General features: G+C 68.4%; 55 protein-coding genes (2 of these 55 cut by a window edge). 24 read left to right on the forward strand and 31 right to left on the reverse strand.

What is annotated here, in order from left to right:
* Positions 1-1,999, forward strand: partial view of an ATP-binding protein gene (locus tag GPX89_RS28625; protein ID WP_157390809.1) — the 3' portion only. 530 nt of this gene lie to the left of the window's left edge; only the last 1,999 of its 2,529 coding nucleotides appear in the window; the start codon falls outside the window, past its left edge; it ends in the stop codon at positions 1,997-1,999.
* Here GPX89_RS28625 and GPX89_RS28630 read toward each other — a convergent pair.
* From GPX89_RS28630 to GPX89_RS28640, 3 genes are read right to left on the reverse strand one after another with little or no spacing between them, the layout of a single operon-like run.
* The gene (locus tag GPX89_RS28630) at positions 1,968-2,543 is read right to left on the reverse strand and encodes an NADPH-dependent FMN reductase (protein WP_157390810.1); all 576 of its coding nucleotides are present in this window, start codon (positions 2,541-2,543) and stop codon (positions 1,968-1,970) included. The two genes, GPX89_RS28625 and GPX89_RS28630, sit on opposite strands and share 32 nt — an antisense overlap.
* Positions 2,540-3,034, reverse strand: a complete 495-nt coding sequence (locus GPX89_RS28635; protein ID WP_157390811.1) for a carboxymuconolactone decarboxylase family protein — start codon at positions 3,032-3,034, stop codon at positions 2,540-2,542. The genes GPX89_RS28630 and GPX89_RS28635 overlap by 4 nt, the downstream gene beginning before the upstream one ends.
* A gap of 44 nt (positions 3,035-3,078) precedes the next feature.
* Positions 3,079-3,300 (reverse strand): hypothetical protein, encoded by a 222-nt coding sequence (locus GPX89_RS28640; protein WP_157390812.1) that lies wholly within the window; start codon positions 3,298-3,300, stop codon positions 3,079-3,081.
* A gap of 535 nt (positions 3,301-3,835) precedes the next feature.
* Between GPX89_RS28640 and hrpB the strand changes: the two genes are divergently transcribed.
* Together hrpB and GPX89_RS28650 are read left to right on the forward strand one after the other, a co-directional pair.
* Positions 3,836-6,337 carry an ATP-dependent helicase HrpB gene (hrpB, locus tag GPX89_RS28645; RefSeq protein ID WP_198347639.1) on the forward strand — a complete coding sequence of 834 codons (2,502 nt, stop codon included), beginning with the start codon at positions 3,836-3,838 and terminating at the stop codon, positions 6,335-6,337.
* Positions 6,338-6,549: 212 nt separating this feature from the next.
* On the forward strand, positions 6,550-7,527 hold the full coding sequence (locus GPX89_RS28650) for a quinone oxidoreductase family protein (protein ID WP_157390813.1): 978 nt from the start codon (positions 6,550-6,552) through the stop codon (positions 7,525-7,527).
* Here GPX89_RS28650 and GPX89_RS28655 read toward each other — a convergent pair.
* The 5 genes from GPX89_RS28655 to GPX89_RS28675 all read right to left on the reverse strand — a co-directional run bounded on the left by GPX89_RS28655 (position 7,517) and on the right by GPX89_RS28675 (position 12,525).
* On the reverse strand, positions 7,517-7,804 hold the full coding sequence (locus GPX89_RS28655; RefSeq protein WP_157390814.1) for a FeoC-like transcriptional regulator: 288 nt from the start codon (positions 7,802-7,804) through the stop codon (positions 7,517-7,519). The two genes, GPX89_RS28650 and GPX89_RS28655, sit on opposite strands and share 11 nt — an antisense overlap.
* A complete protein-coding gene (gene feoB / locus GPX89_RS28660; protein ID WP_157390815.1) occupies positions 7,801-9,897 on the reverse strand; it encodes a ferrous iron transport protein B in 2,097 nt (698 codons plus the stop codon). Before feoB ends, GPX89_RS28655 begins: the two co-directional genes overlap by 4 nt.
* The gene (locus tag GPX89_RS28665) at positions 9,890-10,126 is read right to left on the reverse strand and encodes a FeoA domain-containing protein (RefSeq protein ID WP_157390816.1); all 237 of its coding nucleotides are present in this window, start codon (positions 10,124-10,126) and stop codon (positions 9,890-9,892) included. Before GPX89_RS28665 ends, feoB begins: the two co-directional genes overlap by 8 nt.
* Before the next feature lie 154 nt (positions 10,127-10,280).
* A complete protein-coding gene (locus GPX89_RS28670; protein ID WP_157390817.1) occupies positions 10,281-11,669 on the reverse strand; it encodes a DUF2252 domain-containing protein in 1,389 nt (462 codons plus the stop codon).
* A 49-nt stretch (positions 11,670-11,718) separates the two neighbouring features.
* Positions 11,719-12,525 (reverse strand): LysR family transcriptional regulator, encoded by an 807-nt coding sequence (locus tag GPX89_RS28675; protein WP_157390818.1) that lies wholly within the window; start codon positions 12,523-12,525, stop codon positions 11,719-11,721.
* A 67-nt stretch (positions 12,526-12,592) separates the two neighbouring features.
* Between GPX89_RS28675 and GPX89_RS28680 the strand changes: the two genes are divergently transcribed.
* A complete protein-coding gene (locus GPX89_RS28680; protein ID WP_157390819.1) occupies positions 12,593-13,486 on the forward strand; it encodes an NAD(P)H-binding protein in 894 nt (297 codons plus the stop codon).
* 227 nt (positions 13,487-13,713) lie between these two features.
* Here the strand turns inward: GPX89_RS28680 and GPX89_RS45575 are convergent, their stop codons facing one another.
* The 6 genes from GPX89_RS45575 to GPX89_RS28710 form a co-directional block, all read right to left on the reverse strand.
* The gene (locus GPX89_RS45575; protein ID WP_268893380.1) at positions 13,714-13,839 is read right to left on the reverse strand and encodes a hypothetical protein; all 126 of its coding nucleotides are present in this window, start codon (positions 13,837-13,839) and stop codon (positions 13,714-13,716) included.
* Positions 13,840-13,872: 33 nt separating this feature from the next.
* Complete coding sequence (locus GPX89_RS28690) at positions 13,873-14,760, reverse strand: LLM class flavin-dependent oxidoreductase (RefSeq protein WP_328602415.1); 888 nt, start codon at positions 14,758-14,760, stop codon at positions 13,873-13,875.
* Between the two features lie 41 nt (positions 14,761-14,801).
* Positions 14,802-15,497 carry a hypothetical protein gene (locus GPX89_RS28695; protein ID WP_157390821.1) on the reverse strand — a complete coding sequence of 232 codons (696 nt, stop codon included), beginning with the start codon at positions 15,495-15,497 and terminating at the stop codon, positions 14,802-14,804.
* A gap of 107 nt (positions 15,498-15,604) precedes the next feature.
* A complete protein-coding gene (locus GPX89_RS28700) occupies positions 15,605-17,176 on the reverse strand; it encodes an FAD-dependent monooxygenase (RefSeq protein ID WP_157390822.1) in 1,572 nt (523 codons plus the stop codon).
* A gap of 58 nt (positions 17,177-17,234) precedes the next feature.
* On the reverse strand, positions 17,235-17,858 hold the full coding sequence (locus GPX89_RS28705) for a TetR/AcrR family transcriptional regulator (protein WP_157390823.1): 624 nt from the start codon (positions 17,856-17,858) through the stop codon (positions 17,235-17,237).
* Positions 17,859-17,927: 69 nt separating this feature from the next.
* Positions 17,928-18,785: an esterase/lipase family protein gene (locus GPX89_RS28710; protein ID WP_157390824.1), complete on the reverse strand. Its 858-nt coding sequence runs from the start codon at positions 18,783-18,785 to the stop codon at positions 17,928-17,930.
* A 152-nt stretch (positions 18,786-18,937) separates the two neighbouring features.
* On the opposite strand from GPX89_RS28710, the gene GPX89_RS28715 reads away from it, so the two are divergent.
* A complete protein-coding gene (locus GPX89_RS28715) occupies positions 18,938-19,813 on the forward strand; it encodes a DMT family transporter (RefSeq protein WP_328602416.1) in 876 nt (291 codons plus the stop codon).
* On the opposite strand, the gene GPX89_RS28720 is transcribed toward GPX89_RS28715, so the two are convergent.
* On the reverse strand, positions 19,810-20,958 hold the full coding sequence (locus tag GPX89_RS28720; protein ID WP_328602417.1) for an AI-2E family transporter: 1,149 nt from the start codon (positions 20,956-20,958) through the stop codon (positions 19,810-19,812). The genes GPX89_RS28715 and GPX89_RS28720 overlap by 4 nt on opposite strands.
* 174 nt (positions 20,959-21,132) lie before the next feature.
* On the opposite strand from GPX89_RS28720, the gene GPX89_RS28725 reads away from it, so the two are divergent.
* The 3 genes from GPX89_RS28725 to GPX89_RS28735 all read left to right on the forward strand — a co-directional run bounded on the left by GPX89_RS28725 (position 21,133) and on the right by GPX89_RS28735 (position 25,388).
* Positions 21,133-21,792 (forward strand): phosphate signaling complex PhoU family protein, encoded by a 660-nt coding sequence (locus tag GPX89_RS28725; protein ID WP_328602418.1) that lies wholly within the window; start codon positions 21,133-21,135, stop codon positions 21,790-21,792.
* A gap of 120 nt (positions 21,793-21,912) precedes the next feature.
* The gene (locus tag GPX89_RS28730) at positions 21,913-24,390 is read left to right on the forward strand and encodes an MFS transporter (RefSeq protein WP_157390826.1); all 2,478 of its coding nucleotides are present in this window, start codon (positions 21,913-21,915) and stop codon (positions 24,388-24,390) included.
* 110 nt (positions 24,391-24,500) lie between these two features.
* Entirely contained in the window at positions 24,501-25,388 is an 888-nt protein-coding gene (locus tag GPX89_RS28735; RefSeq protein ID WP_157390827.1) for an SGNH/GDSL hydrolase family protein, read from the forward strand.
* 110 nt (positions 25,389-25,498) lie between these two features.
* On the opposite strand, the gene GPX89_RS28740 is transcribed toward GPX89_RS28735, so the two are convergent.
* Positions 25,499-27,469 (reverse strand): molybdopterin-containing oxidoreductase family protein, encoded by a 1,971-nt coding sequence (locus tag GPX89_RS28740; RefSeq protein WP_157390828.1) that lies wholly within the window; start codon positions 27,467-27,469, stop codon positions 25,499-25,501.
* Between the two features lie 182 nt (positions 27,470-27,651).
* Between GPX89_RS28740 and GPX89_RS28745 the strand changes: the two genes are divergently transcribed.
* Positions 27,652-28,062, forward strand: a complete 411-nt coding sequence (locus tag GPX89_RS28745; RefSeq protein WP_157390829.1) for a hypothetical protein — start codon at positions 27,652-27,654, stop codon at positions 28,060-28,062.
* Positions 28,063-28,139: 77 nt separating this feature from the next.
* On the opposite strand, the gene GPX89_RS44890 is transcribed toward GPX89_RS28745, so the two are convergent.
* Complete coding sequence (locus tag GPX89_RS44890) at positions 28,140-28,568, reverse strand: hypothetical protein (protein WP_235948306.1); 429 nt, start codon at positions 28,566-28,568, stop codon at positions 28,140-28,142.
* A gap of 7 nt (positions 28,569-28,575) precedes the next feature.
* Between GPX89_RS44890 and GPX89_RS44895 the strand changes: the two genes are divergently transcribed.
* On the forward strand, positions 28,576-29,013 hold the full coding sequence (locus tag GPX89_RS44895; protein ID WP_235948392.1) for a DUF6319 family protein: 438 nt from the start codon (positions 28,576-28,578) through the stop codon (positions 29,011-29,013).
* A gap of 161 nt (positions 29,014-29,174) precedes the next feature.
* Here GPX89_RS44895 and GPX89_RS28755 read toward each other — a convergent pair whose 3' ends face one another.
* Positions 29,175-30,710, reverse strand: coding sequence for a GGDEF domain-containing protein (locus tag GPX89_RS28755; RefSeq protein ID WP_328602419.1), 1,536 nt, complete (start codon positions 30,708-30,710; stop codon positions 29,175-29,177).
* A 272-nt stretch (positions 30,711-30,982) separates the two neighbouring features.
* Here GPX89_RS28755 and galK point away from each other — a divergent pair, with 272 nt between their 5' ends.
* Positions 30,983-32,092 carry a galactokinase gene (gene galK, locus GPX89_RS28760; protein ID WP_328602420.1) on the forward strand — a complete coding sequence of 370 codons (1,110 nt, stop codon included), beginning with the start codon at positions 30,983-30,985 and terminating at the stop codon, positions 32,090-32,092.
* A gap of 57 nt (positions 32,093-32,149) precedes the next feature.
* Here the strand turns inward: galK and GPX89_RS28765 are convergent, their stop codons facing one another.
* The 6 genes from GPX89_RS28765 to GPX89_RS28790 all read right to left on the reverse strand — a co-directional run bounded on the left by GPX89_RS28765 (position 32,150) and on the right by GPX89_RS28790 (position 40,042).
* Positions 32,150-32,872 (reverse strand): hypothetical protein, encoded by a 723-nt coding sequence (locus tag GPX89_RS28765; protein ID WP_157391208.1) that lies wholly within the window; start codon positions 32,870-32,872, stop codon positions 32,150-32,152.
* Positions 32,873-33,026: 154 nt separating this feature from the next.
* Entirely contained in the window at positions 33,027-34,385 is a 1,359-nt protein-coding gene (locus GPX89_RS28770) for a PepSY-associated TM helix domain-containing protein (RefSeq protein ID WP_235948397.1), read from the reverse strand.
* Between the two features lie 378 nt (positions 34,386-34,763).
* The gene (locus GPX89_RS28775) at positions 34,764-35,339 is read right to left on the reverse strand and encodes a hypothetical protein (protein WP_328602421.1); all 576 of its coding nucleotides are present in this window, start codon (positions 35,337-35,339) and stop codon (positions 34,764-34,766) included.
* 126 nt (positions 35,340-35,465) lie between these two features.
* Entirely contained in the window at positions 35,466-37,127 is a 1,662-nt protein-coding gene (locus GPX89_RS28780; protein ID WP_157390832.1) for an acyl-CoA synthetase, read from the reverse strand.
* 213 nt (positions 37,128-37,340) lie between these two features.
* Positions 37,341-38,984 carry an acyl-CoA synthetase gene (locus GPX89_RS28785; protein WP_157390833.1) on the reverse strand — a complete coding sequence of 548 codons (1,644 nt, stop codon included), beginning with the start codon at positions 38,982-38,984 and terminating at the stop codon, positions 37,341-37,343.
* A 218-nt stretch (positions 38,985-39,202) separates the two neighbouring features.
* Complete coding sequence (locus GPX89_RS28790) at positions 39,203-40,042, reverse strand: SDR family NAD(P)-dependent oxidoreductase (RefSeq protein ID WP_157390834.1); 840 nt, start codon at positions 40,040-40,042, stop codon at positions 39,203-39,205.
* Between the two features lie 169 nt (positions 40,043-40,211).
* On the opposite strand from GPX89_RS28790, the gene GPX89_RS28795 reads away from it, so the two are divergent.
* From GPX89_RS28795 to GPX89_RS28805, 3 genes are all read left to right on the forward strand, one after another.
* Positions 40,212-40,472 carry a hypothetical protein gene (locus GPX89_RS28795; RefSeq protein WP_157390835.1) on the forward strand — a complete coding sequence of 87 codons (261 nt, stop codon included), beginning with the start codon at positions 40,212-40,214 and terminating at the stop codon, positions 40,470-40,472.
* Complete coding sequence (locus GPX89_RS28800; protein ID WP_157390836.1) at positions 40,469-40,843, forward strand: PIN domain-containing protein; 375 nt, start codon at positions 40,469-40,471, stop codon at positions 40,841-40,843. Before GPX89_RS28795 ends, GPX89_RS28800 begins: the two co-directional genes overlap by 4 nt.
* A 94-nt stretch (positions 40,844-40,937) precedes the next feature.
* Positions 40,938-41,744 carry an SDR family oxidoreductase gene (locus GPX89_RS28805; protein WP_157390837.1) on the forward strand — a complete coding sequence of 269 codons (807 nt, stop codon included), beginning with the start codon at positions 40,938-40,940 and terminating at the stop codon, positions 41,742-41,744.
* Between the two features lie 5 nt (positions 41,745-41,749).
* Here the strand turns inward: GPX89_RS28805 and GPX89_RS28810 are convergent, their stop codons facing one another.
* From GPX89_RS28810 to GPX89_RS28820, 3 genes are all read right to left on the reverse strand, one after another.
* Positions 41,750-42,697 carry a serine hydrolase gene (locus GPX89_RS28810; protein WP_157390838.1) on the reverse strand — a complete coding sequence of 316 codons (948 nt, stop codon included), beginning with the start codon at positions 42,695-42,697 and terminating at the stop codon, positions 41,750-41,752.
* Between the two features lie 85 nt (positions 42,698-42,782).
* Positions 42,783-43,085, reverse strand: a complete 303-nt coding sequence (locus GPX89_RS28815; RefSeq protein ID WP_157390839.1) for a putative quinol monooxygenase — start codon at positions 43,083-43,085, stop codon at positions 42,783-42,785.
* A gap of 30 nt (positions 43,086-43,115) precedes the next feature.
* Complete coding sequence (locus GPX89_RS28820; RefSeq protein ID WP_157390840.1) at positions 43,116-43,754, reverse strand: flavin reductase family protein; 639 nt, start codon at positions 43,752-43,754, stop codon at positions 43,116-43,118.
* A gap of 114 nt (positions 43,755-43,868) precedes the next feature.
* On the opposite strand from GPX89_RS28820, the gene GPX89_RS28825 reads away from it, so the two are divergent.
* From GPX89_RS28825 to GPX89_RS28840, 4 genes are all read left to right on the forward strand, one after another.
* Positions 43,869-44,336, forward strand: a complete 468-nt coding sequence (locus GPX89_RS28825; protein WP_157390841.1) for a hypothetical protein — start codon at positions 43,869-43,871, stop codon at positions 44,334-44,336.
* Positions 44,324-44,629: a transcriptional regulator gene (locus GPX89_RS28830; RefSeq protein WP_157390842.1), complete on the forward strand. Its 306-nt coding sequence runs from the start codon at positions 44,324-44,326 to the stop codon at positions 44,627-44,629. The genes GPX89_RS28825 and GPX89_RS28830 overlap by 13 nt, the downstream gene beginning before the upstream one ends.
* A gap of 408 nt (positions 44,630-45,037) precedes the next feature.
* Positions 45,038-45,541 (forward strand): hypothetical protein, encoded by a 504-nt coding sequence (locus GPX89_RS28835; protein ID WP_157390843.1) that lies wholly within the window; start codon positions 45,038-45,040, stop codon positions 45,539-45,541.
* Between the two features lie 38 nt (positions 45,542-45,579).
* Complete coding sequence (locus GPX89_RS28840; RefSeq protein WP_157390844.1) at positions 45,580-46,053, forward strand: hypothetical protein; 474 nt, start codon at positions 45,580-45,582, stop codon at positions 46,051-46,053.
* Positions 46,054-46,107: 54 nt separating this feature from the next.
* Here the strand turns inward: GPX89_RS28840 and GPX89_RS28845 are convergent, their stop codons facing one another.
* Together GPX89_RS28845 and GPX89_RS28850 are read right to left on the reverse strand one after the other, a co-directional pair.
* Complete coding sequence (locus GPX89_RS28845) at positions 46,108-47,331, reverse strand: acyl-CoA dehydrogenase family protein (protein ID WP_157390845.1); 1,224 nt, start codon at positions 47,329-47,331, stop codon at positions 46,108-46,110.
* Between the two features lie 27 nt (positions 47,332-47,358).
* Positions 47,359-48,747 (reverse strand): acyl-CoA dehydrogenase family protein, encoded by a 1,389-nt coding sequence (locus tag GPX89_RS28850; protein ID WP_407939496.1) that lies wholly within the window; start codon positions 48,745-48,747, stop codon positions 47,359-47,361.
* Positions 48,748-48,980: 233 nt separating this feature from the next.
* On the opposite strand from GPX89_RS28850, the gene GPX89_RS28855 reads away from it, so the two are divergent.
* Both GPX89_RS28855 and GPX89_RS28860 read left to right on the forward strand, forming a co-directional pair.
* The gene (locus GPX89_RS28855) at positions 48,981-49,250 is read left to right on the forward strand and encodes a hypothetical protein (RefSeq protein WP_157390847.1); all 270 of its coding nucleotides are present in this window, start codon (positions 48,981-48,983) and stop codon (positions 49,248-49,250) included.
* A gap of 96 nt (positions 49,251-49,346) precedes the next feature.
* Positions 49,347-50,816, forward strand: coding sequence for an ArnT family glycosyltransferase (locus GPX89_RS28860; protein WP_157390848.1), 1,470 nt, complete (start codon positions 49,347-49,349; stop codon positions 50,814-50,816).
* Positions 50,817-50,840: 24 nt separating this feature from the next.
* On the opposite strand, the gene hisN is transcribed toward GPX89_RS28860, so the two are convergent.
* Both hisN and GPX89_RS28870 read right to left on the reverse strand, forming a co-directional pair.
* Positions 50,841-51,626 carry a histidinol-phosphatase gene (hisN, locus tag GPX89_RS28865; RefSeq protein ID WP_328602422.1) on the reverse strand — a complete coding sequence of 262 codons (786 nt, stop codon included), beginning with the start codon at positions 51,624-51,626 and terminating at the stop codon, positions 50,841-50,843.
* Positions 51,627-51,686: 60 nt separating this feature from the next.
* Positions 51,687-52,280, reverse strand: coding sequence for an NADPH-dependent FMN reductase (locus tag GPX89_RS28870; RefSeq protein ID WP_157390849.1), 594 nt, complete (start codon positions 52,278-52,280; stop codon positions 51,687-51,689).
* Positions 52,281-52,424: 144 nt separating this feature from the next.
* Here GPX89_RS28870 and GPX89_RS28875 point away from each other — a divergent pair, with 144 nt between their 5' ends.
* The 4 genes from GPX89_RS28875 to ftsE all read left to right on the forward strand — a co-directional run.
* Positions 52,425-53,282, forward strand: a complete 858-nt coding sequence (locus GPX89_RS28875) for a helix-turn-helix transcriptional regulator (protein WP_328602423.1) — start codon at positions 52,425-52,427, stop codon at positions 53,280-53,282.
* Between the two features lie 158 nt (positions 53,283-53,440).
* On the forward strand, positions 53,441-54,562 hold the full coding sequence (gene prfB, locus GPX89_RS28880; protein WP_328602424.1) for a peptide chain release factor 2: 1,122 nt from the start codon (positions 53,441-53,443) through the stop codon (positions 54,560-54,562).
* Positions 54,563-54,565: 3 nt separating this feature from the next.
* Positions 54,566-55,426 (forward strand): mechanosensitive ion channel family protein, encoded by an 861-nt coding sequence (locus tag GPX89_RS28885; protein ID WP_157390852.1) that lies wholly within the window; start codon positions 54,566-54,568, stop codon positions 55,424-55,426.
* 220 nt (positions 55,427-55,646) lie between these two features.
* A protein-coding gene (ftsE, locus tag GPX89_RS28890) for a cell division ATP-binding protein FtsE (RefSeq protein WP_328602425.1) crosses the window boundary here: on the forward strand, positions 55,647-56,005 show its 5' portion. It continues 331 nt past the right edge of the window; 359 of the gene's 690 nt are visible here — the first part of the coding sequence; the start codon lies at positions 55,647-55,649; its stop codon lies beyond the right edge, outside the window.

Below are 56,005 nucleotides of genomic sequence, written 5' to 3' on the forward strand. Positions count from 1 at the left end.
CGAACAGTCCGGGCATCCGGTGGCCGACGGCGACCTCGAGCGGGTGGACGCGATCTGCGCGCGGCTGCACCACTATCCGCTGCACATCCGGCTCGCCGCGGCCCGGCTGCGGTACCAGTCGCCGGCGATGATCCTGCGTGATCTCGGCGACGGCACCGCGGACGACCGCCGACTGCGCTGGCCGGGATTCCGGGTGGGCGCCGACGATCGGCATCGCGATCTCGGCGCGGTCATCGCGTGGTCCTACGACCTGTGTGAGCCGAAGGAACGCCTGCTGTTCGAGCGGTTGTCGGTCTTCGCCGTCGGCTATGACACCAATCCCGAGGACGCGGACCGGGATCGGGTCGCGACCGCGGATATCGGCGCGGATCTCGAGGCCGTCGAATCGATTTGCGCGGGCTCCGGTCTGGCCCGCGCGGAGATCGAACCGCTGCTGCGGCAACTGGTGGATCGGTCGCTGGTCTCGATCCATGTCGGCGCCGAGTCGGCACGGTACTCGCTGCTGGAGAGCTTCCAGGTCTTCGCGCGGGAACGGCTGCGGCAGGCCGGAGACAGCGAATGGCTGCGCCTGACCGCGCGGCACCGCCACTACTACGGCGATCAGGTCATCGCGGTGGCGACGGGCTGGGTGAGCCCGCGCGAGCAGGAGCTGCTGGCCCAGGCCCGCGCCGAATGGGACAACATCGTGCACGCGATCGAGGGCTGCCTGTCCGATCCGGCGGCGGCGGTTCTCGGCCTGGAGCTGGCCGTGGGGCTGCTGGCCTCGCGAATCCCGTTTCTGCGCGGGTCCTTACGCGAGTCGCGGGGACTGGCCGAACGTGCTCTGGTGGCCGCCCGCGCCTCGGGACGGTGCCCGGCCGAGCTCGACGTGTCGGCGCGCGCCTCGATCGGCTGGATCGCCGTGTGCCAGGGCATGGCCGGGGAGGCCGACCGGATCCTCGAGGAGTGCGTCGCCGACTGCCTCGACCCCGGGGATCGGGAGAACTGGCGCGCGGACCCGACCGTCGATCCGGGTCTGCCCGCGGCGGTCGAGAACCTCTGGGGCGGCATGTTGTGGCAGGTGCACGCGGATCCACGGGCGGCGGTGGTGTTCGCGCGCGCCCGGCGCAAGTTCGAGGCGGCGGGTGACATGGGCGGCGCGGTCATGTGCGGACTGTTCGAGGCCCTGTCGGCCGCGTTCCTCGGCACCGCGGCCGACGCCTTGGCGGTGACGGGCGCGCATCTCGACGCGGTCGTGGCCGCGGGGCCGCAGTGGGCGCTGTCGTGGGCCCGGTTCGCCCGTGCCATCGCGATTTCCGCGTACGACGATCCCGTCGCGGGGCTGGCCCTGTGCGATGCGGGCCTGGCGTGGCAGCTTCCGATGCGCGATCACTGGGGCGGGGTGTGGGGGCTGACCATCCGGGCCCGGATACTCTCCCGGGTGATCACCGCCGATTCGGCCCGGGGGCGTGCGGACATCGCGGTCGGGGACACCGCGGTGCGATACGCGCTGGAGATCGCCCGATTGACCGGTCGCGCCGCGGCGATCCGGCGTCGGCTCGGCATCGAACTGACGGACCTGCAGCCCTTCGCCCAGTACACCGACGACGCCGCCGACGCGGCGGTGAAGGTGCTGGGGCACAAGGTATTCGCTACGGCCGTGCGGGACGCCGAATTCGAGCCCGGGGCCGATCGGCTGCTGTCGGCGTGCCCGTCAACGATGATTCCCGTTGCCGGACACACCGACAGCCGTCCCGCCGCCCCCGCCCCGGCCGAGTCGCTGTGGGAGGGACTGACTCACGCCGAGCGCGAGGTGGCGGTGCTGGTCGCGGCCGGATTGACGAACACCGCGATCGCGGCGCGCCGTGGTACGTCCTCGCGGACGGTGGACGCCCAGGTGGCGGCGATCCTGTCCAAGCTGATGATCAACTCTCGCAAGGACATCCGGCCGCTGCTCCCGGTCGGGGAGCGGGATCGGGCGGTGCGGCTCAGCGCGGCTGCGGAGCGCGATCGATCTTGACCACCAGGGCGGTCAGCAGGCCGGTCAGCAGATCGATGGTCATCTCGTCGACGAGATTGCCCTCCTCGTCGAACCGCTCGTGCGAACGGAACGCGATCACCTCGGGCTTGAGCACCACATCGCTCTCGGTCCAGTGGAAGACCTGGCGCAGCGCGAGTTGCGCTCGTACCGAACCGAACTGGGTCGGCGCCGCGCCCATGATGGCGATGGGCTTGTGCCGCAGCGGCACTCCCTCGGTCTTGGTCCAGTCCGTGCTCACCCAGTCGAGCGCGTTCTTGAGCACGCCCGGCATCGAATAGTTGTACTCGGGGGTCGCGATGATCAGGCCGTCGGCGGCGGTGATCCGCTCGCGCAGGTCCGCGACGATCGCGGGCCGCGATTGCGGAGTATCCAGATCCAGGTCGTAGGGCGGGATTTCGCGCAAACCCTCGTAGATCTCGATGTCGAGGCCGGCGCCGTGCTTCTGGGCGGCGCGCAGCAGCGCGGTGTTGTAGGAATTCGCGCGCAGGCTGCCCGAGATGGCCAGGACCTTGTAGTCGGTCATGCTGCGGGCCAATCGTTCTCGGTCTGGGCGACCTTGTTGACGTAGTTGGTGAGGGTCTGCAGCGCGACCAGCGCCACGATCTCGAGGACCTGCTCCTCGGTCCAGCCGGCGGCCAGCGCCTCGGCCGGGTCGGCCTTGCCGCGGGATTCGGTCAGCTCGCGGGCGAAGGCCACGGCGGCCGCCTCTTTCGCGTCCTCGGAGGTGCCCGCCTTGGCGGCCTCCACCTCGGCGTCGCTGAGCTTGGCGACCCGCTTGCCGGCGAAGGTGTGCGCGGCCACGCAGTAGCCGCACTCGTTGGACGCGCCGACGGTCAGCGCGATGCGCTCGGAGGTCGGGCCCGGCAGCGAGGCCTTCTTCAGCGCGCCCATCAGGCCGAGGTAGCCCTCGAGGACCGGGGTCGAATTGGCCATCACCTTGGTCATGTTCGGCACCCGGCCCATGCGCTGCTGCACCTGGTCGAACAACGGGTGGTCTTGTACTGGAGCGAACATCGTCTTCTCTCTCTGTTGATGGTGCGGAAGCGGGTTCTGGGGCGTCAGCTGCCCGCGCGGGCGGCCCGCGCGGAGTTGAGGGTGACCGCCGCGGCCTGCCAGATGGCGTAGACGGTGACCGCGTAGGGCACCCAGGTCGGATGACGCACACCGATCAACACGACGGTGGCGACGGCGAGAGCGACTGCGCGATGGACGATTCCGTTGTGCAGCAGACTGCGCAGCACCGGGAACAGGAGTGGATCGGACGTCTTGATCGATGACACGTCCCCGACCTTATGGGCGCACCGGCCCGCCATCGGGGGACGCTACGCGCCAACAAGCTGGCATTGGGCGCCACTGATTCCGGATGGAGATTGCGGTGACCTACTCCGCCGTCCGGGCGATGCGGCTGATCCGCGACGTATTCGAGGTCCGGAAAGACGAGGCATGGAAAGACGAGCTCCGGAAAGGAAGGGAAGACTGCCGACCCGCTGGCCGCGTCGCGGTGTCGAGCGATGCGTTGGAGCCGGAAAAAGCAACGCCGCCGGGCGAAGGGGGGGAGTTGGCCCGGCGACGTCACCATCGATGGGCCGACACTGTTCTGGGGGGGAGTGAACAGGTGGCCCGGGCAAGATCATACGGACACACCCCGGCCGTTTGGCAAGCCCCTTGTGACCAACGAAATCCACTGAACCGCAATCGGTTGCGATGTCGGGCCCGAAGGCAATCCGCGGCTCGCCCGGCATTGTCGCGCCGTACACCTGCCGTACAGACATCCCGAACGGTCTGTCTGGTGCAAGTGCGGCAGACTGAGCTCCGATGAAACTGCCCGATCTCCCCGATCTCCCCGTCCGTCCGGCTCTCGACGAGATCGCGACGACGTTGTGTGCGCGCGGCACCGCGGTGCTGGTCGCGCCGCCGGGGACCGGCAAGACGACGCTGGTGCCGTTGGCGCTGGCCGCGGCCACGCCCGGGCGGGTGCTGGTCGCCGAGCCGCGCAGGCTGGCCGCCAGAGCCGCCGCCGCGCGGATGGCGGCGCTGCTGGGGGAACGGGTCGGGCAGACGGTCGGTTACTCCGTACGCGGGGACCGCAAGGTGGGGGCCGGGACCCGCATCGAAGTGGTGACCTCCGGTCTGCTGGTGCGGCGATTGCAGGGCGATCCCGAGCTGGGCGGGGTCGACGCGGTAGTGCTCGACGAATGCCACGAGCGTCACCTGGACGCGGACCTGCTCCTGGCCTTGCTGCTCGACGCCCGGGAGGGCTTGCGGCCGGATCTGCGGGTGCTTGCCACCTCGGCGACCGTTGCGGCGGAACGGCTTTCGGTCCTGCTGGGCGGAGGGGCCGGGGAGCCCGCGCCGGTGCTGGAGGTACGCGGGCGCGCCTATCCGGTGGAGCTGGACTATGTGCCGCCGCTGGCTCGGGAAAGAATCGAGCAGCAGGTGGCTCGGGCCACTCGAATGGCGTTGGCGGACACCGCGGGTGACGTGCTGGTGTTCCTGCCGGGTGCGCGGGAGATCCGGCGGACGACCGAATTGCTCTCCGGGCTGGGCGAGGTCGACGTGGTGCCGTTGCACGGTCGGCTGTCGGCCGCCGCGCAGGACACGGCCCTGCGACCGGGCTCACGTCGGCGGATCGTCCTGTCCACGGCGGTGGCGGAATCCAGCCTGACCGTGCCGGGTGTGCGGGCGGTGGTGGATTCGGGGCTGTCGCGAGTGCCGCGCGTCGACCACCGGCGCGGACTGTCCGGCCTTGCGACCGTTCGGGTTTCGGCGGCGGTGGCCGAACAGCGGGCGGGCCGTGCGGGTCGCGAGGGCCCGGGTCGCGCGTGGCGGTGCTGGCCGGAATACGAGCACGCCACCCTGCCCGCGTATCCGGAGCCGGAGATCCGCACCGCCGACTTGACCAGGCTCGCTTTGGAATTGGCGTGCTGGGGGACCGTCGACGGGCAGGGGCTGGCCTGGTGGGACGCGCCGCCCGCGGGCGGACTGGCCGCCGGGCGGTCGGTGCTGCGGGCCCTCGACGCCGTGGACGACCACGGCGCGGTGACCGAGCGGGGCCGACGCATGGCCGCGGTGGGGCTGCACCCGCGGCTGGCGCGGGCTCTGCTCGACGGCGCGAGGGAGATCGGGGCCCGGGCCGCGGCCGAGGTCGTCGCCCTGCTCGACGACGACGCACAGGCCGCCGGAGTCGATCTGGTCGCCGCCGTGCGAACGCTTCGCGCCGAACGCCCCGCCCGCTGGGAACGGGAGGCGCGCCGCCTGGCAACCCTGACCGAGAATTCTCCCGGCGGGAACGATGGTTCATCGGAAGCCGCTGTCGCGGACCGAAACCGCGTGGGTGGCGACGATCCCGCACTCATCGCGGCGCTCGCCTACCCGGAGCGGCTGGCTCGCCGCCGCGCACCGGGTTCCTCCAGCTACCTGATGGCCGGCGGTACGGCGGTCATCCTGCCGCCGGGCAGCGGGCTCGCCGATGCCGAATGGCTGGCCATCGCGGTCGCCGGGCGTGACCCGGGGCAGTCCGAGGGGCGAATCCGATTGGCGGCCAAGGCCGATGAGCCACTGGCCCGCGAGGCCGCCGCGAACCTGCTCGCCACCGTCGACGAGGTCGACTGGATCGACGGAAACCTGGTGGCCCGGCGGGTGCAGCGCCTCGGCTCGATCACCTTGTCGGAGAAGCCTTTACCCGATCCCGACCCGAGCCTGGTGACGTCCGCCCTGCTGCGCGGGCTCCGGGAGGCGGGCCTGGACCTGCTGCGCTGGGACGAGGACGCCCGCGGTCTGCGTCAGCGCCTGGACTTCCTGCACCGCACGCTCGGCGCGCCCTGGCCCGCCGTCGACGACGACACCTTGCTCGCCGAGGCCGAAACCTGGCTGGGGCCCGAGCTTTCCACCGCACGACGGCGCGCCGACCTGGAACGCGTCGACGCCGGGCAAGCCCTGCGCCGCCTGCTGCCGTGGCCGGAAGCCGCCCGTCTGGACGAGCTCGCCCCCGAACGCCTGGAAGTCCCCTCCGGCAGCAAGATTCGCCTCGACTACGCCGCCGACCCGCCGGTCCTCGCCGTCAAGGTCCAGGAGATCTTCGGCTGGGCCGAGCCCCCGCGCCTGGCGGGCGGCCGTGTTTCCCCACTGCTGCATCTGCTTTCACCGGCCCGGCGTCCGGTCGCCGTCACCGCCGACCTCCCCTCCTTCTGGCGCACCGGCTGGCCCCAGGTCCGCGCCGACCTGCGCGGGCGCTACCCGAAACACGCCTGGCCCGAAGACCCCACCACCGTCACCGCCCACCGCGGCACCGCCCGCAACGCCAATCGATCCGGCTGACCCCGGCCGGGCCCCTTCGCCCCGATGCGGGTCGCCGGGCACTCCGCGGACCGGTGTCGACTCACACCGTGCGATGGCGCAATATGGCCACGCCCGTTGCGTGACAGCCGGAATAGTCCGGTGGTCGTGGATGCTGGATCACGGTGCGTCCGGTGGCGGGCGCCGAGGTGGTTCGACCGTCCAATAGGTGGGCGGAGAGGGAGTGTGGCGGCATGCGTGCGATTCGATTCGACGAATACGGCGGGCCGGAGGTCTTGAAGCTGGTGGAGGTCGCGGTGCCGGAGCCGGGGCCGGGACAGGTGACCATCGACGTGGCTTTCGTGGGACTGAATTTCGCCGATCTGCAGGCGCGGGCGGTGGGATATCGGGTGCCGGGGCTGCCGTTCGTGCCGGGCCTGGAGCTGTCCGGACGGGTGCGCGCGATCGGTGAGGGCGTCGAGGGCGTGCGTGTCGGTCAGGCGGTCGCGGCCATCACCGACGGCGGTGCGTACGCCGATGTCGTGGTGGTGAACGCCGCCACGGTGTTCCCGGTACCGGAGGGCGTCGATCTGCGTACCGCCGCAACGCTTCCCACGGTCCTGCCCACCGCCTACGCGCTGGTGCACACGGTCGGTCGGCTGCAGCCGGGTGAGACCGTGCTCGTGCAGGCCGCCGCGGGCGGCGTCGGCACGGTGGCGGCCCAGATCGCCAAGCTCGCGGGCGCCGGTGCGGTGTACGGCGTGGTGTCCAGCCCGGCGAAGGCGGACTACGCCCGCGAATACGGTTACGACGAGGCTTTCTTGAACGAGACCTTCGACGCCGATGTGCGCGCGGCCACCGGCGGTCGTGGCGTCGACTTGGCGCTGGAATCCGTCGGCGGCGAAACCCTGCGCCGCACACTCGATTCGCTGACCCGCTTCGGCCGCCTGATCTCCTTCGGCAACGCGGGCGGCGAGGCCCCGTGGCAGATCGGCCCGAACGATCTCTACCCGATGGGCCGCACGGTATCCGGCTTCTCCATCCTCGGCCTGAGCATCGCGGCCCCGGACGTGCTGCACGAGATCGCCGCCCAGGCTTTCGATCTGGCCACCTCCGGCAAGGTGCGGCTGCCCATTACCGCCGAGTTCGCGCTGGCCGAGGCGGCCGACGCACACCGGCTGATGGCGGGCCGTTCCTCGACCGGCAAGCTGGTGATCGCGGTCAATCCCTGACCGGGCGCGGCGTGATCGCCAGCAGGCCGGGACCTTTCGCGGCGGTGGTGGAACAGCTCGATCGGATGGCGCAGCCGCCGCAGCCGGCGGGCGGGCAACCCGAATCGATCCGTTCCACCGACAATCGGCCCTTGCGGGCCCAGTAGTCGACCATGGCGCGCACCTCGTCGGTGGACACACCGACGGAGCGCGCCACCTGGTCGAGACTGAAATCGCCTCGGGATGCGGTGATCTCGGCCAGTACCCGGCGCAGCGGACTGGGGGCGGGGGCGCTCACCAGAAGATCCTTCCGATCTGGAAGACCGCCACCGCCAGCACCCACGCCACCGCCAGCTGCATGACCACGCTCATGAGCGTCGCGCGCAGCCCGATGGTGGCACGCAGCGCCGCCAGCGTGGCCACGCACGGCGTGTACGCCAGCAGGAACATCATGAACGCGAGCACCGCGGGAACGGGGTGACCGCCCGAGGAGTCCCGGAAGGTCTCGCGCAGCGAGTCCGCGAGCGGTGCGCTCGCCGCGCCGTGCCCCGGATCGTCCATGCTGTAGGACTGCGCGATGGTCGCCACCACCGCCTCCTTGGCGACGAAACCGGTGGCCAGCGCCGCACCGGCATGCCAGTCGTCGAATCCGGCGGGCGCGAAGGCCGGGGCCACCGCCGAGGAGACCTTGCCCAGCGCGCTGTCACCGGGATCCACCTGCCCGAAGGTGCCGCCGCTCACCGGAATCGAGGCCAGCAGCCAGACGGCGGTCACCGTGACCACGATGATGCCGCTGGCGGTGGCGAGGAACCCGCGCAACTTCTGCCAGGTGCCCGCGCCCAGCACCCGAAGGCTCGGCCGGCGATAGGGCGGCAGGTCGAGCACCAGCGGTTCATCGGCCATGTCGCGGAACACGATGTTGCGCAACAGGTATCCGACACCGACCACCAGCGCGATGGAGACCAGATACATGGCGAAGACCACCGTCCCCGCCTGGCTGCCGAAGAAGACTCCCGCCAGCATCACGTAAACCACCAGGCGCGCACTGCAACTGGTGAAGGGGATCAGCAGTGCGGTGAGCATCCGGTGCCGGGGATCGGACAGCACCTTGGCCCCGGCGATGGCGGGCACGTTGCAGCCGAAGCCGACGATCATGGGCAGCACCGCGCGACCGGGCAGCCCGATGGTGCGCATGAGCCGGTCGGCCACGAAGGCGGCGCGCGCCATGTAGCCGGAATCCTCCAGCACCGCGAGCAGGATGAACATGATCAGCATCAGCGGCACGAAGCTCAGCACCACGCCCACGCCGCCGATGAACCCGTCGCGCACCAGCCCGATCAGCGGCTGCGGGGCGTGCAGGGTGGTCAGGAAACTCGACGCCGCGTCGGCGACCGGCCCGGTGATGACGCCCTGCAGCGCGTCCTGCATCGGTTTGGCGACGGTGGTGGTCAGCTCGAACACCAGCCACATGACGGCCAGGAAGACGGGCACGCCGATCCAGCGGTGGGTCACGATCCGGTCCACCCGATCGCTCAGCGTCACTCGCGATTGCGTGCCGCTCACCACCGCCGACCGGACGTCGTGGGCCCAGGCGTAGCGGCGCTCGGCGATCAGGATCTCACCGTCGTCCTCGGAATCCATTGGCTCGTCGGAGGATTCGGCGAGAACGGTGCGGGCGGTGGCGGCGTGTTCGGCCGCGATGCCCGGCGGGGTGTCGCCCGCGAGCAGTGCGAGGGCCAGGAAGCGTGCCGGATAGTCCTCGGGCAGTCGGGGTTTCAGCGTGTCGATCGCCGTCTCCACGTCGTCGCCGAGGTGCGGGGCGACCGGCGTGCGTCGAGCGGTCAGGGCCGCGTCGACGGCGCGGGCCAGTGCGGGCATCCCGGTGCCGCCGCGGGCCACCAGCGGCACCACCGGCACGCCGAGCGCCTTGGCGAGCCGACCGGCGTCGACGTGCGTGCCGCGTCCGTCCGCCACATCGGTCATGGTCATGGCGACCACCGTGGGCACGCCGGTCTCCAGGATCTGCGACAGCAGGTAGAGGCTGCGCACCAGATTCGCCGCGTCGACCACGGCGACCACCACATCCGGCCGGTTCGGGCCGGAGTCGGCGAGCAGGGCGTCGCGGGTGACGGCCTCGTCGGGCGCGGCGGGCAGCAGGCTGTGGGTGCCGGGCAGGTCCAGCAGCCGAATCGTGTGGCCGGGGCCCAGTTTCCACGGCCCCTCGGTCACCTCGACGGTGGTGCCCGGCCAGTTGCCGACGCGCTGACGGGCTCCCGTCGCGGCGTTGAACAGCGTCGACTTGCCGACATTCGGATTGCCGACCAGCACCACGGTGGCGGTCGCGGCCAGCGTCGCGGTGGAAGACGGAGCGCCGCAGCAGGACTCATTCATGCGCGGTCTCCCGCGCCACCTCGATCGTGCGGGCGGTGGCCGCGTCCACCGCGATTCGTGATTCGCCGAGGCACAGAATGCGGCCGCCGCCCACGCCGACCGTGGCCACGCTGACCGGCGCGCCCGGGATCAGGCCCATCTCGAGCAGTCGCCGTCGTTGCCGCCCCAGGAGTCGAATCCGTCCGATCCGGAATTTCTCTCCCGGTTCGCTGTCGATCAGCGAGCTCATGCAGACCTCTTTCAGCCGGTCATGGTTACGTCCCGATCGATCCCTGCGAGCTGGACCATCGATTGCGTTAGGGGAACCTAATGACTGATTTTAAGAGGTCACTGAGAAATAGCTATACCGCGCTAATCACGTCCGGAATGGGACATTTGGCCCTTTACTCGTTCTTGTCGGCCGGTACGGCCTCGGCCGCGGTGACCCGTCCGGAATCGATGGCGGCGAGCAGGGATTCGTGATCGGCGGCGGTCTGGTCGGCGTACGCGAGCGCGAATTCGCCCATGGCCTTGTCGAAGACGTCGTTGTCGCCGAGGTACCCCGCGATGGCCACCCGATCACCCGAGCGCGCGTGCCCGCGGGCCAGGGTGTGCCCGCACAGCGAGGCGTACTGCTTCAACTGTGCCGGTGACATGTCGTCGATCACCAAGGAGCCCTTCATGTCTCGCAGCTGACGCCAGTAGTAGAACAGTCCGTCCGGACCCGTCGCCCAGCCCAGGAAGATGTCACCGGCCGACTGGGTGAGCCGCTGCCCGTGCACCACCCGATGGCCCTGATGCTTGAACTGGCTGGCGCGCAAATGCGTCGAGAGCACCGAGTCCTCGGCCTGCTTCACCTGCAGGAACAGTGGATCGCCGGTGCTGCGCCCGGTCAGCAGGGCGATGAAGCAGCGCGTGCCCACACTGCCCACGCCGACGACTTTCATTGCGATGTCCCGCAATTCGTATCGATCCAGCAGGACCCGGCGGTCCTCGGGCAGGGTGGCCCGGTAATCCGAGAGCACCGTATTCAGTTCCGTGTGCAGCTCTTTCGGTATCGGCATGAGCAGCGGCGGCTCCGCCTTGATCCGCGGCGCGCCATCGGGCCCGGGCTCGGTCAGCTTCTCCAGCGCCTGCAGGCTGGTGCGCGCCCGCGCCTTGCTGATCACCTTCTCGGTCTGCTTACGGTCCTTGGGCTTCAGCAGCTCCTGGACCTGTTCGGCGTCGACCATCTGATACCAGACATCGGTCTCGCCGAGCGTGGCCAGCCGCGCCATCGTCTCCCGATACGCCTGCGCCGCCGCGACCGCCGCCGCACCGGCCTCGTCGTCCCCGCTCCCATTCGCGCGCGCGGCGACCGCCACACTGGCCGCCAGCCGCTTCACATCCCACTCGAACGGGCCGGGCAGCGTCTCGTCGAAGTCGTTGACGTCGAACACGAGCGACCGCTCCGGCGACGCGAACAACCCGAAGTTCGACAGGTGCGCGTCCCCGCACAGCTGCACGGTGAGGCCGGTGTTCTCCCCGGTCGCCAGGTCCGCCGCCATGATCGCGGGCGCACCTCGGTAGAACGGGAACTGGCCCGCCGCCATCCGCGCGTACCGGATCTTCACCAGGTCCGGCATCCGGGTCTCGGCCTGCCGCTCGAGTACCGACACCGGATCGACCCGGTCCGGCCCCGCTTTCCAGCCTCCCAGCGACGAGCGCGGCACCTTCTTGCGGACCGCCCGCCCGGCCTCCGCCGCCGAGGTATCGACGGCACCGACTGCTGACCCCGTTTCCGATGTCGACATAGGGGGACTCTAGAACGGCCGGGCGGCGAAGCGGCGGATCCGGCCCGGATCAGCGCCGCAACGTTGTGATGGCGATGTCGAGGAACTCGCGCAGCAGCTTGTCGGTGTGGTCGGCGGGCACGACCAGGCAGGTCTCGGCGGCGGGGGCGTCGGTGACCGGGCGGTGGACGAGGTCGGGGCGGACGTAGGCGCGGGCCACGCTGTCGGGGGTGAGGATCAGGCCGTGACCGGAGGCGATGAGCTCGAACTTCTCCTCCAGGGACAGCGGGCGCTTGCTCTGGACGTCGAGCATGGGCTCGCCCTCGAGATCGGCGAGCGTGAGTTCCCGGCGCGACGCCAGCGGATGGTTCGCGGGCATGCACAGGACCCGAGGGTCGTGGCCGACGGGTACGGTGCGCAGGCCGGTTTCGTCGAAAGGCTTTCGCAGGTAACCGATCTGGGCGCGGCCGTCCCGCAGCGGCGTGTCCCGTTCCCACCAGCGCGCGGGAATCACGTCGATCTCGACCTCCGGGTGGCGCACCGCGAATTCCCGGATCGCTTCGGAGACATGCAATCCCACCGAGAACGCGACGACCAGCCGCCTGGTGCCGCGGTCGACATCGTGTACCCGCTCGATGGCCGCGTCCACGGCCGCGAGAATCCCCAGCGCCTCCTCGTAGAGTTGTCTGCCCGCGGCGGTCAACTCCACATTCCGGGTGGTGCGTACGAGCAGCACGCAATCCAACTCCTGCTCGAACGCCTTGATCTGCCTGCTCAGCACCGGTTGCGCGATGAAAAGCTTCTCCGCGGCCCGCCCGAAATGCCGATGCTCCGCCACCGCCGCGAAGTACCGAAGCTTGCGCAGATCCAGATCCATACCCTCACGGTATCAATTGCTGGAAAGGGTCTTGGACCCCGCGGCAAATCCTCACGAGACTCGAAGCATGATCGTCATCACCACCCCCACCGGCCAGATCGGCGGCCAGGTTCTCCGGCTCCTCCTCGAAACCCCCACCCGCAGTGACGATTTGCGCGTCATCGTCCGCGACCCCGCCAAGCTCCCGGACTCGGTCCGCCCCCACGTCGACATCGTCACCGGCTCGCACGCCGACCCCGACACCCTCGACCGCGCCTTCACCGGCGCGGACGCGGTCTTCTGGCTGGCCCCGCCCGACCTGCACGCCCCCAGCCTGGACGCTGTCTACACCGAATTCACCCGCCCCGCCGCGAAAGCCTTCACCGCCCACGAGATCACACACGTGGTCGGCGTCTCGGCCCTCGGCCGCGGAACCCCCTTCGCCGCCGAGGCCGGCCAGGTCACGGCCTCCCTGGCCATGGACGACCTGATCGCCGCCACCGGCGTCTCCTACCGCGCCCTGACCAACCCGTCCTTCATGGACAACCTGCTGTGGCAAGCGACCTCGATCCGCGACAACGGCGTCTTCACCGGCACCCTGCCCCCCGACTTCAAGGCCCCGACCGTCGCCATCCGCGACATCGCCGCCGCAGCCGCCCACCTCCTCCTCGACCGCTCCTGGACGGGAACATCCGAACTCCCCCTCCTGGGCCCGGAAGACCTGTCCCCCAACGACATGGCCCAAATCCTCTCCGACTCCCTCGGCCGCCCCGTCCGCTACCACCACGAATCCCTGACCGACTTCCACACCACCCTCACCGCCCGAGGCGTCACCGCCCCCATCGCAGCCGCCTACCTGGACATGATGCGCGCCAAGGAAAACGGCCTCGACAACACCATCCCCCGCACCCCCGCAACCTCCACCCCGACAACCTTCCGCACCTGGTGCGACCAATTCCTCGCCCCAGCAATCCACAACTGACCTTCCAGTTCAGTCGGTCCGCGATTGATCCAGGCTGGGATTCGTTGCGACACAACGTGTTCTGTCGGCCGCGGACGGCCTCGGTGATGCGCTTGGGGGTCGCCGAGTCTTCGATCGCGGTGTCGTCGAGCAGCTCGTGCAGCGCATCGATCGTCGGTGGCCCATTGCCGACCGCGAGGATGCGTTCGATCAGCGCGTCGGTTGCCATGGTCCGCAATGTACGGCGATCAGAACGCGCGTACCGCGGGCCGTATGCCCGGGAAGTCCGCGGACTCGATCACCTGCTCACCGCCCGCGAGCGCCGCCTCGGCCAGCGCCGGTCCCAGGCCCGAACTCGCGCCCGAGATGATCACGGGCCACGTGGACGCGGCGGGTACCCGCGCCGATCAGGCGAAGTGGGCTCGGGTGGCGGGGATGACTTCGGTTGTCCAGCGGCGGAGTTGGGTTTCGGTGGGGGATTCGGGCCAGTAGACGAAGGTGTCGAAGGCGGATTCGGTGGCCAGGTCGACGAGGATGCGGGACCAGTCGGCGGCGGTGGTGCGGATGGGGGTTTCGCCTCGGAGGGTGACGGGGCCGGGGGTGTCGGTGATGGTTCCGACCAGTTGGGCCATGCGGGTGATGTCGGCTGGATTGCGGCCCGCGTCGATCGCGGCGGCGGAGATGATGGCTTGTGTCGGTTGCCATTTCTCGTAGGGGAGGTAGTGGGGGATGGGGGCGGCCCAGCCGTCGGCGATGCGGCCGGTGAGGACATTGGCCTTCGGGCCTACGCTGCCGAACCAGATTCCGACCGGGTGGGCGGGGGCCGGGCCGGATTGGACGCCGGTCACGGAGTAGTGCGCGCCTTCGACTTTCGCCTTCGTGCCCGGCCGCCACATGGCCCGGATGATCCGGGTGGCCTCCTCGAGTGCTTGCAGCGCTTCGGGATTCGTTCGGGTCGGGCCGCCCATGGCGGCGATGGCGGGCCAGAAGGCGCCCGCGCCGAGGGCGAGTTCGAAGCGGCCGCCGCTGAGGAGGTCCAGGGTGGCGGCCTGCTTGCCGAGCATGGCGGGCCCGCGCAGGGGCAGGCTCGCCACGTCCGGAAACACCCGCAGGCGTTCGGTTTCGGCCAATACGGTGGCGATCACCGCGAACGTGTCGGCCAGCCCGCCGGCGTAGGGATGGTCTTGGATCCCGAGCAGATCCAAGCCTTCCCGATCCGCTGTCCGGGCCAGCGCGCGCAGTTGCGGCAACTCGGTCACGGTCGGGGCCAGCTGAATACCGAATCGTAGGTTCACGACGTGATCATGCCAGCGCCGCCTGGCGGGCCGTGTCGAGCTCAGTTCTGCAGGGTGGGTTGGGGATCGGCCCATTTGGAGGTGCCGGGAGCGGCCTGCCAGGTGTTGAGGAGGTCGATGCCCGCGACCAGCAATGTCGGTCCACCCGCCACCAGGCCGCCGATGATTCCGCCCGCCGGGACCCCGGCGACGCCGCCGGGAAGGCAGCCGATCGCAATGCTGGCCACGCATCCGGCGGCGAAACCGATGATGCCGCCGACCAATGCGCCCACCTGACCGGCGACCGAGAGCTTGCCGCTGAACTCGTTCAACGCCTTCTGGTCCTCGGTGGGAGACGCGATCGACCGCACCGCACCCGGCTGGGCGGGGATCCGCACGTTCTCCGGCTTCGTCGGGGTGATCTCGAGGACGGTGCCGTCGTTCTTCGTGACCGCTTCGACGGGCACCCGGACGTCGCCGATCCGGTAATCGAGCGGCATCGACACGACCGTCGCACCGCTGTCGTCCTTGATCTCGGCGACCGTGGTCTTCGGTGCGCCGGGCGTCGTGCCGTCCTGCTCGCCGAGCGTGAACCGCGCTCCGCGCAGTGTCGCGACAACGGCCTTGTCGACGACCTTGAGCGAGTACTTGATCTCCGGCCCCGCCGGGCCCGCGGGTTCGGCATGCGCGGTCCCCAGGGTGACAGCCGACGCGCCGACAACCAGCACGCCGGCCACCAAGGTGCTACGGAATCTCATTCGATGGTCCAATCCGTCGTAGGTCTGCCCCGCACTGCTGGAAGCCTAAAACGATTTGTGGCCAGTCGATTTCGACGATTATCCGCGCGAGATCGCCCGATGATCGGTTAGTGACGAACGCCGGTCCGGTCGAGCGCGGCACCGAACCAGCGTTCGAGTGCGGCTCGGAGGCCGTCCGGCGCGGCCGGGGTGACGGCATCGGTTGCCCAGGCCACATAGCCGTCGGGCCGGATCAGCATCGCGGCGGCGGGAGGCCGGGGGCCGGTCACCGGGATCAGCGTCACGCGATCGGCCCAGTCCGCTGCCGTGTCGGCGAGGTCCGCGGCACCGTCGAAGGTCAGCAGCAGCGGCCGAGCAGAACGCAGAAGTTCCGCGATTCTTGTTGGGCCGCTCTCGGTTTCGACCTCGGCATCGGGGAACAAGCGCCCGGACAGGGGGTGGTCGTCACCGACGTCGTAGCGGACGTCGGAGCCCGCCAGCAGGTTGGCGATGTAGGTTGTCACCTCCGGTAGCTGCATCAGCTCACCGAAAAGCGTTCGGAGAGAGGTGATCTCCGGACCGGGCGAGACCAGGGCCGCTTGCGAGAGGGTGTACATCATGACGCGTTCGGCGACGGGATGCCGTTCGGATTCATAGGTGTCGAGCAGATCCTCGGGCGCGTCGCCCCGAAGGACGGCGGCGAGTTTCCAGCCCAGGTTGACGGTGTCCTGCAAGCCCAGGTTGAGTCCGGGTCCGCCCATGGCGGAGTGAACGTGGGCGGCGTCGCCGAGCAGGAAGATATTGCCGCTGCGGTAGTGCTCGGCGATCCGCGTGTTCTGGCCGACGGTGCGGCGCAGGTTGTGCGGTCCGGGCCAGGTCGGCGGGGCGAGGGGGAGCGGGGTGCCGAGCACGCGTTCGACGCTGTCCTGGAGTTCCCCGAAGGTCATGGGGGTCTCGTCGGAATACTGTTCGCCGCCTTCGAATTCGACGGTTCCGACGAGCGGTCGGCCGGGCTGGAGTTCGGCGTAGACGAAGATGCCGCGCTCGCGGCGATGGTGACCCATGCCGAAGGTGCCCACGCCGGGGATCTCGATGCGGCCGTCCCCGGTGCGCAGTTCCGCGGGAACGGTGGCGTGGCCGGTGCGGGCGACGTGCCCGTTGGAGGTGATGCCGGGGAATTCGATGCCGGTTCGCTTGCGCACCAGGCTCTTTCCGCCGTCCGCGCCGATCAGGAAGCGGGCGGCCAGCCGGTAGGTCCGGTCGGGCGCGGATACCGTGACCGTCACCCCGTCCGCAGCGGGCTCGATCTCGGTCAGCGCGTGTCCCCAGCGTAGATCCACGCCGAGGTCGGTGGCGCGTTCGGTGAGGATCTTCACCATCTCGGGCTGCGGTTTGAGGACCAGGTGCACCGGATTGGGTTCCACGGCAGTCAGATTCAATGGCATTCCGCCGAAGATGTACTGCGGCACCGGGACCGGAGCCCCCACATTCCCGCTGAACGCCTCGTAGAGTCCGCGCATGTCGAGTACCCGGGCGACCTGCCCGGCCAGGCCATTGGCCTTCGGTTCGAGACTGGGCGCGGGCAGCCGGTCCAGCACGATCGGATGGAAGCCCGCCAGGGCGAGTTCGCAGGCGAGCAGCAGCCCGTTCGGCCCGGCTCCGGCGATGACGACGTCGGTGGTTGCGATGTTTTCGGGCATGGCAAATAAACCTCTTGTCAGCGAGGGTATTTCGGTGATGACCGACGTAGCGGCGGTGCTACGCCGGCGGTTCGGGCAGACCCGCCTCGAGGGCCGCCAGCGCCTGCCGGAGCAGGTCGGTGACGGGCACGGGCGGATCGGCGCGTACGTAGGCTTCGAGAGCCGCGTGCTGGGCGGTGAGCATCATGCCGACCACGAGACGCGGATACATGGAGCGCTCGGGATCGGCGCCGGTGCGGGCGGCGATGGCGGCGATCAGATCGTCCTCCACGCCCCGCGACAGCATGGCCCGCATCTCGGGCGCGGCGAGCAGTTTCCTCGACTCGTCGAGTTGCGCGCGGGTCGGGATGCCCGAGTTCGGCGCGTTCACCTGTTCGGATTCGAGCGGTTCGACGAGGGCGGCCGTAATCGATTGCCACAGTGGCTCATTCGCCGGACGGGCACCCAATATCTCGATGCCCCGGCGCACTCGGTCGAGCTGCCGGTAGGCGAGCGCGTCGTACTTGCCGGAGAAGTAGTTGTTGAAGGTGCGGATGGAGACCCCGGCGCGCGCGGCGATGTCCTCGCGCGTCACGTTCTCCAACCCGAGTTCGAACATCAGCTCGAGCGCCGCATCGCTCAAAGCCTTTCGGGTGTCGGCCTTCTTGCGTTCGCGGAGTCCGAGCTGCTGTTCGTCGGGCATGACCCAAGTATGCGCGAAACGTGCCCAGTGGGCAATGTTTCTCGCTGGGAAAGTTTTGACAGTTTTTCGCTACTCGGAGAGCAGCCGTTCCACCACCCAGTCCGCCGCGTCGGGCTGCATCGGCAGGGCGGCATGACCGGCCGTCCCGGCCCGCGGATACAGATCCTCGAAGAAGTCGTTCACCACACCCGGCTCCTCGATGAACGACGCCGTCCCCGCCGGCGTCAGCACCTGATCGCCCCGCGTGGCCAGCACCGAGTACGACACCCCAGGCACGGTGACCCCGCCGTCGAGCAGCGCGCGCGTGACCCTCGACCCCGCAAGGCAATCGAGCGCGCCCTGCACGCCGCGAAAGACACTGTCGCGCAGCGGGTTCGAAACGTCGTTCAGCACGCCCGCCAACCCCTCGGGTGACCCCGGCAGATCCAGCCCCCCGATGAGCGTCGCGGCCGTGGTCCCCTTGGTCACCGGCGCGAGATACACCGCGCGATCCACCCGCGGCCCGCCGTTGAGGAACTTCAGGTAGTAGTTCGCGACCAGCGCCCCCGAGGAATGCGCCACGATGTCGACCCGCTCGGCCCCCGTCGCCGCCCGCACCTTCTCGACGAAGTCCCACAGCTGCGCCGCCGACTCCGACACCGGCGCGGCCGCCTGCATCGGCCCGATGATCCCGTACCCGAAGATGAACGGACAGCCCCCGATGCCCCGGATCCCGCTGGTGATCCCCGCCATCTGCTTGTCCAGCGTGGCGCGAATGTCCCCGACCGCCCCGAAACCCCCGAGTATCACCACCGGATTCGGCTGCTCCGGCGACGGTTCGCAATCCAGCGCGGGCTCGAGCGTCCCGGCGCCGGTCAGCGGATCCGCCCCGATGTCGGGCATCGCCGCCGCGGGCGTCGCGCCCAGCGCGAGCAGCGCCGCCACCACCGCCGTTCCCGCCCGAACTCGCCATCTTCGCAACTGTCTGCCCGGTCTCGCGTAGCTCACTGAAATAGTTCGGACGCCGAGGGCGTTTGGACGACCGATTCAGCGTGTCGGCGGCGTGGCATACGCTCCGGTTGATCGGAAGGAGCGGGATCGTGAGCAAGCGCGGCTGGCTGTTGTTCCTGGGTATGGGCGTCATCTGGGGTGTCCCCTACGCCATGATCCGGGTCGCGGTGCGCGAATTCGACCCGGTGTTCGTGGCTTTCGGCCGGACCCTGCTGGGCGCGCTGGTGCTGCTGCCGATCGCCCTGTCGATGAAGGTGCTGCTCCCCGCGCTGCGCCAGTGGCGCTGGGTGCTGGTCTACACGGTCGTGGAGATCACCGGCCCCTGGCTGCTCATCGGCCACGCGGAGACCAAGCTGACCAGTTCGACCGTGGGCCTGCTGATCGCCGCGGTGCCCCTGATCGCGATCGTCTTGACCACCCGCCTGGGCCACGAACGCCTGGACATGCGCCGCATCCTGGGCTTGGTGATCGGCTTCGCGGGCGTCACCGCCCTGGTCGGCCTGGACATCGACGTCTCGAATCTCGGCGCTATGGCCGCCATCGGCGTGAGCGTGATCGGCTACGCGCTGGGCCCCATCATCATCGACCGCAAGCTGGCCGAGCTGCCGCCGATCGGCGTGGTGACCGGCTCGCTGATCTTCGCGGCCGCCATCTACCTGCCGTTCGCGCTGTGGCGCATGCCCTCCCACTACCCGCCGGGCGCCAGCTGGTCGGTGGTCGGTCTCGGCCTGATCTGCACCGCGCTGGCGTTCGTGGTCTTCTTCGCGCTCATCGGCGAGGTCGGACCCTCGCGCGCCACCGTCATCACCTACATCAATCCCGCGGTGGCCCTGCTGATCGGCGTCTCGCTGCTGGACGAGCCGCTGACCGCGGGCATGGCCATCGGCTTCCCGCTGGTGATCATCGGCTCGATCATCGGCACCGCCCGCGCCAAGGCGCAGGTCAAGGAGCCCGCGCCAGCCTAGTCGTTCGCCGCCCGATTCCGCTTGCGTTCCTTGCGGGTTCGGCCCTGACGATCGATGCGCGGATCCTCGGCGACCTCGTAGCGCGTCACGTACTCCTTGAGGAACGCCTGCAGGGTGGCGGTGGCGGGGATGGCCAGCAGCGCCCCCACCGCGCCCAGCAGCGCGCCGCCCACCATCACCGACAGCAGCGCGATCGCCGGATTCACGTCGACGGTCTTGGCGGTGATGCGCGGCTGCAGCACGTAGTCCTGGAGCCATTGGTAGACCACCACGAAGATGACGATCCACACCGCGTCGAGGGGATTGATGGTGAGCGCCACCAGGATCGGCAGGATGCCCGCCAGATAGGTGCCGATGGTCGGCACGAACGAGGCGACCACACCGAACCAGATGCCGAGCGCGAGCGAGTTCGGCAGCCCCAGCATCGCCAGGAAGGCCCCGTGCGCGATGGCGGAGATGACCGCGAGCAGCGCCCGCGAGTACAGGTAGCCGCCGGTCTTGTCGATGGCCAGGTCCCAAGCGTGCAGTACCGCACCCTGTTTCGCGGGCGGCAGCAGCGAGCACACCGCGCGCCGCAGCTTGGGCCCGTCGGCGGTCATGTAGATGCTGAACAGCGCGATGGTGACGAACTTGGCGATCCCGCCCAGCACCGTGCTCGACAGCCCCCACACATTGTTCGCGGCCCGCGCGGCGTAGGAGCTGATGATGTCGGAGTCCTTGAACAGCCGGTCGCGCAGCTGGTCGAGGGTGAACTTCTGGTGGAAGGTGTGATTGACCCAGTCCACGAGTTCGCCGATGAGCCGCGGCAGTTCGTTCACCACATTGGCGACCGTCTCCACCATGAGCACGCCCAGCGTCGCGACGAAGCCCGCGGTGCAGGCGAACACGATGACGAACACCACGGCGGTGGCGACGCCGCGATTGACGCCGCGCGCGGCCAGCCCGTCCACCGCCGGTTCCATGGCGAGGGAGACGAAGAACGCGACGGTCATCATGATGGCGATGCCGATGAGCTGGTGGGCGGCCCAGTTGACGAGTTCGAACAGCCCGAGCAGAGCCAGCGCGAGCACCATGGCCCGGGGTAGCCACGCGGGCATCGGGGCCCGGGCCGGTGCCGCGGTGTTGTCGGAGTCGTCCGTCGCCACGGGGCCAGTCTCGTGCACGGCGGGGAGTTTCGGGCGAAGACGCACCGTACCGAGGCCCTGGGAGAAATCCGGTCGGTATGTTTTTAGCTAGCAAAAGGAACCGAGAGTCATTCGGGGATAAAGGTTTTGCCGCGATAGTGTGCATGTATGCGGGTTGGCGGCCAAGATATGCGAGTGCGCACGAAATTCTCCAGCGAACTGATGGCGCTGACCGATGAGCTCGCGCATATGGCGAGACTGACGCATGAGGCTTCCGAGCGGGCCGCGGCCGCGCTCGCCGGCAGCGACCTGACGGCCGCGTACGAGGTATTCGCGCTCGAGGAGAAGGTGGAGATCGAGCACGCCAAGTGTGAGGACCGTTCGGTCATCCTGCTGGCGCTGGAAGCGCCGGTGGCCCGCGACCTACGCCACGTCATCACCGCCATGCAGATCGCCGACGATCTGCTCGCCGTCAGCCGCGCCCTGAGCCGGGTGGCCGACGCGGTGGTGCGCCGCTACCCGAATCCGGCGGCCCCGGCCGATATCCTCGACCGGCTCGCGGAAATGTCCAGTGCGGTCACGCATCTCATCGACACCTCGGTGAGCGTCATTGCGGCGCACAGCCCGCCACGCGACCGGGCGCTGGTGCCCCGCGATGAGAACGTCGAGCGATTGCGCGTGCTGCTGGTGGAGCTGGCCTCCGCCGAGGACTGGCCGCACGGCTCGGCCATGGCCATCGATATCGCGCTGCTGGCTCACCAGTACGAGCGCGCCGCCGACCATTGCGTGCGCGTCGGCCGGCTCATTCGCTTCTTCCACACCGGCATTCCGCTCTACGCGCAAACGGAGGCGTAACCACCCCTTGTTGTGAGGGGCCCGATCGGCGGGAGTAAGCTGCCCGAATTGCTTCATGGCGAGGTCTTTTCGAGTAGCACCGCACGCACGGACAGCCGAAATCCGACAAGGGCCCCAAACATGACCAACCGCTCTACCCGGGCACAGGTGGCAGCGCCCGTTCGGGTCGCCCCGGCCGCCCCGACCACCGAGAGAACCGCGGCCGCAACCACACTGCCGCCCGGAAACATGTCGCACCGCCAGATCATGACCATCCTGTCCGGCCTGCTGCTGGGCGTGTTCCTGGCGGCGCTGGACCAGAACATCGTGAGCGTGGCGATCGTCCGCATCGCCAACAGCCTGCACGGTTTCGACAAACAGGCGTGGGCCACCACGGCCTACCTCATCACCGCCACCATCAGCACGCCGCTCTACGGCAAGCTGGCCGACATCTACGGCCGAAAACCCTGCTACCTCATCGCCATCGGCGTCTTCGTGATCGGCTCGGTGTGCTGCACCTTCGCGACCTCCATGTACCAGCTCGCGGGTTTCCGCGCGCTGCAGGGCGTGGGCGCGGGCGGGCTGATGTCGCTGGCGTTCACCATCATCGGCGATATCGTGCCGCCCCGCGAAAGGGTCCGATACCAGGGCTATTTCATGATGGTGTTCGGCATCGCCACCGTGCTCGGGCCGGTGCTGGGCGGCTTCTTCTCCAATGCCGATCACATTCTGCGACTCGCGGGCTGGCGCTGGGTGTTCCTGGTGAACGTGCCCATCGGGGTGCTGGCGCTGCTGGTGGTCGCCAAGGTGCTGGACGTGCCGTTCGAGCGCCGCCGCCACCGCACCGACTGGCCGGGCGCGATAGCCCTTGCGGCGGGCACGGTTCCGCTGCTCATCATCGCCCAGCAGGGGCGCGAGTGGGGCTGGCAGTCGCACCGGGCGCTGCTCTGCTACGGGATCGCGGCGGCCGGGCTGGTGGCGTTCCTGCTGGTGGAATTTCTCATGAAGGACTCCGCGCTGATTCCGCTGCGACTGTTCCGCAGTCGCACCTTCAGCATCGCCATCGTGGGCGGCTTCATCGTCGGCGTGGCCATGTTCGGCGCGATCGTGCTGGTGCCGCTGTACTTCCAGGTGGTGCGCGGGTATTCGCCCACGCGCTCCGGGCTTTTCATGCTGCCGCTGGTGGTGGGCATCATGCTGGGCGCGCAGTTGTCCGGGTGGATCACCAAATTCACCGGGCGCTACAAGGTGCTGCCGATCCTCGGCTCACTGGTGATCGCGCTCGGCTCGGGCCTGTTCGCGCTGGTGCGCTACGACTCCCCGCTGTGGCTGCCGCTGTTGTACTGCGGCGTCATCGGTTTCGGCCTCGGCGGATGCATGCAGACGCTCATCATCGCGGCCCAGAACGCGGGACCGCGCACGGACATGGGCGTCTCGACCGCCTCGGCCACCTTCTTCCGGCAGATGGGCGGCACGCTGGGTGTCGCGGTCTTCCTGACCATCCTGTTCAACCTGCTGCCGCGCAAGATCATCGCGGCCTTCGGCGGGCAGCTGCCACCGGGCTTCGACACCGCCCAGCTGGGCCGGATCCAGAGCAATACCAGCGGCATCGCGGCCCTGCCCGAGCAGGTGCGCACGCCGATCCTGATCGGCTTCACCCACGCCATGGGCGGAGTGTTCGCGGTGGCGGCGGCCGTCGCGGTGGTGGCGGCGTTCGTGCTGATGTTCATGAAAGAGATTCCGCTGCAGGATATTCCGATGCCCGTGGTGGAGGAGACGGCCGAGCCGGAGCCGGAGCCCGAGCCGGAGGAGGAGTTCCACTTCGTCGAGCCGTCGGGGCTGTCGGTGTCGGGCTGCGTGCACCGGGAGGACGGCCAGTCGGTGCCCGACGCGGTGCTCACGCTCATCGATCAACGCGGACGCCAGGTTTCGCGGGCCATCGGCGAACCGGACGGGGCGTATCTCATCGGCATCCCGCGCGCGGGCGCTTACGTTCTCATCGTCTCGGCGTTCGGGTATCAGCCCGCCGCGGTGAACCTCAGCGTCGGCAGCCGCCCGCAGCAACTCGATGTGGCATTGCTCGGGTCCGGCGAGGTGTCGGGCACGGTCCGATCCGTGGGGCGCGGTGTGCCGCTCGGCGATGCGACCGTCACCCTCACCGACGCGTTCGGCGATGTCGTCGGCTCGGCCATCACGACGGCCGAGGGCGACTTCATCTGCCGCGGCGTACTGGCGGGCACCTACACGCTGGTCGCGGTGGCCGACCACATGCGCCCGACGGCGGTCTCGCTCACCGTCCCCGACAGCGGAATGCTGCGTCACGACATCGAATTGGCCCCGCGCGCGGTGCTCGCCGGCTCGGCCTGCAACGAGCGCGGCGAGATCGTCCCCGACGCCCAGATCACCGTGCTCGACGAGGCCGGGGACCTGGTGGCCGTCACCCGCACCGATGACACGGGCCGCTATGTGGTGCCGGATCTGACGGAGGGGCGCTACACGGTCATGGCTCGCGGCTATCCGGCCGCCTTCAGCCGGGTCACGGTCGCCGAGGGTGAGGTCGCGCACGACGTCATGCTCGGCTACGAGCGGGTGGAAACCCTGGAGCGGGCGGAGTACTAGCGAGTAGCGAACGTTCCGATTCACCGCGCGGGCCGGGCGCGCAGCTGTTAGGTTCTCGAACTGAAAACAGTCCAGCATTCGGTATTGGACTGCCCCAGGGAAGAACAGTTATGAAGACCTCGCGCGCACTGCTGACCGCCGCGGCCCTCGCCGCCGTCCTACCCGCCGGAGCCGCCCAGGCCGAACCGGACGCCGCCGCACCCATCAATGAATATGTGGCCCTTGGTGATTCGTGGGCGGCCGACGCCACCCTCAGTCAGCTCACCACCGTGTTCACGCCCACGGCGTGTGTGCAGAGCTCACACAACTACGCCAAGCAGGTCGCCGCGGCGCTGAACGTGCCGGTCTTCCGCGATGCCACTTGCGGAGGCGCGGTCGCCGCGAACATGACGGTGCCGCAGCACATCGGGGCGGATTACAACGCGCCGCAGTTCGATCGGCTGACCGAGAACACGGACCTGGTCACGCTCGAGATCGGCGGCAACGACGCGGATCTGGCCGCTACGGTCACCGACTGCATCACCCTCGACCCTGCTGTCAGTCCCTGCCTGGACCACGAGGTCGTGGATGGTGTCGACCAGATGTCGGAGAAGATCGCGCGGACCGAGCCTCGGGTCGCGGGCGTCATCGCGGGCATTCGCGAACGTGCGCCGCACGCACGTATTTTGCTGCTCGACTACTTCGAAGGCATCGGCCTCGATGGCGGGTGCTGGCCGGAGATTCCGATCTCCGATGCCGACGCGATCTGGCTGGGGCACAAACTGATCGAGATGCATGAGATGCTCGGGCGGGTGGCTGAGACCACCGGCGTCGATTTCGTCGACACCTATGACGGTAGTGCCGGGCATGACGCCTGCAAGCCTGTCGGGACACGGTGGGTTGAGGGGTTGCTGCCGTATTCGGGTAATCCGGTGGGGCTGGCCGTGCCGTTCCATCCGAACCAGCTGGGTGCGGACTACCAGGCCCGGAGGGTGCTCGAGACCCTCGGTGAATACTGACCCCCGGATCGCCGGTGTGTCCCGGGGCGATCTTCAAGATCAACATGCATTGAGGTACAGGAATGTCCTGTTTGTCGCACCTCTTTGCATGTTGATCTCGAGGGGTGGGGTTAGGTGGAGGGGTGGGGGGTGATCTGGACTCGGTTGTCGTGGAAGACTGCGCCGCCGCCGAAGTCTGAATCGCGTTCGGCGATGGTCGCGTTCACGGTCGCGCCGCCGGTGTGCTTGGCCCAGCGGCCCTTCGGGGTGGCGGCCACGCCGGGGCGGACCGCGTCGGATACTTCGGCGATGGCGTCGAAGGAGCCGCGCTCGTTGGCGACGGTCACCGGGTCACCGTCGGAGATGCCGCGGGCAGACGCGTCGTCGGGGTGGATCATGACGGTCGGTTCGCCTGCGCGCCGCCTCAATTCGGGATTGGAGCCGAAGGTGGTGTTCAGGAAGTAGTGCGACGCGGCCGAGATCAGCACCAGGCCGTCGCCGGGGTCGGCGGGTGGGGTGTAGCCGGCCAGGGGATCGTGTCCGGCCGCGGCGGCTCGGGGTGAGACGAAGCGGAGTTTGTCGGTGGGGACGGGCCGCGGGTCGATCTTCAGGAAGCCGTCCGCGCGCAGGCGGTCGATGTCGTACTGCTTCAGCAGTTGATTCGCCAGCTCCTCGTCCGAGTCGTACAGCGCGGGCTCGGTAAGGCCCATGCGTTCAGCCAGTCGGCGGAAAGTCTCGGTGGTGGGCAGGCATTCGCCGGGCGGGGCGACGGCTGGTTCGTTCCAGACCAGGTAGAGGTTGCCGTAGGCGGCGATGACATCGAGGTGTTCGGGCTGCATGGTGGCCGGGAGCACGATGTCGGCGTAGTCGGCCGTATCGGTCGGGAAGTGTTCCAGCACAACGGTGAACAGGTCCTCGCGGGACAGGCCCTCGATCACCCGGCGCTGATCCGGATTGGAACCGACCGGATTGGCGGCGATCACGAACAGCGCTTTCACCGGCGGCGCTGTGGTTTCCAGCAGCGCCTCGCCCATTCGCGTCATGGACAGCGTCCGCACCGGATTCGGCAGCAGATCGAAGCGCACCAGCGCGGGGACATCGAGACGGAAGTGGCCGCTGGTCGAATAGTGCAGTCCGCCACCGGGAATGGCCCAGTCGCCCGTGACCCCCGGCAGGCAAGCCAGGGTGCGCAGCGCCATGCCGCCGCCCGCGTGTCGCTGCATCCCCTGCGACGCGCGGATGGCGGTCGGGCGGGTGCGGGCGATGCGTTCGCCCAGCGCCACAATGCGTTCCACCGGCACCCCGGTGATCGCCGCGGTGCGCTCGGGCGTGTATTCCTCGACACGGCCGCGGAATTCGGGCCAACCCTCGGTGTGTGCGGCCAAGAACGCCCCGTCCTCCGCGCCGAGTGACACGATGACGTGCATGAGACCCAGCGCCAGCGCCGCGTCGGTGCCCGGCAGCGGAGCCAGGTGCTCGTCGCAGCGTTCGGCGGTGCGGCTGCGCACCGGATCGATGGCGACCGTGTACGCGCCGCTGTCCTGGACGAACTTCCAGACGTGATGACCCGAGCTGAGCGGATTGGTGCCCCACAGCAGGATCAGCTTCGACCGGGTGAAGTCCTCCGGATCCATACCGCCCGAGGTGCCGAGGGTGTATTTCAGCCCGGTGCTGCCCGCGATCGAGCAGATGGTCGGATCGTGCAGGGACGCGCCGAGGGCATTGAAGAACCGCCGCCCGGAAAAGCCTTCCAGCCCTTGCAGGTAGCCCAGGCTGCCGGTGCCGTGGAACGGCCAGATCGCCTCGCCGCCGTACTCGTCGACGATGCCGGTGAGCCGGGTGGCGATCTCGTCGAGGGCCTCGTCCCAGGTGATGCGCTCGAAGCGGCCCTCACCCTTGCGGCCGACGCGGCGCAGCGGATGGGTGATGCGCTCGGGGGAGTGGACCTGTTCGAGGTAGCGGTTCACCTTCACGCACAGCGCGCCCCGGGTGACGGGGTGCTCCTTGTTGCCGCGCAGGCCGACCGCCGTGCCGTCCGCGACGTCCACCACCCAGGAGCAACCGTCCGGGCAGTCCAGCGGGCAGGCTCCCAATACCTTCATTCGATCGATCGTAGGCAAGCGACCTGTCGGTGGCGAAAGGCGAGCGTACGGCGGGTTTTCGTGAGCGACACGCCCACGGCGTCATGTGACGACACGCTGAGGCGCTGGGGTAGTCTCGGCGCGCGGCTAACCAGCCGCAACAGGATTGCGGGGGCGGAAGTGCGCGGTGGAATGGGATATTCATGATCACCCCCGGCCGAGGGCTCGTCGGAGTCGCCACGGGTTGCGTGGCGCTGCTGACCGGCTGCACCTATCCGGGACACACCGAGGCGGCGCGCGCCAGGCCGGCCGACACCGCGTTGTCGGCGAGTGACGTGGGTGAGATGCAGCGCAGCGCCTTCGTGACCGGCTGCGGCGGAACCTCCGCGGGCTGGCAGGCGACGGCGGTGGTGAGCAATCGGGACGCGGTCGAGCACCGGTACCTCGTGGTGATCAGTTTCATGACCCCGGAGTCGACGGATCTGGGACGCACCCGCACCGAGGTGACCGTCGCCCCGGGCGCGACGCAGGACTTCACCACCGAGACGCGACTGGATCCGGTCACCCGTCCACAGACCGTCCGGTGTGTGCTGCGCGGCGTGGAGCAACTCTGAAAGTTGCGCGGGGACAGGGTGGGCCGCTTAGGATCTCCAGCGCCGGCCATGCTCGGTGGGCCGCACCAGCGGAGTAGCTAAAGGTTCACTGACCTGCGCGGCAGTGGCATCGGGTCTTCTCCGGATGTGGATTTGTCGGTGCCATGGTGCATGCTCTTGGCACGCAGATGTCCGCCCGTCCGCCCGGAGTGCCCCATGTCGACCCGTACCAAGCCACAGCCCTTGTCGGATACCGAGATTCGGCAGATTGCCGCGGAAATCGACGCGGGCCGTCCGCCGATGGTGTGGTTCACCGCGGCGGCGGTCGGCGTACCGGAAGGCCGGTCCGGAAAGGTGATGTCTCTCGGTGATCCGTCCGAGGGAGATTTCCTGCAGGTGAAGCCCACGGGCTCGAAGGACGTATTGTCCTTCGGTCCCACCGAGGTCACCCTGACGAAACCGGCTCGCCAGAACCAGACCAAACCGGCCAGTGCGCCATCGGCCGCGAAACCGAGGAAGGAACCCATCGTGACGATGCCCTCGCCGGCCGCCGCGCCGACCGCTCCCAGCGCGCCCGCGCCCGCCCCGGAAGCGAAGACCGAAACCGCCTCTCCCGCCACGGAGCCGGCGCCGGAGGCCAAGGCCGCCAAGGCCGCCGCGTCGCGCCCGGCCCGCAATGCCGCCAACGCCGCTGCCGCCAAGAAGCCCAAGGCCGCCGAGGTCACGGTCACCCTGAGCGGCACCGCCGACGGTGAGTGGACCCTCGATGTGGTCAACGGCAAGAAGCGCACCATCAAGGGCCTCTCGGTCGCGAGTTCCGCTGTCGCCCAGGCCGCCAAGATCCTGCACCCGGAATTCGCCGAGGTCGTCGACTCGATTCACGAGGCCGTCCGCGCCGCCCAGCAGGCCAAGGTGGAACAGCTGCAGGCCGAACTCGAATCGGCCCGTCGGCTACTCGACGACCTCGCCTGAGCCACAGACCCGATCTGATCGCCGGTAGCCCAACCGCTTTCGGGGCCCGGCGTTACGGGCGTGCTGGTCGGCCGGAATCCACTACTGCGGCAGTGGATCCCGGCCGGAAGCATGCCGGGACGGGCACGGATTCATGCCGTGCGGGTGACGAGGGAGCTCCCTCACACCGCAGATTCGCGCTGCCAGGTGCGCGGTCCGGACTCCGGCCGTCCCCGCCGCAGATCGTCGTGGAAGATGTAGCCCAGCGAGTATTCCTTGGCGTGGTACATCGCCGAATCCGCTTCGCGCAGTAGCTCGTACACCGTGGTCTCGGTCTCCCGCGGCCGCGAGCAGGCGATGCCGATGCTGGCCGCGATGCGCACCTCGGCCGCGCTCAGCTCGAACGGCTCCCCGAGCGTGGCCAGCAGCCGCTCGGCCAGCTGCAGCGCCTGCTGGCGCGCCAGCGGGGCCAGCACCACGAATTCGTCACCGCCGTAGCGGGCGGCCGCGTCGTCGCGGCGGATGACCCGGCGGATGCGGGCCGCCGCATTGGCGATCAGCTCGTCGCCCACCGCGTGCCCGTAGTTGTCGTTGACGCGCTTGAAGCCGTCCAGGTCTATGAACAACAGCGCCAAAGGCTGTCCGGCCCAACGCTCCCGATTACGATGCAGCGCCCGCAGCAGGGCGGCGCGGTTCAGGAGTCCGGTCAGCATGTCGTGATCGGCCTGGTACTGCGCGCGCCGTTCGCTGCGGGCGCTGCGTTCGATGGCGCGTTCGCTGCGTAGCAGCACGCCGCCGAGTAGGAGCGCGAACAGCGAGGACACCACGATGCGGTCGAGAGTGTCGAGGCTGGAGCCCACCACCGGCACCAGCGAGGCCACGATCATGACGATGGCGATGATGCTGGCCCGCTGCCGGGACCGGTGCGGATGGATGTCACGCGGGCCGCCCAGCACCACCATGCTCGGATGCAGCGCGGCCGCGCCGATCAGCGTGAAGCCCAGTTGCAGCGGCAGCAGCTGGATCTGGCGGCCCAGCGATGCCGAGCCGATCGTCTCCAGGTGGTAGCAGAGATCGCCGCCGAGAATGACCAGCATGGCCAGGTGCACCAGCCGCAGTGAGGTTTCCGAGCGCGCCGAGGTGATGACCGAGTGCACGATCACGGTGAGCAGCAGCGCGTCCACGATGGGGTCCGCCATGCTGGTGACGGTGGTGAACCGGATGCGGTGGGCCATGTGCAGCACCGGCGAGATGAGGAAGGTCCACGACAGCAGCAGCGCGCCCAGGCCGATGAGCCCGGAGTCCAGCAGCAGATCGTGGTCGGTGCTGTTCTGGCGCGGCCGCAGCCACAGCACCGCGGCCAGGCCGACGCAGCAGTACCCGCTCAGGGTGAACAGGTCGTCGAAGGGGTGGCGCTGGGACTCCGAGACGTGGCGCAGCGCGGTGCCGATGGCGAACTGCAGGGCCGCCGCGGACAGCAGGTACCAGGGCAACGGGTGGCGGGGACGGTACTTGCGGACGCCGAGGCCGATCATGGTGAGGCTGAGGGCGACCGAGACGAACAGGGTGCCCAACGCGACGATACGGCTGTTGATCAGCAGGGGGAGACCGAGAATGAGCACGCCGCCGGTGAACAGCCCGGTGCGCCAGCAGATTCTGGTGTGCCACTGGGCCCGACCCGGACCAGGCCGCTCGGCCGGTTGTGTGTCCGTTCCCACCAGCCCCCCTCGTCCGAGCAGTACTCGAAAAGACACCGCCGATCCTCAACCGTGTGTGTTGCGGTACGAGCATAGGTCCCCGCGCAGCGGTGGCAGAGTGCCCGGTAGAGAAAGGCGCTGCCACTATTTGGGCAACCGAACCGATCATGACATGAAAACGCCCGCTCCGGAGCGGAGTTCGGCGAACCCGCAGGACCGCTTTCCGCGAGGCTCGCTATGCTCCTCGCGAATCGAACCGAACGGCCTGCACGACTCTGTGAACAGGAGCCGAAGTGGCATCGAGAGCGGGACGCTGGTGGGCTCCGGGCCGGGTCAATCTCATCGGCGAGCACACCGACTACAACGAGGGTTACGTGCTGCCGCTGGCCCTGCCACTGGGTCTGACCTGCACCGCCGCCGCCCGGCCGGATGGCGTGGTGCGCCTGCGATCCCGCCAGGCCCCGCTCGACGAGATCGACACCACGATCACCGCGCTCGACACCGGCGGCTGGTCGGAACTGCCCGCCTGGACGCGCTATCCGCTCGGTGTGATCCGCGAATTCGTGCGTCGCGGCCACGAGGTCACCGGCGTGGATCTCGACCTCGACGCCACCGTCCCGATCGGCGCGGGCCTGTCCTCCTCGGCGGCGCTGTCCTGCGCGGTCGCCATCGCCGCGCGGGACCTGTTCGCCCCCACCGTCTCCGATGCCGAGATCATCGACATCGCCCGGGTCGCCGAGAACGTCTACGTCGGCGTCCCCACCGGCATCCTCGATCAGTCCGCCGCCATGCTCTGCACTGCCGGGCACGTCCTGTTCCTCGACACCCGCACCGGCGTCACCGAGCAGATTCCCTTCGACCTCGACGCCTTCGGTCTGTCCCTGCTGGTCCTCGACACCGGCAGTCCGCACCACCTGATGGACGGCGAATACGCCCGGCGGCGTGCCGAATGCGCCACCGCCGCAGCACAACTGGGCGTCTCCTTCCTGCGCGACATCCCCTTCGCCGCCGAGGCCGACCGCCTCGCGGACCCGGTGCTGCGGCGACGCGCCCGCCACGTGATCACCGAAAACGCCCGTGTCCTGCGAATAGCCGAACAATTGCGCGCCGGTGCGGATCCCCGCGTCATCGGATCCGTCCTCACCGCCGGACACGCCTCGCTGCGTGATGATTTCGAGGTCTCGGCCCCGCCGCTGGACACCGCCGTCGACGCGGCGCTCGCGGCGGGCGCACACGGCGCGCGCATGACCGGCGGCGGGTTCGGCGGCAGCGTCATCGCCCTGGTCGACCACGACGCCACGGGCCCGGTGCTGTCCGCGGTGCGGGAAGCCTTCGCGAACAAGGGATTCGACCCGCCCCGGGACTTCACCGTCACCCCCGCGGAGGGTGCTCACCGGCTCTGAGTCCTCCACCGGAGGCGCCGCCCGCTGCCACGCGGCGGGCGGCGACCCGAGCAGCGCTTACTTCACAGGGGTGATCGACGGCTGGTTGATCGTCGTGAAGTATTGCACCGCCGCGGCGATGGCCACCGGCGCGGTGACGAACAGCTGGCCCGCGATGGTGCCGAGGAAGCCGACGGCCGCCGCGCCGATCAGGCAGCCGGTACCGGCCGCGCCGAGCAGCGGCACGAACATGGCGGCGAGCACGCCCGCGGAGCCCAGCGTGACCAGGCCCGCCGCGCCGACCGCGCCGAGCAGGCAGCCGAGCGCCGCGCCGCCGAGGCCGCCCGCGAGGGTGCCGATGGTGGCGCCCATGGAGACGGTACTGGTCATGCGGCTCCACGCCGCCTGCTCACGGTCGTAATCCGACTTCCAGGGCGCGCTGTTCTCGAAGGGCAGCGCCACCGGCTGGTACACCGCGTGGGCGGCGTCGAACCGCGGGGTGAGCGTGGCGACGCGATCGTGGATGTCGGCGGTGATCGGGAACACGAAATCGTCCACGCGGAAGGACAATTCGGTGCCCGCGACCGTGGTGCCGTCGGCGGCCTTGATCTTCAGCACCCCGTCGTCCACCACCAGCGACCCGGCATCGGTGCGGATGACCAGGTCCCGCTCGCCGGTGGTGGCGGTGTAGTTGACGACACCCGCGTCGGAGGCGGCGGGCGCGGCGTTCACGGTTCCGGCGGTGACCCCGAGCGCGGTCGTCACGAGGGCGGCGGACACGGCGAACTTGTTGAGCTTCATCAGGTTTCTTTCGTCGGTGCGGGTCAGGGTCCGCACGAATGGACACGGCTCCGCGGTGTCGTGGACAGCGCACTGCTGTGACCGAGAGCCGCGAAAAGGTGTGACCGACCGGCGGCACGGCCCGGAGGCCGTGCCGCTCAGCGGTTTTCGAGAGTCAGGCGGTGGTTGCGCGCAGGCGGGCTCCCACACCCGCGAGCACATCGATCACCAGGAACGCCAGCAGGGGAATGCCGATCATCGGCGCGAACCAGCCGGTGCCCACCGCGGCCGCTGCCAACGGCACGAGGATGATCAACGGGGTCCGCGCCAGCGCCCGGCGCGGAGCCTTGCCGACCGCGAGCGCGCGCTCCTTGGTCGGACGGCGGCGCCACCACATGAGGTAGCCGCGCACGATCACCGTGCCGAGCCCGACCATGATGGCCAGCAGCAGTAGCTGATTGGCCAGGCCGAACATCAGGCCCATGTGGAACTGGATGCCCCAGTTGGTGAGCTTGGCCATGAGCGGCCAGTCGGCGTAGGGCAGCTTGTCGGTGACATTGCCGGTCGCACCGTCCACCGCGATGGCGTCGCGGGTGTACTGCCCGGGCCGGCGCAGCTCCTGCGCCACGAAGGCGGTGCCGTCCTTGGCCGGAACGCTGATCTCCAGCGGCCCGGTCAGCCCGTTGGCCCGGGCGACGCCGTAGACGGTGTCGACCAGTCCGGCGCGGTCGGCCGGGGGCACGGCCGCGGCCATACCGCCACCGTGGTGGTCGTGCTCGCCGCCCGAGGGCATGGCCGGGCCGGTCGATCCCGGCAGCTCGGCGTTCACCGCGGGCGTGGTCCAGCTCATCGCCTGCCGCAGCTGGGTCACGTTCTCACCCGCGTACTTCGACCAGGTCATGCCGGTCACCGACAGCAGCAACAGCACCGGCAGGATCCAAACACCCACCACGGCATGCCAATTCAGTGTGCGGGCCCGTGGCCGCGACCGATCCGGTCGCAGCAGCCAACCGGCCGAACGCTGCTCGCGTCGCGCCCGCACCCGCCGGTACCAGAGCACCAGCCCGGCCAGCGCCACCAGCCACAGCCACGAGGCCGCGATCTCGCTGTAGTAGCGACCGACGTCGCCCAGATGCAGGTCCTTGTGCAGCTTGTCGATCCAGGTGCGCAGGGGCAGCGCGCCCGAACTGCCGTAGACGACGCTGTCGCCGACCGGCTGCGCGGTCACCGGGTCGATGAACACCGCGCGCCGCTCGGATTCACCCAGCGCCGGATCACTGAAGAGGACGCGGGTGGTGTCACCGGTGTTCTGCCCCGGGGCCACCGCCACCAGCGCCAGGTTCGGCTCGACGGTCTGCGCCGCGGCCACCTGCTCCTTCAGCGGTTTGGCCGGGCCGGTCGAATCGGTGTGCAGCAGGCCGCTCGAGGTGATGTTCTCCAGCGTCGGCGAGATCGCGTACAGCGCACCGGTCACGGCCGCGATCAGGATGAACGGTGCCACGAGGACACCGGCGTAGAAGTGCAGTCGCAGCATGAGCGCCTGAAAGGCATTGCCCACGCTTCGCTTCGAAGAGTCATCGGATTTCGGAGGTTTCCCGGCCGACGGGGTTTCCGTCTCCCGGGTAGGGGAGGGCGGCGGTGCCGAATCGACACCGCTGTCAGTGATTGTCACCAAACGGTCTTTCGTGTTCGAGGGAACACCCGGGGACGCGAGGTACAGGGGAAGGACACGTCGAGACGATGCGTGGTCCGGGCATGCCATGACCCCCTCATGGCGCGCACCCGACTGCCACCGCGTGCGCACCGCGGTCATGGAGATACCGGGACGCGCATGACACCACCGCGACGGTCGCGGGCGTACAGCGAACTCACACGGACGCGAAAGTCCGTGTGCCCGGGTGAAACAGGGGAATCAGCCTCGAACGGGAGCGGGCGGACCGCGGGTGCGGAAGACGTCGGCCGCGAAGATCCGCAGCACGACTCGATCGCGGTGCTCGATGAGCAGCCGCGGCGGCCCCGAGAGCACCGGCAGGGAAATGGGCGCGGGCAGCGCCCACACCAGCACGGTGGTGCCGATCCGGTAGGCGGCCTCGGCGCCGAGAATGACCACGGCCGCCACGCAGGCGGCGGCGATGTGCGCGCCCAGCATGGCCGGACTCCACATCGAGGCGTGGTGGTGGGCGTGCATGCTGTGCCCCGGCGAGCCCCACATCATGCTGAAGTGACCCAGCAATTGCCCGCCGACGAGCGCCACCAGCAGCCCGAGCGCCGTGGTGCGCAGCGCGTGCACGCTCGCCACGATCGCGCCGACCGCGGCCGAGGCGGCGACCAGCAGCGTCAACGGCCCCGACTCCAGGGGCGCGGCCCCCGAGATCCAGCCGTGCGCCGCGACCGCGAGCGCCCCGGAAACCGAACCGGCCGCCCCACCGCGCAATACCGCAGCATCACTGCGGTTTTGCGCCGTAAAGCGGCCGGGTCCGATATTCACGCGCTGATAATAGCTACTTGCTGCTCTCGCATACTCTCGTGCCCCGCTGCCGGTGGCAGCGGGGCACGAATCGAGATGTAGTCGAAGAGGATTCCCGCCCCGTGATGTGCGGGGACGCGAATCTGTCTAGCTCTCCGTGACTTCCATCTCGATGAGCGGCTTGCGCAGCAGCTTTCCGGTGGCATTGCGCGGCAGCTCGTCGAGGAAGATGACCTCGCGCGGCACCTTGTAGCGCGCCAGGTTCTCCTTGACGTAGTCCTTGATCTCCTGCACGTCGCGCTTGGAGTCCGGACCCGGAACCACGATGGCGCGCAGCCGCTTTCCGAAGTCGCGGTCGTCCACGCCGACCACCGCCGCCTCCAGGACGTCGGCCCGGTTGGACAGCAGGTTCTCGACCTCCTGCGGGAAGACGTTCTCGCCGCCGGAGACGATCATGTCGTCGTCGCGGCCGTCGATGAACAGCAGCCCGTCGGTGTCGAAGTGACCGACGTCTCCGGAGGACATGAGCCCGTCCACGAACTCCTTGGTCCGGCCGTCGGTGTACTGCTTGAACGAGTGCCCGTTCTCGATGAAGATCGTGCCGGTCACGTTCGGCGCGGTGATGCGCTTGCGGTTCTCGTCGTAGAGCGCGATGCGGATGCCGACCGGCGGCTTGCCCGCGGTGGTCGGGGCCTTGCGCAGCTCGGCCGGGGTGGCCACGGTCATGACCGCGCACTCGGTCGAGCCGTACAGGTTGTAGAGCGAATCGCCGAAGTAGTCGAGCGTACGGGTGACCACGTCCGGCGGGATGGCCGAACCGGCGGCGAAGACGACCTTCAGGGTCGCGGCCGGGCTGTACTTGGCCAGCGTCTCCTCGGGCAGGTCCAGAATGCGCTGCAGCATGGTCGGAACCACGGTCAGGCCCTGGGCGCGGTACTTCTGGATGTTCGCGAGGGTGCCCTCGGGATCGAAGCGGCGCTGCTGGAACACGACCCGGTTGCCCAGCGCCAGCGACAGCGTGAACTGCGAGAGCCCGGTGGCGTGGAAGATCGGCGCGGCCATCACCACGGTGCTGTTGCGCGGCAGCGGGATTCGGTCCAGGAACTGCGCGGTGATGAAGGGGGAGACCTTGTCGCGCGGCGCGCCCTTGGGGGTGCCGGTGGTGCCGGAGGTCAGGATGACCATGCCGCCCGGCTTCTCCGGCGGGGTCAGCGAGTCGGTGCCCTGCCCGGCCGAGATCGATTCGATGGTCGGGATCGAGGGATCGGCATTGTCCTTGGCGTCGACCCAGGTCAGGATGCGCGGAATGTCGGCCGGAATGGCGGACATCAGATCGAAGAACTCGCTGTCGTGCAGCACGGCCTTGACCTGCTCGCGGGCGGCCACGTCGGCGAACTGCGGCTTGGCGAAACCGGTGTTCATGAGCACGGCGCGCACACCCAGCTTGCCCGTCGCGACCAGGCTCAGCACCATGCCGCGGTGATCGCGGCACAGCACGCCGACCACGTCGCCGGCCTTCAGACCCTGCGCCGCGAGCCCGCGCGCGAAGGCGTTCGACATCTGGTCGAGCTGCTCGAAGGTGAGCTCACCGGCCTCGTCGACAATGGCCGAACTCTTCGCGTGGGTGTTGGCGCCGTGGACCACCGCGCCCGCGAAGGGACCGAACTTGGCCATATTGATGGCGGACCGGGCCGCGATGTCCGGTCGCAGTGGATTGAACAGACCCCCTCGAACCATCGCATTGACGCTGAGCGCGGCATCGCTCGCCTTGCGGAGAACCGTGCCAGCCGATGGAAGGGCAAGTGACATGGGTACAACCTTCCGCGATCCCCCTGCCGGACGAGACGGCCGGACGGACCACAACCTTGAGATCCAGTGCGGTGCTAACACTAGCAAGCACGCGCAGCCGAGGTGTGGCCGAGGTCTCCGTTACCAGCGGTAACGAATAAAGTGCCCAGGTCGTGGCGGGCGTCGCAGGATTGCCCCCGGGTCGCGAGGAAGTAGGCAATGCCTACTTGCCGTCTATTCGCCCGCCGCGGGCGGCTCGTAGTCGACCAGGACGCGGCGCAGCAGTTTGCCCGTCGCGTTGCGGGGGAGATCGTCGAGGAAGAACACGTCGCGGGGGACCTTGTAGCGGGCGAGATTGGCCTTCACGAAGGTCTTGATCTCCTCGGCGTTCAGCTCCGCGCCCGGCTCGGGGACCACGAACGCGCGCAGCCGTTTGCCGAATTCCACATCGTCCACGCCGACCACCGCGGCGTCGAAGACGTCCTTGCGTTCCAGCAGCAGGTTCTCGACCTCCTGCGGATAGACGTTCTCGCCGCCGGAGACGATCATGTCGTCGTCGCGGCCGTCGACGAAAAGCAGTCCGCGGTGGTCGAAGTGGCCGACATCGCCGCTGGACATGTACCCGTCGATGATCTGCTTGTGCCGCCCGTCGGTGTAGCCCTTGAACGGCGAGCCGGAGCGAATGAAGATGCGGCCCTTCACGTTCCTGGCGCGAATGCGCAGGCCGTCGTCGTCGAAGAGCGCGACCTCGCAGGTGGTGGGGGCGCGGCCGGCCGTGCCGGGCGCGATGGCCAGATCCTCCGGGCGGGCCACGGTGGCGACCGCGCATTCGGTGGAGCCGTACAGGTTGTAGAGCACCGGCCCGAACGTCTCGGCGGTGCGCACCGACAGTTCGGGGGACAGCGCCGATCCGGCGATCACGATCGCCTTCAGCGAGGTGGTGTCGTACTTGTCGCGAATCGTCTTGTCCAGCTCCACCATTCGGTGCAGCATGGTCGGCACCGCGACCAGCATCTCGGCGCGGTGCTCGGCGATCAGGCGCAGGGTCCGCTCGGCGTCGAAGCGGCGCGCGGTCACCACCTTGTTGCCGAAAGCGACCCCGGCGAGCCAGGTTCCGAATCCCGTGGAGTGGAAGATCGGCGAGACGATGACCATGGTGCCGCGCTGCGGGAAGTCGATGCGATCCACCATCTGCACCGTCGCCAGCGGGCCGGTCCGATCGCGCGGGGCGCCCTTGGGCAGGCCGGTGGTCCCGCTGGTCAGGATGATGAATCCGCCCGGCTTCTTGGGCGCGGGCAGCGGGGTCTTGGCGTTGGCGGCGATGAGGGCGTCCAGAGTCGTTGCGCCGGCGGGGATCTCGGTGCCCTCGTCGACCCAGGTCAGTACGCGCGGCAATTCCGGCGGCAGCGCGTCGAGCAGGCCGATGAACTCGGAGTCGTGCAGCACCGCCTTCACGTTCTCGCGCTCGCACACCTGCGCGAACTGCGGTTTGGCGAAACCGGTGTTCATGAGCGCCAATCGGGCGCCCAGCTTGCCCAGCGCCACCATGGTGAGCAGCAGTCCGCGATGATCGCGCGAGAGCACCCCGACGACCGTGCCCGGCTTCACCCCGAGCCGCTGCAGTCCCCGCGCCACCGCGTTGGATTGCTCGTCCAGCTCCCGATAGGTGAGTTCCCCGCGCTCGTCGGCCACGGCGGCCAGCTCCGGGAACATGCGCGCCGCCCGCCGCACCGCCGTCGCCGGCGGCCCGAAAACCCGGCCCTCCAAGGCGGTTCGCACCGTCTCCGCCGGTTTTCGGGGATCGGTCAGCCCCAGCTCCCGGAGCCGTTTCAGCCCCCGCACCGCCTCCGCGGTGTGCGCCACGCGCTGCTGAGCCATTGCCAGTACGGAAGACACTGTCGATACCGAGGCCACGCCGACCACCTCCGAGAACCCGAGACCGCCCGCCGGCCGGACCCGACAGCGGGGTAGCGCCACCGTAACAGCGTGATGTGACCCGAGTTACACAATTTCGGTCATATGGGGCAACGGTACTGATTCGAAAGAGTGCGCGGCCCGCCGAGGCGGTTCGGCTGGCCGCTTGCCTCGTCGGGGTATCAGTCCTGGTCGAAGCCGGTGGTGAGGCCCAAGTGAGCGGTGGCGTCGAGCTCGGCGGCGACGGTGGCCAGCTTGCCCCGGATCGCGCCGACCGCGTCCGGGCCCAGGGCCAGCCGCAGCGGCGGGTTCGGCGCGCCGACCATGGCCAGGACCGCGGCCGCGGCCTTGTCCGGATCGCCGCTCTGCTGCTGATCGGAGGCGGGCAGACCCTCGCGGATCGCGCCCACCGTGTCGGCGTAATCGGGGATGGCCGAGCCGATGGTGAGGGCGGCCGGCTTGGCGAAACCGGTTCGGAATTCGCCCGGTTCGACGATCAGCACCTGGATGCCCAGCGGATTCACCTCAGCCGCGAGCGCTTCACTGGCCAACTCCAGCGCACCCTTGGCGGCACTGTAGGCCCCCACGCCCGCGAACGACATGAACCCGCCCATGCTGGTGAGCTGAACAATGGTGCCGCCGCGCCGCTCCCGCATCTGCGGCAGCACCAGCTGAGTCAGGCGCAACGGCCCGAAGAACATGACCTCCATGGCATCGCGCAGATCGGCCTCACCGGTCTCCTCGATCGCGCCGACGATCCCGTACCCCGCATTGTTGACCAGCACGTCGATGCGCCCGGCCTCCTTCACCGCCCGTTCCGCGGCCGCCGCGTCCCGCACGTCCAGCGTCACGACCTGCACCCGGTCCGGGTGCGCGGCAACGATTTCCGCCATGCTCTCGGGCCGCCGCACGGCAGCGATCACCTCATCGCCCGCCGCCACCACGGCCTTGGTGAAGGCCGCCCCGAAACCGCTGTTCGCTCCGGTGATCAGCCAACGGCGGGTGTTCTCTGCGTTCGTCATGCCTTACAGCCTGCCTGCCTCGGCGTGGTCCGGCATCGCCTGCGAGGGAGTAATTGCCTGCGCGGGAATACCTGCGCGGGAATATACGAGTGGCACTGGAGCGCTCGCCGGGTCGAATTGCCGGGCGCATTCGGTATGACCGAGTCATACTCTGCGCTACCATGGTCTCATGGCAAAGATCACGATCAGCATCCCCGACGAGATCGTCGAGAAGGCCAACCGTGCCGTTGACGCCGGGTTGGCCGGGTCCGTGTCCGCCTACTTCGCGGCTCTCGCTCAGCGTGAACCGGACTGGGCTGCCGCCGAGCAAATCCTGGCCGAGCTATCCGCCCAAGCGGGCATGAGCGAGTCCGACCTCGCCGATGCCGATTCCGCGCTGGATGCGGCCGAGCGCGCGGCAGCCGGCGACTCGCTCGGGGGTGCCGCGTGATCGTGCTCGACTCCGGCGGACTGATCGGCCTCGAGAAGGGCAATGCCAAGGCCATCGCAATCGTCCGACGCGCATTGACGCGCAAGCTGGAAGTCATCGTTCCCGCGACCGTATTGGCCCAGTGTTGGCGCAACAGCCCCCGTCAGCACGCGGTTTCGCGATTGTTGAAAGCGGACGCGGTGCGAGTGGCCGATCTCACCCAGGCGCAAGCCCTCGCTGTCGGAGCTCTACTCGCCTCCTCTGGGACCGCCGACGTGGTCGACGCGCACGTCGTCGTGCTCGCCCGTTCGTTGCGTGCGACCCTGGTGGTCACCTCCGACCCTGATGATCTGACGGCGCTGGATCCGCACATCCGGCTGCATCTCGTCTGACCGCTATCACCGTCGGCTGCGCCAGTAGGTTGTTTGCAGTACCGAACTGGCCGATCCGGACATCTCGATCCGCGGTCGGCCGCAAAATCGTAGGATGAGCGATCTCTTCGATTTCTCCGGCCGTACCGTGTTCGTGGCCGGCGGTACCAGCGGCATCAATCTCGTTGTGGCTCAGGCGTTCGCGCGCGCCGGTGCCTCGGTGGCGGTGTTGTCCCGCACGCCGGACAAGGTGCGCGCCGCCGTCGACTCGCTCGGGGAGTGCGGCGTGACCGCCCTGGGCTTCGTCGCCGACGTCCGCGACTACGACGCGGTCGCCCAGGGCATCGCCGCGACCTGTCACGAGCTGGGCGAGCTGGATGTCCTGATCTCGGGTGCGGCCGGAAACTTCCCCGCCGCAACGGAATCCATGTCGGCGCGGGCGTTCGCGGCGGTGGTCGACATCGATTTGAAGGGCACCTTCAACGTCCTACGCGCCGCGCGCGACCATCTACGTGCTCCCGGCGCGTCGGTGATCAATATTTCCGCACCCCAGGCCGTCATCCCGATGACGCTGCAAGCGCACGCGTGTTCCGCCAAGGCCGGCGTGGACATGCTCACCAAGGTGACGGCGCTGGAATGGGCTCCCGCGGGCATCCGCGTCAACGCCGTGGTCCCCGGGCCCATCGAGGACACCGAAGGCATGTCGCGGCTGGCCCCCACACCCGAAATGGCCGATCTGGTAGCCAAATCCGTTCCGATGGGCCGCTACGGCACCGCGCAGGAGATCGCCGACTGCTGCCTGTGGCTGGCCTCCGAGCAGGCCTCCTATGTCAATGGCGCGATCATCCCCGTCGACGGCGGCTGGTCGCTGGGCGGTGCCTCGGAGGTCTTCACCGCCATGCGAAACCTGCTGGTGGAATGAGAAATTCAGTGCCCGCCCGAGGCGATCTTCTTCGGATCGATGAAGGACTGCAGCGGCGACAGATGGGTGTAGGTGTCCAGCAGTGACCGCCCGAGCGTGGCGTGCGCCTCCACGATCGGATTGGTCGCCCCGTAGTTGTCCGCGTCCGGCGCCTGATCGGCGAAGAACGAATACACCACCAGCGGCGCCCCCGCCGCGTCGAACATGATCCCCGTATCGTGCCGCTTGTCCTCGGACGCACCGTGTTTCGTGGCGAACCGAGCCCGCTCCTCCGAAGACATGTTCCGCCGCACCCCGTCGGTGTACCCGACGGCCGACCACGTCATGATCCGCAGCACATCCTGGGTCGACTGCTTCGACAGCAATGTCCCCGAAGCCAACCGGTACAACAGATCGTTGTTCTCCCGTGGCGTCGTATACCCCAGATAGAACCGGCTCTCACCCGCCACCGGCACCACCCGGGTCTGCTGGAATCCCAACCGATCCAACGTCTCGTTGATCTGATCACCCGACACGAACCGCGACATCAACCGCACCGCGGTGTTGTCCGAGACCTGCAGCATCGTCGTCAGCAGATTCGCGATGGTGAGCTGATCCCCGAACGCGGCCTGATTCAGATACAGCCCACTGCCTTCCGCCACCATGTCGGCATCCAACGTGGTGGTATCCGACATCCGCAGCCGCCCCGCATCGACCTCACTCATCACCGCCGTCATGATCGCGAGCTTCTGCACGCTCGCCCCCTCGATCACGAAGTCGGCATCCTCCTCCACCACCGGCGCCGGCTTCCCCGAAGCCAAATCGGTGACCAGGCAATGCCACCGCCCACCCGCCAGCTTCGTCGTCGCCCGATACTGCGCATCGAACGCAGGTCCCACCACCGGCACCCCCGCCCGCGCCACCGTCGCCTTCACCAACCCCCCGGCAGCAATGGCACTGGCCCCCAATAGCATCCGCCTACTGAATCCACGCACCGCCGAAACCTATCCGCGAAGATCACATTTCGGCAACCAGATGCGGGTAACTCCCAGCTGAGCTTCAGCGACCCTTGGCCGCCACAACATCTCCGACCAGCGACTCCGCGGTCTCGATCAACTCTGTCAGCACCGGCCGCGCCGCCTCCATGGCCGCACTCCGCCGATGTATTTCGAGCGCCGCGTCGTCCGCGTAGATCTCCGACACCCAGAACGACTCGGCATCGTCCCGGGCCCGCTGCAGCACATACAACAGAGTCCCGGCCTCCTCTTCCGCCCCCGCCAGCACGCCTTTCATCGCCGCGACGAATTCCTCGCCCCGCCCCGCCTTCACCCGAACCCGAGACAGCAACGCCACCTGCGCCATTCGGCCCACCTCCCGTAATCGTCCAGACCCTCAGTATCCCCGCCCCGCGCCTTCCCGCTGCGGAATTCCCCAAGCCCCGGCCAGCCGGGACCGCTGCAGTTGCGTTCCCTCCCCGAAGAATTCGCAGAACTTCATGATCAGCGGATCCCACCCCTGCGGATCGATGTGATCGGTACCGGGAACAACCAGCCGATCCTCCACATGGGCACGCACAACCTGCAGCGTGTGCGCGGTGACGCCGCAGTTCCCGGCGAACGGCTCCGCGGACAACACCGTGCATTCGAGCTGAATCGGACACTCCATCACTCGCGGTGCCGCCACGATCTCCGACTCGACAGCCGTCAGCCCGGCCGCCCCGAACTTGTCCGGCTCATACCGGTACCCCTTCTCGACCTTGTGCGCGGTCATCTCCGGCGACCCGCTGAGCAACGCCAGCCGATCCACCGCCCCGACCAACTCCGAAGACGGCAGATTGAGCACGCATTCCCTCTCGCGCACCATGTTCCGCGTGGTCTGAGAAGCCGAATTCATCCCCAGCATGCACTTGTCCCCCAACCACCAAGCCGAAGACATGGGCGCGAGATTCGCCGTCCCATCCTCATTCCTGGTGCCGATCAACACGACTGGCGTCCCGAAGTACAAAACCTTCAAATCGATCTTCCGATGCATGCCCTCCACCCTGCTGCCTCACCCAACCCCCATGCTGGCGGAAATCAGACGCGGCACGTGACCGATCCAGGAAACTGGTTGCCATTTGGAAACCGGTTCGCCTACGGTCGATCCATGCAGGATGCGCAGACCCCGCAACAGGCACTGGATATCGCTGCCGCGACCACCCGCCAGGCGCACGAGGCCGCCGCGCTGCCCAGGTGGCAGCCCATCGCGGCCGCCGTGTCGGGGGCGCTCGCCGCCTTCCTGCTCTGCACGCTGGTCGCCGACGGCATCGGCAGACCCTTCGGATGGATCATCCTGATCGCCGGAATAGGCTCGGGCTGTGTCGTTTTCGGCTTCGCGCGGCGGCAGCGTCGTCTGCAACGTGTCCGCGGCATCGTCCCGCTCCCGATGGCCGAGTGGAAGCAGAACGTGGCCCTGCTGGTCGTGATCCTGGCGGTGCCGCTGATCGGCCACGCAACCTCCATGCCGGACGCATCGACCCGCCTGGCCTCCAGTGTCGTTCTGGGCGCCTGGATCTGGTTCATGCAGTCCCGCCCGCGAATCCTCTCCCGGAAGCCCCGCGCATGGAAGCCCTGAACGAACTGTTCGCCTCCCTGCCCCGCCTGAAACTCGTCGCCTTCCTCAACGGCTGCGCCGAAGCCGAATTCCTGGTCATCGCAGAAGCCTGCGCCCTCAACAAATCCACCCTCTCCAAGGCCATGACCACCCTCGAATCCGCCGGCTACCTGGAAGTCACCAAGGGCTACGTATCCCGCAAACCGAGAACCTGGCTATCCCTGACCCCCACCGGCCGCACCGCCTACCAGGCCCACCTGGCTGCCCTGGCCGCCCTCACCCGCAAGGCCGCCGAAACCACCCCTGAACCCTGATGCGGGAATGAACACACCGCCAAGCCCTATCCGGCCTCGAGTTTCGAACTTATAGTTATCCGCTAGCAACTTCCGGCCGGCGCACAATCCAGCTCTCGACCTCGCCAGAGGAGAAGCCCGATGCCCATCATCACCCCCCTCCTACAGGGAATAGCGACCATCGTCGACGCCGTCTACAAGTTCTTCGGCTGGAACCCCCTGATCTTCTGACAGCCCTCCGGTCCTTGGGCGCGGCAATTCTGGAACGAGAAAACCGGTGCGAACCCGTGGGTTCGCGCCGGTTTTCGTTGTGTCAGAACCTACTTCAGCTGAGCGCGGCATTCTGAAACAGTTGTCGGTCAGTTGCGATAGCCTGCGTCAGTCCCCTTGACACGAGGGGATTTTCAACCTTTGAAGGGGAGTATGAACATGTCGGTCCTTGCTCGTGCCGTCGGTATCGCCGCAGCCGCGGTGATGGGGGTGGCCACCATCGTCTCGGCTACGACCGCATCGGCGGATATGACCATCACGTCGTCGCAAGCCTATTGCGTCGGTTCGACATACACCGTGACCCTGCCCGCCGCTGACGCCAAGGTGCTGATCGGCAACGTCCCCAACGACACCGAGTTCGCGTTCCGAACCTCTCCCGCCGGCGGCTCGACCTTCACCACGTTCACGACGGTGCCGTACGTCGAGGGCAAGGACGTCGTCGCGTCCTGGACGCCAACCGCACCGGGTCAGGTGATGGTCAGCGCATGGCCCAACAACGTCAACACCGGACCGGCGAACTTCGGCGAGAACGGCCCCACGGTCACCGTCGTCCAATCCGCCCCCGCCGGCGCAACCTGCAGCCCGTCCACGGGTGGCACGGGCAGTGCGAACTCGATCCCCCTGATCGGCGGTCTGCTGAGCACCCTTTCGGCCCAGAAGTAGAGTCCCACCGCCGAAAGCCCTGGCAACTCTGTAATAGATTGGAAGAGAAGTTGTTCGGATCGATCCTGAAGGCGGGAGCTGTCGGCTCGATAGTCGCCGCGGGCGCCGCGCTCACGCTGTCGGGTGCGACGGCCGCCGCCGACACCACGGGCTCCGTCATCACCGTCTCGGGCGGCAACACGCACTACGCCGGCTCCACCTACACGCTGTCCGTCGATGTGGGTTCCATGGTCGGGGCGTACTTCTACGAGGCCCATCCAACCATCACCGACGGTACGGGGCTTCCCTGCACGAGCACAGCCGTGCCGGGTAATCCCAACTGGGTTGTGCCCCCTGCCGGCAGTCACATCGCTACCTGTGACTGGACACCGAAGGAGGCCGGAACGTACTACGTCTACGCCCAGCCGGGAGGCCCCGGCAGCCCTACGACCCCCGCGGTCGCGGTGACCGTCACGGCCGCCCCGTCGCCGAGCGGCAGTGGCGGCCCGTCGAGCGGTAGCGCCAACCGATAAACGAAAGCCGGTGCGAGCCACAGCGGCTCGCACCGGCTTTCGTTGTACTGCTTGCTACTTCAGCTTGTCGCTCGACAGCCCCAGGACGCGGCGGGCCACGATGAGCTGCTGGATCTGTTGGGTGCCTTCGAAGATGTCGAGGATCTTCGAGTCGCGGCCCCACTTCTCCAGGAGGGTGCGCTGGGAGTAGCCGGTGGTGCCGGCCAGCTCGACGGCCTTGAGGGTGACGTCGGTGCCCATGCGGCCGGCCTTGGCCTTGGACATGGAAGCCTCGAGGGAGTTGGGCTTCTTGTTGTCGGCCATCCATGCCGCGCGGAGCGACAGGAGGTAGGCCGCTTCCCAATCCGCCTCGAGGCGGAGGAATTCCGCGGCGGCGGCGTGCTGGTTGTTGGCGGGCTTGTCGTAGGAGATCTCGATGCCCGCGTCGGTCAGGACGGTGCGGAGTTCCTCGAGGGCGGCGCGGCCGACGCCGACCGCCATGCCGGCGACCAACGGGCGGGTGTTGTCGAACGTCTGCATGACGCCCGCGAAACCCTTCTCCACGTTGACTTCCGGGGAGCCGAGGATGTTGTCCTTGGGGATGCGGCAGTCCTCGAAGCGGATCTCCGCGGTGTCGGACGCCTTGATGCCGAGCTTGTGCTCGAGGCGGGACACGGTCAGGCCCTTGGCATCCCGCGGGACCACGAAGGACTTGATGGCGGCGCGGCCGGCGGAGCGGTCCACCGACGCCCACACCACGATGTGGGTGGCGCGCGAGCCCGCGGTCACGAAGATCTTGGTGCCGTTGAGGACCCACTCGTCACCGTCGAGGGTGGCGGTGGCGGTGACCGCGGCCGAGTCGGAGCCGAAGGACGGCTCGGTGATGGCCATGGCGGCCCACACCTTGCCGAAGCGCTTCAGCTGCTCGTCGGTGGCGACCGCGGCGATGGCGGCGTTGCCGAGGCCCTGGTAGGGGATCGACAGCATCAGGCCGACGTCGCCCCAGGAGGTCTCGAGGGCATTCATCAATGCGGACATGTTGCCGCCGTTGGTGTTACCCAGCAGCTCGGTGGCGTGCTTGTCCTCGTCACCGGTGCGGCCGCCGGTGGCGCCGGAGATCTGCTCGGTGCCCGAGTCGGACAGGCCCTCGACCATGGCGGCCATGGTGTCCAGCTCGACCGGGTACTCGTGCTCGGCGAGGTCGTACTTGCGCGAAGCCGGGCGGAAGATCTCGGCGGCGACCTGGTGGGCCTGGTTGGCGCTGGCCCGCAGCTTCTTGGGGAGTTCGAGATTGATCATGAGTGGTCTCTCCGTTGAGAAGTCGGGTCAGATGAGGACGATGCCTTCGGCGACGCCGACACCGCGCAGATCGCGGTACCAGCGCTCGACCGGGTGTTCCTTGGTGAAGCCGTGTCCACCCAGCAGCTGCACGCCGTCCAGGCCGATCTGCATCCCCTTGTCGGTGGCCAGCTTCTTGGCCAGCGCCGCCTCGCGAGCGAACGAGAGGCCCTGCTCCGCGCGTGACGCACCCCGCAGGGTCACGAGACGAAGACCGTCCAGCTCGATCGCCATATTGGCGACCATGAACGCGACCGCCTGCCGGTGGGCGATCGGCTCACCGAATGCCTCGCGCTCCTTCACATACGGAATCACGTAGTCCAGCACGGCCTGGCCGGTACCGATGGCCAGCGAGGCCCAGCCCAGGCGAGCCAGCCGCACCGCGTCGGCGTACTCCTCGGCGCGCACCGCGCCCTCGGAGTCACCCAGCAGCGCGGTCGCCGGCACCGCGACATTGTTGAGCAGCAGGCGACCCAGGCCCGCGGCCCGCATACCCATGCTCGGATCCGCCTCGACCACAACACCTTCGGTGTCGGACTCGACGATGAAGAAGGTCGGGCGCCCATCCAGCTCGGCGGCCACGATGAACAGCTCGGCGTCACCGGCGGCCGGAACCAGGGTCTTCACACCGTTGAGGCGGAAACCGCTCGGCGAGCGAGTCGCCTTGGTCTTCAACGCGAACGGATCGAACAGCGCCTGCGGCTCGGAGATGACGACCGACGCCTGCGGCACGTTCTCACCTGTGAAAGCGCCGAGGTAGGTCTGCTGCTGCGCGTCGGTACCCCACTGCGACAGCGCGACCGCGACACCGCTCGGCGCCAGGATCGGCAGCGCCAGGCCCATGTCACCGTGCGAAAGCGCCTCGGCGACCAGAGAATTGGTGACCGCGCCCCGCTCGGAGGCCGCGCCCTCGAGCTCCTCCGGGACATTGATCAGCGTGATGCCCAGCTCGGCGGCGCGCTCGAGCAGATCGCGCGGCGCCTTGGCGGCGTTGTCGGCCTCGTAGGCGGCCGGGCGCAGGATCTCCGCGGCGAACTCGCGCACCGTCTCGACGATCATCTGCTGCTCGTCGGTCGGGGTGAGGTCGAAGTAGTCCTTCTTGCGAGACTCGTTGGCGGGCAGCCGCTTCGGCGCGCCGCCCCCGGCGACCTTCTCGAAAACGCGGGTCGCGGCACCGAGGGAGCGGAATCCGGTCTTGGTGCCCTCGTAGGTGAGGCGCTCGATCGGCTTGCGCAGCTTGTACTTCTCGGCGAGTTCCGACCCCGTGATGGTCGTCATGACCCGCATCGCCGCGCCCATCCAGTCGCGTTTGACCGGGTTGAGGCCAACGGCGGACGTATCCCGCTTCGTTGCGGTGTCTCGAGTGCTCATAATCACCAGTTTTCTATCGAGGAGGTGGGTGATCCTGCCCAGCAATCTTACTCCTGAGTAAGACTATCTTACTTCAGAGTAAGAACTGCCGTCGAGGGTTGTCGAATCGGCAGGTCAGCGCGGTGGTTCGAACTTACCGGCCGGTACCGCTCGGTTCTAGTGAAACAAACACGCTTCAGAAGCTCGCGGACTGGGCTAGGGTGCAGGCGCATAACCCGCTCCTGACGGAGGTTTTACATATGAAGATTGCTCTCGGAACCGTCGGTCTCGTCGCCGCCGGTCTCTTCCTCGCCGCCCCCGGCGCCAACGCCGAGGTCCCGCTGCAGCCGATCGACATCGGCGTCACCGGCTCCGGCGCGGGCCTGACCGGCTCGGGCGCCGGATCCAGCTCCGACAACTGTGGCGGTGGACCGACCGCCGGCGTCTCCTTCGGCTCGGTCGGCGTCGGCTCCTCGGTCGGCGGCCCCTACCTCGACTTCGGCTCGGTCTGTGTGCCCCTGCTGGGCTGACGCGAGCGCGTAGCAACGCGCCCGGCGCCGGGACCGCAGCCCGCGCCGGGTACCGAATCCGGGCACGGCCGCCCCGGAAATGCGACCATTGGGGGAATGGAACAGCGGCCGATCACTGCCACTGCCAGTGAAACCTTCTGGATCGCCGGGATTTTCGCGGGACTCATGACCGCGGTGTCCGGCCGGTACGGCTATCACCGTGACGAACTCTATTTCCTGGCCGCGGGCCGTCGACCGGACTGGGGATATCCCGATCAGCCGCCGCTGGTGCCGCTGCTGGCCCGAGCAATGTCGGAGATCGACGCGAATTCCGTGATGGTGCTGCGCATTCCGGCGACCCTCGCCGCGACCGTCGTGGTGATCTGCGCGGGCCTCGCCGCCCGCGAACTCGGCGGCGGACGCCTCGCCCGCACCATCGCCGCCGCGAGCGTCGCCTCGGCCGCCCTGGTCATGGGCGCGGGACACACCCTCAGCACCGCGGACATCGATCTGGCCGTGTGGTCGGCGCTGGCGCTGCTCGTGCTGAAACTGCTGCGCCCGTCCTTCGACCCGCGCTGGTGGCTCGCGATCGGCGTGCTGGCCGGAATCGGCGTGCAGAACAAGGCCCTGATCGTGGTTCCCATTGCCGCGCTGGCGCTCTCGCTGCTCGCGGTCGGACCGCGAGAAGTATTCGCCACCAGGTACTTTCCGATGGCCCTGGGCATTGCCGCGGTGATCAGCGCGCCCTATGTGGTCTGGCAGGCGCGCAACGGCTGGCCGCAATGGGCGGTGAGCCGGGCCATCGCGGGCGGTTCCTCCGGCAGCTCGAATTCGCGAATCGGGTTCGTGCTCCTGCAATTCGGACTGATCGGGGTGCTGCTGGTCCCGCTGTGGAGCTTCGGCCTGTGGTGGCTGTGGCGGCGGCCGCGCTACCGCGCCTTCGTCCTGGCCTACGCGGTGTTGTTCCTCGGCTACCTGGCCATGGTCGGCAAGGCCTACTACCTGGGCGAGATGTATCCGCTGTTGCTCGCGGCCGGTGCCGTCGGGGCGGAGCCATGGCTGACCGGGCATCGGATACGTGCCGCCGCACTGACGTTCGCCATCGCGTTCACCGCGGTCTTCTCCGCGCTGGTCTTCCTTCCGGTGCTCCCCGCATCGGCCCTGCGGGCCCCGTCGGCGATCCTCGCCATCAACAAAGAGGCGGGGGAGACCTACGGCTGGCCCGGATTCGTCGCCCAGATCGCCGACTTCCGTGCCCGCTCCGTACCCGACGCCGGCATCCTCACCGGCAACTACGGCGAGGCAGGGGCCATCGAACACTTCGGCGGCCCTTACGGATTGCCCACGCCGCACAGCGGCGACAACGCCTACTGGTGGTGGGGTCCGCCCTCCGGCACGAGCGCGGTGATCGTGCTGGGCATCAAGGCCGAGGAGGTATCCCGCTTCTGCGTCGATCCGGAACCCTTGGGCCGCATCGACAATGGCCACGACATCCACAACAACGAGCAAGGGCGCGCGGTCATCCTCTGCCGCACGCCCGAACACCCGTGGGCCGAGATGTGGCCCGCCATCAAGAGACTCGGCTGAGACTCGAGCCCCACGGTACCGATCTCAGGCTTGCAGCGCCGCCAGCACCTGATCCTGCAGGTGGCCGTTGGTCGCGACCGCGCTGCCGCCGTGCGGGCCCGGCCTGCCGTCCAGCGCGGTGAAGGTCCCGCCCGCCTCCCGGATGAGGATGTCGAGCGCGGCCATGTCCCACAGCGACAGTTCGGGTTCGGTGCAGATGTCCACCGCGCCCTCGGCGAGCAGGGCGTAGCCGAAGAAGTCGCCGTAGCCGCGCACCCGCCACACCTCGTCGGTGAGGGCGATGAGTTTGGCCCGGCGGCCGATCGCCCGCCAGCCCGACAGGCTGGAGATGGCCAGGCTGGACGCGCCCAGCTCGGCCACCGCCGAGACCGAGATCGACCTGGGCTCGCCCCGCTCGAAGCTGCTCCACGCGCCCGAGCCGGACGCGGCCCACCAGCGCCGCGACAGCGCCGGCGCGCTCACCACGCCCACCACCGGCACGCCGTCCTCGAGCAGCGAGATGAGTGAGGCCCACACCGGTACGCCGCGCACGAAGTTCTTGGTGCCGTCGATCGGATCGATCACCCACTGGCGACCGCTGAATTCGACGTCGCCGCCGAACTCCTCGCCCAGCACCAGATCGTCGGGCCGCTCAGTGCCGAGAACCTCCCGCACGGTCCGCTCGACCGCCAGATCCGCGTCCGACACCGGTGTCAGATCCGGCTTCGAATCGATCTTCAAATCGAGCGCACCGAACCGCTCACGGGTAATGGCGTCGGCCGCATCGGCCAGCTTCAACGCAAGTTCCAGATCAGCGGAAAGTCGGGTCACGTCCCGTCACGTTAGTCCAGTCCAGTTAACGCCGGGTGTCCTCCACCCGGTATCGCGAAACTAGGCGGGAACGGCTTCCTTACGGGCGGCGGTGAGGGCGGTTGCCCACCACTGGAGTTGGTCCAGCAGCAGGGTGGCGAGCTGTTCGAATTCGGTGGGGTCGACGAGTGTCCCGGACTGGTCGAACAGCTGGAAATAGCGCGGGAAGGAGACGTAGTCCTTGACCGTGTGGGCATTGAGTTCGTTGAAGATCGCACGCAGGCCCTCGATGGCGAGCAGGCCGCCGGACCTGCCGCTGTAGCCGACGAAACCCACGGTCTTGCGGTCCCATTGGGTGAAGTGCCAGTCGATCGCGGTCTTCAGCGAGGCCGGGAAACTGCGGTTGATATCCGGTGTCACGACCACGAACGCGTCAGCGGCGGCGAGCCTCTCGGCCAGCTCCTCGCCATTGCCCGGCCGCACCGGGTTCGGGTCCATCAGCGGCGACACCGCGGGCAGCGCATGCGGCAGGTCGTAATCCGCCAGGTCGATGAGATCGATATCGAACGCCCCGTGCGCCTTGGCCTGCTCGGCGAACCAGTTCGCCACCACGGGCCCGAACCGTCCCTCCCGGACGCTGCCGATGATCACCGCGAGACGCAGGTTGCTGCTCATTGAAGGTCTCCTTCGAGATTCGCCGCGACCGGTCGGCCGCTCGAGATCAACTCTGCGATCCGGCGAGAGCGCTAGGGAGACCACGCTGAGGGTGGTAGTGGCAGGGACATGCTGAGCGCGAGACCCGTTGCTAGCGTTGATTTCGTGAGCGAGAACGAACTGGGACTGTTCCTGCGGCTGCGCCGGGAGGCGGTCACACCCGCCGAGGTCGGCCTGCCGAGCGGAGCCCGCCGCCGCACGCCCGGCCTGCGCCGCTCCGAATTGGCCACGCTCGCAGGCGTTTCGGTGGAATACCTGACGCGCCTGGAGCAGGGCCGCGACCGGCATCCGTCCGCGCCGGTATTGATCGCGCTGGCCGACGCGCTGCGCCTGACCCCGGCACAGCGGGTGCACCTGCTCAACTTCGCCAAGGCCGGGGATCCGAAATACAACTGCCGCGGCGGGTCCGGCCCCAACCGGCGTATCCGCCCGGCCGTGCAAGCCATGCTCGACCAGCTCGAACCCGCGCCCGCCGCGGTCATGAACCGGCTCAGCGAGATTCTCGCGGTGACCGACGGCTACCGCGCCCTGTTCGGCCCGATCGGCCTGCTCGACGGCGGCCTACCCGGCAGCTACGCCCGATATGTCCTATCCGATCCGCGTGCCCGCGACGCCTATCCCGACTGGGAACACAAGGCCGACAAGGTGGTCGCCACCCTCAAACAGGGCCCCGGCCGCGCCGACCCGCACGTCAACGCCCTGATGGACGAGCTCGCCGCCATCGTCGGCCCCGAATTCACCCGCCGCGCGGACACCCTGCCCGGCCTGCCCGACACCAACGGCGTCGGCCGCCTCACCCACCCCGAGGCCGGACCCCTGCGCCTGGCCTACGAAACCCTGAACCTCTCGGCCGACGACGACCAGTTCCTCATGGTCTACCTGCCCGCCGACGACGCCACCGCGCAGGCCCTGGACCGACTGGTCGGCCGTCGCCCGGGCGGCCTCCGCGCCGTCGCGGGTTGATCGATCCCAACGCGACAACTGATTTCGTGCCGACCGGGGTAACTCACCGGGTACGTCCAAAATCGGGTTGGCTCTCAACCGCCGGCACGGGTGCAGGAATGTCTACGGCACTCAGCTGTCCGCTAAAGGTTCGGGGAGGCGGTGTAGTTTTGAGCATCGTGCATCCTGACGTCTCCGCTGACTTGGCCGAACTCGACACGACTCTGAAGACCATCGAGTCCGTGCTCGACATCGACGAGCTGGCTCGCCGCATCGACGAGCTGGAACATCAAGCGGCCGACCCGGAGCTGTGGAACAACCAAGAGCACGCTCAGGCCGTCACCAGTCAGCTCTCCCACGCGCAGAGCGAACTGCGCCGGGTGCGTGATCTCCGGCAGCGGCTCGAGGATCTGCCGGTGCTCTACGAGCTCGCCGAGGCCGAGGAGGGCGCGGATCGCACCGCGGCCCTCGCCGACGCCGACGCCGAGCGGGCCGGCCTGCACGCCGATGTGGAGGCCATGGAGGTCCGGACGCTGCTCTCCGGCGAGTACGACAAGCGTGAGGCGCTGGTCAATATTCGCTCCGGCGCGGGTGGCGTGGACGCCGCGGACTGGGCGCAGATGCTCATGCGCATGTATGTCCGCTGGGCCGAGGGCCACAAGTACCCGGTCGAGATCTACGACACCTCCTACGCGGAGGAGGCGGGCATCAAGTCGGCGACCTTCGCGGTGAAGACGCCGTACGCGTACGGCACGCTCTCCGTCGAGATGGGTACGCACCGACTGGTCCGTATCAGCCCGTTCGACAACCAGGGCCGCCGCCAGACCTCCTTCGCCGAGGTCGAGGTGCTGCCCGTGGTCGAGACCACCGACCACATCGAGATTCCCGAGAACGAGGTGCGCGTCGACGTGTACCGGTCCTCGGGTCCCGGCGGCCAGTCCGTCAACACCACCGACTCCGCGGTCCGACTGACCCACATTCCGACCGGCATCGTCGTCACCTGTCAGAACGAGAAATCGCAGCTGCAGAACAAGATTTCGGCCATGCGCGTGCTGCAGGCCAAGCTGCTCGAGCGCAAGCGGCAGGAAGAGCGCGCCCAGATGGACGCCCTCAAGACCAACGAGGGCGCGTCCTGGGGCAACCAGATGCGCTCCTACGTCCTGCACCCGTACCAGATGGTCAAGGACCTGCGCACCGGCTACGAGGTCAACAACCCCTCCGCCGTGCTCGACGGTGACATCGACGCCTTCATCGAATCCGGCATCCGCTGGCGCATGCGGGAGCAGACGACTCAGGGATAAACCATGCATTCGATTCTCGCCGCTGGCTCGGGGGCCGATTTCGGGAACTGGCTACGGTCCAGCGGTCTCGAGATCGTGCTGCTCGTCGTCGGGGCCATGTTGTTCAGCCGGGCCGCGACCTTCGTGCGCGACCGCATCACCCGCAAGATCGACGCCGGATTCCGCAGCAGTGATTCGCTGGTGCGGAGCGAGGCCGCCAAGCATCGACATGCGTTGGCGCAGGTCATCACCTGGGTGGTGCTGTCGGTCGTCTACTTCCTGGTATCGCTGGAAGTCTTGCGGCGCTTGGGATTCGAGCTGGGCGGTCTGGTCGCGCCGGCCGCGGTGCTCGGTGCCGCACTGGGTTTCGGCGCACAACGCATAGTGCAGGACCTGCTCGCCGGATTCTTCCTGATTACCGAAAGACAGTACGGCTTCGGCGATGTCGTGCGGATCGCAGTCACTGGAAACTCGACCGAGGCCGAGGGTACGGTCGAGGACGTCACGTTGCGCATCACGACTCTGCGTAGCGCCGACGGCGAAGTGATAATCGTCCCGAACGGTCAGATCGTGAAAGTGACCAATCTGTCGAAGGATTGGGCGCGCGCCGCCATCGACGTGCCCGTACCCGCGACCGCCGACATCAACAAGGTCAACGAGATACTGCACGACGTGGGTGCCAAGGCCTTCGCCGATCGCAAGCTGAAAGCCTTGCTCCTGGACGAGCCCAGCGTCATGGGTGTCGAAGATCTCACCGTCAACCAGATGAACATCAAGATGGTGGCAAGGACGCTACCGGGCAAACAGTTCGAAGTCGGACGCGAGCTGCGGGTGCGGGTAGCCGCGGCTCTGCGCCGGGAGGGTCTCAGTGACGGTGCGAGTTAGAACACGTAAGTCCACGGCGATCCTGATGGCCGTGTGGGTTGGAACGTTCGTCCTCTACATCTTCGTCAAGCCCTCAGAACACGAGCCGAAGACCGCCCCTCCGATCGTGAACACAATGCTCAGCAACTATCTGCCAAACACTCCCGAGCACTCGGGCAAGTGAGTTGACCACCGCGCGGTGTAGTCAGCCGCGGCGTCGCCCTGGCTACACTGGCTCCCCGTGATAACCCTGCGCAACGTCACCAAGTCGTACCAGACCTCGACGCGGCCGGCGCTGGACAATGTCTCCGTTGATATCGGAAAAGGCGAGTTCGTCTTCGTTATCGGGCCTTCGGGCTCCGGAAAGTCCACGTTCATGCGGCTGCTGTTGAAGGATGAGAAGCCGACCACCGGTGAGGTGTGGGTCGCCGACTTCCGGGTCGACCGGCTGCCGGGGCGCAAGGTTCCCAAGCTGCGCCAGCGCATCGGCTGCGTCTTCCAGGACTTCCGGTTGCTGCAGCAGAAGACCGTCGAACAGAACGTGGCCTTCGCGCTGGAAGTGATTGGCAAATCACGAGCATTCATCAATCGCTCGGTGCC

This window comes from Nocardia terrae, assembly GCF_009760405.1.
Lineage (GTDB): Bacteria > Actinomycetota > Actinomycetes > Mycobacteriales > Mycobacteriaceae > Nocardia > Nocardia terrae.

Excerpts from the sequence above, each read along its gene's own strand:
- GPX89_RS28630 (WP_157390810.1), bottom strand. The coding sequence starts at position 2,543 with ATGACCGACTACAAGGTCCTGGCCATCTCGGGCAGCCTGCGCGCGAAT.
- GPX89_RS28635 (WP_157390811.1), bottom strand. The coding sequence starts at position 3,034 with ATGTTCGCTCCAGTACAAGACCACCCGTTGTTCGACCAGGTGCAGCAG.
- hrpB (WP_198347639.1), top strand. The coding sequence starts at position 3,836 with ATGAAACTGCCCGATCTCCCCGATCTCCCCGTCCGTCCGGCTCTCGAC.
- GPX89_RS28650 (WP_157390813.1), top strand. The coding sequence starts at position 6,550 with ATGCGTGCGATTCGATTCGACGAATACGGCGGGCCGGAGGTCTTGAAG.
- feoB (WP_157390815.1), bottom strand. The coding sequence starts at position 9,897 with ATGAATGAGTCCTGCTGCGGCGCTCCGTCTTCCACCGCGACGCTGGCC.
- GPX89_RS28665 (WP_157390816.1), bottom strand. The coding sequence starts at position 10,126 with ATGAGCTCGCTGATCGACAGCGAACCGGGAGAGAAATTCCGGATCGGA.
- GPX89_RS28670 (WP_157390817.1), bottom strand. The coding sequence starts at position 11,669 with ATGTCGACATCGGAAACGGGGTCAGCAGTCGGTGCCGTCGATACCTCG.
- GPX89_RS28675 (WP_157390818.1), bottom strand. The coding sequence starts at position 12,525 with ATGGATCTGGATCTGCGCAAGCTTCGGTACTTCGCGGCGGTGGCGGAG.
- GPX89_RS28680 (WP_157390819.1), top strand. The coding sequence starts at position 12,593 with ATGATCGTCATCACCACCCCCACCGGCCAGATCGGCGGCCAGGTTCTC.
- GPX89_RS28695 (WP_157390821.1), bottom strand. The coding sequence starts at position 15,497 with ATGAGATTCCGTAGCACCTTGGTGGCCGGCGTGCTGGTTGTCGGCGCG.
- GPX89_RS28700 (WP_157390822.1), bottom strand. The coding sequence starts at position 17,176 with ATGCCCGAAAACATCGCAACCACCGACGTCGTCATCGCCGGAGCCGGG.
- GPX89_RS28705 (WP_157390823.1), bottom strand. The coding sequence starts at position 17,858 with ATGCCCGACGAACAGCAGCTCGGACTCCGCGAACGCAAGAAGGCCGAC.
- GPX89_RS28730 (WP_157390826.1), top strand. The coding sequence starts at position 21,913 with ATGACCAACCGCTCTACCCGGGCACAGGTGGCAGCGCCCGTTCGGGTC.
- GPX89_RS28735 (WP_157390827.1), top strand. The coding sequence starts at position 24,501 with ATGAAGACCTCGCGCGCACTGCTGACCGCCGCGGCCCTCGCCGCCGTC.
- GPX89_RS28740 (WP_157390828.1), bottom strand. The coding sequence starts at position 27,469 with ATGAAGGTATTGGGAGCCTGCCCGCTGGACTGCCCGGACGGTTGCTCC.
- GPX89_RS28745 (WP_157390829.1), top strand. The coding sequence starts at position 27,652 with ATGATCACCCCCGGCCGAGGGCTCGTCGGAGTCGCCACGGGTTGCGTG.
- GPX89_RS44890 (WP_235948306.1), bottom strand. The coding sequence starts at position 28,568 with ATGGGTTCCTTCCTCGGTTTCGCGGCCGATGGCGCACTGGCCGGTTTG.
- GPX89_RS44895 (WP_235948392.1), top strand. The coding sequence starts at position 28,576 with ATGCCCTCGCCGGCCGCCGCGCCGACCGCTCCCAGCGCGCCCGCGCCC.
- GPX89_RS28765 (WP_157391208.1), bottom strand. The coding sequence starts at position 32,872 with ATGAAGCTCAACAAGTTCGCCGTGTCCGCCGCCCTCGTGACGACCGCG.
- GPX89_RS28770 (WP_235948397.1), bottom strand. The coding sequence starts at position 34,385 with ATGCTGCGACTGCACTTCTACGCCGGTGTCCTCGTGGCACCGTTCATC.
- GPX89_RS28780 (WP_157390832.1), bottom strand. The coding sequence starts at position 37,127 with ATGTCACTTGCCCTTCCATCGGCTGGCACGGTTCTCCGCAAGGCGAGC.
- GPX89_RS28785 (WP_157390833.1), bottom strand. The coding sequence starts at position 38,984 with ATGGCTCAGCAGCGCGTGGCGCACACCGCGGAGGCGGTGCGGGGGCTG.
- GPX89_RS28790 (WP_157390834.1), bottom strand. The coding sequence starts at position 40,042 with ATGACGAACGCAGAGAACACCCGCCGTTGGCTGATCACCGGAGCGAAC.
- GPX89_RS28795 (WP_157390835.1), top strand. The coding sequence starts at position 40,212 with ATGGCAAAGATCACGATCAGCATCCCCGACGAGATCGTCGAGAAGGCC.
- GPX89_RS28805 (WP_157390837.1), top strand. The coding sequence starts at position 40,938 with ATGAGCGATCTCTTCGATTTCTCCGGCCGTACCGTGTTCGTGGCCGGC.
- GPX89_RS28810 (WP_157390838.1), bottom strand. The coding sequence starts at position 42,697 with ATGCTATTGGGGGCCAGTGCCATTGCTGCCGGGGGGTTGGTGAAGGCG.
- GPX89_RS28815 (WP_157390839.1), bottom strand. The coding sequence starts at position 43,085 with ATGGCGCAGGTGGCGTTGCTGTCTCGGGTTCGGGTGAAGGCGGGGCGG.
- GPX89_RS28820 (WP_157390840.1), bottom strand. The coding sequence starts at position 43,754 with ATGCATCGGAAGATCGATTTGAAGGTTTTGTACTTCGGGACGCCAGTC.
- GPX89_RS28825 (WP_157390841.1), top strand. The coding sequence starts at position 43,869 with ATGCAGGATGCGCAGACCCCGCAACAGGCACTGGATATCGCTGCCGCG.
- GPX89_RS28830 (WP_157390842.1), top strand. The coding sequence starts at position 44,324 with ATGGAAGCCCTGAACGAACTGTTCGCCTCCCTGCCCCGCCTGAAACTC.
- GPX89_RS28835 (WP_157390843.1), top strand. The coding sequence starts at position 45,038 with ATGTCGGTCCTTGCTCGTGCCGTCGGTATCGCCGCAGCCGCGGTGATG.
- GPX89_RS28845 (WP_157390845.1), bottom strand. The coding sequence starts at position 47,331 with ATGATCAATCTCGAACTCCCCAAGAAGCTGCGGGCCAGCGCCAACCAG.
- GPX89_RS28855 (WP_157390847.1), top strand. The coding sequence starts at position 48,981 with ATGAAGATTGCTCTCGGAACCGTCGGTCTCGTCGCCGCCGGTCTCTTC.
- GPX89_RS28860 (WP_157390848.1), top strand. The coding sequence starts at position 49,347 with ATGGAACAGCGGCCGATCACTGCCACTGCCAGTGAAACCTTCTGGATC.
- GPX89_RS28870 (WP_157390849.1), bottom strand. The coding sequence starts at position 52,280 with ATGAGCAGCAACCTGCGTCTCGCGGTGATCATCGGCAGCGTCCGGGAG.
- GPX89_RS28885 (WP_157390852.1), top strand. The coding sequence starts at position 54,566 with ATGCATTCGATTCTCGCCGCTGGCTCGGGGGCCGATTTCGGGAACTGG.